Source organism: Micromonospora sp. MGP-C2, assembly GCF_057766525.1.
In genome coordinates, this window is the sequence record NZ_JBYMEN010000002.1 from 57,672 (window position 1) to 115,342 (window position 57,671).

At 73.7% G+C, this 57,671-nt stretch carries 4 protein-coding genes (2 of these 4 cut by a window edge); all 4 read left to right on the forward strand.

Going from position 1 to position 57,671, the window contains the following annotated elements; genetic code table 11:
• Tightly spaced (at most 34 nt apart), the 4 genes in view from AC3CF1_RS00075 to AC3CF1_RS00090 form a layout consistent with a single transcriptional unit that may run on beyond the window.
• Positions 1-14,720 carry the 3' portion of a type I polyketide synthase gene (locus AC3CF1_RS00075; RefSeq protein WP_488449195.1) on the forward strand. It extends 1,936 nt beyond the left edge of the window, so 14,720 of the gene's 16,656 nt are visible here — the last part of the coding sequence; its start codon lies off the left edge, out of view; the stop codon is at positions 14,718-14,720.
• Between the two features lie 28 nt (positions 14,721-14,748).
• A complete protein-coding gene (locus tag AC3CF1_RS00080; protein WP_488449196.1) occupies positions 14,749-30,384 on the forward strand; it encodes a type I polyketide synthase in 15,636 nt (5,211 codons plus the stop codon).
• Between the two features lie 23 nt (positions 30,385-30,407).
• The gene (locus AC3CF1_RS00085) at positions 30,408-44,804 is read left to right on the forward strand and encodes an SDR family NAD(P)-dependent oxidoreductase (protein ID WP_488449197.1); all 14,397 of its coding nucleotides are present in this window, start codon (positions 30,408-30,410) and stop codon (positions 44,802-44,804) included.
• Positions 44,805-44,838: 34 nt separating this feature from the next.
• Positions 44,839-57,671 carry the 5' portion of a type I polyketide synthase gene (locus tag AC3CF1_RS00090; protein ID WP_488449198.1) on the forward strand. Its footprint extends 6,103 nt past the window's final position, so only the first 12,833 of its 18,936 coding nucleotides appear in the window; its start codon is at positions 44,839-44,841; the stop codon falls past the right edge of the window.

A 57,671-nucleotide genomic window follows, 5' to 3' on the forward strand; every position in this document is an offset into this window, starting at 1 on the left:
AGCTGCCGGCCGGCGGCGTGATGGTCGCGGTGCAGGCGTGCGAGGCCGACGTGGTGCCACACCTCACCGAGGGCGTCGACATCGCGGCGGTCAACGGCCCCCGGTCCGTGGTGCTGTCCGGTTCCGCGGACCCGGTCGCGGCGGTCGCGTCAGAGTTCGAGAAGACCAAGCAGTTGCGGGTCAGTCACGCGTTCCATTCGGCGCTGATGGAGCCGATGCTGGCGGAATTCGCCGCGGTTGCGGAGACGCTGACCTATTCGTCACCGATCATTCCCGTCATCTCCAACGTGACGGGTCGGATCGCCGAGACGCAGGACGCGGCCTACTGGGTGCGGCACGTCCGGGAGGCGGTCCGGTTCGCCGACGGCCTCGCCACCCTCGAAGGCGAAGGCGTCACCACGTTCGCCGAGATCGGCCCGGACGGTGTCCTCAGCGCGATGGGCGCCCACTGCGTCCCGGCCGGTGCGTTCGTCCCGGCCCAGCGCCCGGACCGCCCGCAGGCGGAGACCTTCGTCGCCGCCCTGGCCCAGCTGCACGGCCGCGGCGTCCCCGTCGACTGGACGCCGTCGCTGACCGGCGGGATCCGCGTCCCGCTGCCCACGTACGCCTTCCAGCGGGAGTCCTACTGGCTGTCCGCCGACGCCGCCGTGGCACCGGCAGCGCCCAGCGCCGCGCGCACCGAGGACGAGCTCCTCGATCTGGTACGCACGCAGGCCGCCGCCGTCCTCGGCCACCCGGACCCGTTCACCCTCGACCCCACCCACTCCTTCAAGCAGCTCGGGTTCGACTCGCTGACCGCCGTCGAACTGCGCGACCGGCTCGGCACCGCCCTCGACCTGGCGCTGCCGGCAACGCTGCTCTACGACAGCCCCGACCCGGTGACGCTCGCCCGGTGGCTGCACACCGCGTCGGACGGTCCCCGGCCCTCGGTCGTCGAGCAGCCCGGGCAACCGGGGCGGGCCGACGCCGACGAGCCGATCGCGGTCGTCGCCATGGCCTGCCGTTACCCCGGTGGCATCACCGAGCCGGACGAGCTCTGGCACCTGGTGTCCGGCGGTGGTGACGCCATCACCGGCTTCCCCACCGACCGGGGCTGGGACCTGACCGCCCTCTACCACCCGAACCCCGGTCACCCGGGCACCAGCTACACCCGCTCCGGCGGATTCCTGCACGACGCCGCCGAGTTCGACCCGGGCTTCTTCGGCATCTCGCCGCGCGAGGCGCTGGCCATGGACCCGCAGCAGCGACTGCTGTTGCAGGCCTCCTGGGAGGCGGTTGAGCGGGCCGGCATCGTGCCGGGCGCGCTGCGCGGCAGCCGCACCGGCGTCTTCGTGGGCGCCACCTCCCACGAGTACGGGGCACGCCTCGCCGAACCCGCCGACGGCCTCGACGGCTATGTGCTGACCGGCAGCACGATGAGTGTCGCGTCCGGCCGCATCTCGTACGTGCTCGGCCTCGAAGGGCCGGCGCTGACCGTCGACACCGCCTGCTCGTCGTCGCTGGTCGCCCTGCACCTGGCCGCCCAGTCGCTGCGCCGGGGTGAGTGCGAACTGGCCCTGGCCGGCGGTGCCACGGTGATGGCGGGCCCCGGTATGTTCGTCGAGTTCAGCCGCCAGCGGGGTCTCGCCGGCGACGGCCGGTGCAAGGCCTTCGGCGCGGGCGCCGACGGCACCGGCTGGGGCGAGGGCGTCGGGGTGCTGGTCCTGGAACGGCTCAGCGACGCGCAGGCGAACGGCCACCACATCCTCGCCGTGATCCGCGGCAGCGCGATCAACCAGGACGGCGCGTCCAACGGCCTCTCCGCCCCGAGCGGCCCCGCCCAGCAGCGGGTCATCCGGGCCGCCCTCGCCGACGCCGGGCTCACCCCCGCCGACGTCGACGTGGTCGAGGCGCACGGCACCGGCACCACCCTCGGCGACCCGATCGAGGCGCAGGCGCTGATCGCGACCTACGGCGCCGACCGGCACGGGAACGCCCCGCTGTGGCTGGGCTCGCTCAAGTCCAACATCGGCCACACCCAGGCCGCCGCCGGTGTCGGTGGCGTGATCAAGATGATCCTCGCGCTGCGGGCCGAGGTGCTGCCCCGCACCCTGCACGCCGACGAGCCGTCACCGCACGTCGACTGGTCCGCCGGCACCGTCCAACTGCTCACCGAACCCCGCGACTGGCGGCGCTCCGAGCAGCCCCGCCGGGCCGGCGTCTCCTCCTTCGGCATCAGCGGCACGAACGCCCACCTGGTGCTCGAAGAGGCACCGGTCGCCACCCTGGTGCTCGAAGAGGCACCCCAAGCCGCCGCCCCGGCCCGCCCCGACGTGCGGCGAACCGTGCCGGTGCTGATGTCCGCGCGTACCCCGCAGGCCCTGCGACGGCAGGCCGCCCGCCTGCGCGACCGGATCGGGGAGAACGACACCCACCTCGCCGACATCGCGTACACCCTGAACGTCACCCGGACCCGGTTCGCGCACCGCGCGGTCGTCCTCGCCGAGGGCCCGGACGACCTGCGCGACGGTCTGGCCGCCCTGGCCGACGACCGGTCGGCGGGGAACGTCGTCACCGCACACCCGGCCGAGCCGGGCCGGATCGCGTTCGTGTTTCCGGGACAGGGCTCCCAGTGGCTGGGCATGGCGGTCGAACTGGCCGAGGCCGAGCCGGTGTTCCGTGACCACCTGGCGGCCTGCGGGGAGGCGCTGCGCCCGTACACCGGTTGGGATCTGCTCGCCGCGCTGCGCGGCGACGACGACGCGCCGTCGCTGGACCGGGTCGACGTGGTCCAGCCCGCGCTGTGGGCGGTGATGGTCTCCCTGGCCCGGCTCTGGCAGGCCGCAGGCGTCCGACCGGCCGCGGTGATCGGGCACAGCCAGGGCGAGGTCGCCGCCGCGCACATCGCCGGAGCCCTCACCCTGGACGACGCCGCCCGGATCGCGGCCCGCCGCAGCCAGGCCATCGTCGCGCTGGCCGGGCGGGGCGGAATGGTCGCGGTGCAGGCGTCCGCCACCACAGTGGAGCCGATCCTGGCCCGCTGGGGTGGCCGGATCAGCATGGCCGCCGTCAACGGACCGACCGCCGTGGTGGTCGCCGGGGAGCCCGCCGACCTGGACGACCTCGAACCGGCGCTGGCCGCCGCCGGCATCGAGGCGAAGCGCATCAAGGTCGACTACGCCTCGCACTCCGCCCACGTCGAGGTGATCCGCGAGGACCTGCTGGACGCGCTCGCCGGGGTCGAGCCGAGGGTCGCCGAGATCCCGTTCTACTCCACTGTCTACGGCTCCCGGGTGGACACCACCGAGCTGGGCGCCGACTACTGGTACACCAACCTGCGCCGCCCGGTCCGCTTCGCCGAGACGGTCGACGTGCTGCTGTCCGACGGGTACCGGGCCTTCGTCGAGACCAGCCCGCACCCGGTGCTCGTCGCAGCCGTGCAGGACTCCGCCGAGCAGGCCGGAGTGGACGCCGCCGTGCTGCGGACGTTGCGACGCCACGACGGCGGTCCGGCCCGCTTCCGGGTCGCGCTGGCCGAGGCGTACGCGCGGGGGCTCGCTGTCGACTGGACGGACCTGACCCCGGACGGCTCGCTGGTGGCCCTGCCCACCTACTCCTTCGAGCGGGAGCACTTCTGGCATCACCCGGCCGTGCCGGGCAGCGCCGACGACCCGGCCAACGACCCCTTCTGGGCCACGGTGGAGCGTGGGGACGCCGCCGCGCTCGCCGCCGACCTGGCCCTGGCGCCGGGCACCCTGGACGAGATCGTGCCGGTGCTGGCCGCCTGGCGTCGCGAGCAGCGAATCCGCGCCGGTGCCGCCGGTTGGCGCTACGTCGTCGAGTGGAAGCCGCAGCCGGACACCCCGGTGGCCGCCGACGGGCACTGGATCGTTGCCGTCGCCGGCTACGACCCCACCACCACTGCCGTCCTGCACGCCCTCGGCGACGCCGGGCTCACCCTCAACGTGGTCGTCGTGGCGGCCGACGCCGACCGGGCCACCCTCGCCGAGCGGCTCGCGGCGCGTGCCGACGGTGTCCTCTCCCTGCTCGCCTTCGCGGAAGGACCCCTCGGCGAGGGCCTTCGCCGCACCCTGACCCTCACCCAGGCGCTCGGTGACGCCGGCGCCGACGCCCCGCTCTGGCTGGTCACCCGAGGTGGCGTCGACACCGGGCCCGCGGACCGGGTCGACGACCCCGAGCAGGCCCTGATCTGGGGTCTCGGCCGGATCGTCGCCCTGGAACACGCCGACCGCTGGGGCGGCCTGGTCGACCTGCCCACCGATGTCGACGAGCGGGCCGCCGAGCGGTTGCTCGCCGCGGTCACCGCGGAGGACGACGAGGACCAGGTGGCCATCCGGGTCGACGGCCGCTACCTGCGCCGGCTCGGCCACGCCCCCCGCCCGACCCGGGTGGCCGGCGGCCTGCGCCCGGACGGGCCGGTGCTCATCACCGGCGGCACGGGTGCCCTCGGCGCCACCGTCGCCCGCTGGCTCGCCGAACGCGGCGCGCCGCAGCTGATCCTGCTCAGCCGCCGCGGCCCGGACGCGCCCGGTGCCGCCGACCTGGTCACCGAACTGGCCGAACTCGGCGCCACCGCCTCGGTGGTGGCCTGCGACGCCGGCGACCGCGACGCCCTCGCGGCAGTGCTCGCCGAGCACCCGGTGCGCGCTGTCGTACACGCCGCCGGGCTGCTCGACGACGGCACCGTCGACACCCTCACCACCGACCAGGTCGACCGGGTGCTGGCCGCGAAGGTCGCCGCCGCCCGTCACCTCGACGAGCTCACCCGGGACCGGGACCTCAGCGCGTTCGTCCTGTTCTCGTCGATCGCGGCGAGCATCGGCATCCCGGGGCAGGGCAACTACGCGCCGGGCAACGCGTACCTCGACGCCCTGGCGGAACAGCGCCGCGCCGACGGCCTGGCCGCCACCTCGATCGCCTGGGGCCCGTGGGCCGGTGGCGGCATGGCCGCCGACGCCGCGGTCGGCGACCTCATGCAGCGCCACGGCATCACCCCGATGGACCCACAGATCGCGCTCGCCGCCCTGCAACAGGCCCTGGACGACGACGCCACCACCCTCACCGTCGCCGACCTCGACTGGGACCGGCTCGCCCTCGCGCTCACCGCCGGGCGTCGCCGCCCGCTGATCGAGGACCTGCCGGAGGTGCAGCGCGCCATCGGTGCCGGCGCGGTCGCCGCATCCGGCCCCATCGCCGCCGGCGGTCCCGCCGAGAGCCTGGCCACCGCGCTCGCCGCGCTGCCCGAGGCGGCCCGCGAGCGGGCCCTGATCGGCCTGGTGCGCGAGCAGGCGGCGCTCGTACTCAGCCACGCCGGCCCGGACGCGGTCGACCCGAACCGCCCGTTCCGCGAGCTGGGGTTCGACTCGCTCGCCGGTGTCGAGCTGCGCAACCGGCTTCGCACCGTCACGGGCCTGCGCCTGTCGACCACCCTGGTCTTCGACCACCCCACCCCGGCCGTGCTCGCAGCGCACCTGCACGACGAGCTGACCGGCACGCTGCCGGCCCGGCCGACCGACGACCCCGCCACGGTACGAGGACCCGACGAACCCATCGCGATCGTGGCGATGGCGTGCCGCTACCCCGGGAACGTCAACTCGCCCGCCGACCTGTGGCGCCTGCTGGACGACGGCGGTGACGCGATCGGCGGCTTCCCCGTGGACCGTGGGTGGGACCTGACCCACCTCTACCACCCCGACCCGGATCACCCGGGCACCTCGACCACCCGGCACGGCGGGTTCCTCTACGACGTCGCCGACTTCGACCCGACCCCGTTCGGCATCTCGCCGCGGGAGGCACTGGCTATGGACCCGCAGCAGCGGCTCCTGCTGGAGACCTCGTGGGAGGCGTTCGAACGGGCCGGCATCGACCCCGCGACACTGCGCGGCCGGCACGCCGGGGTCTACGTCGGCCTCACCTACCAGGACTACGCGTCGCGGGTCCGGCAGGCGCCCGCCGACCTGGAGGGCTACCTGCTCACCGGCAGCACCGCGAGCGTCGCTTCCGGCCGCATCGCGTACGTCTTCGGCCTCGACGGACCGGCCGTCACCGTGGACACCGCCTGCTCGTCGTCGCTGGTCGCGCTGCACCTGGCCGTGCGGGCCCTGCGGGCCGGCGAGTGCGACCTGGCACTGGCCGGTGGCGTCGCCATCATGTCCACCCCGCACATGTTCGTGGAGTTCAGCCGCCAGCGTGGTCTCGCCCCGGACGGCCGCTGCAAGCCCTTCTCCGCCGACGCCGACGGCTTCGGCTCCGCCGAGGGCGTCGGCATGCTGCTGGTCGAACGTCTCTCCGACGCGCAACGGCACGGCCACCCGGTCCTCGCCGTGGTCCGTGGCACTGCGGTCAACTCCGACGGCGCGTCGAACGGTCTCACCGCCCCGAACGGCCCCGCCCAGCAGCGGGTGATCCGGGCCGCGCTCGCCGACGCGGCCCTGGCGCCCGCCGACATCGACGTGGTGGAGGCGCACGGCACCGGCACCCCGCTGGGCGACCCGATCGAGGCGCAGGCGTTGGGGGCGACCTACGGCCCGGACCGCCCGTCGCAGCGGCCGTTGTGGCTCGGCTCGGTCAAGTCGAACCTGGGGCACACCCAGGCCGCCGCCGGTGTCGCCGGGATCATCAAGATGGTCGAGGCCATGCGGCACGAGGTGCTGCCCCGCACCCTGCACGCCGGGACCCCGAGCCCGCACGTCGACTGGGCGGACAGCCCGCTGCGACTGCTCGACGCGCCCCAGCCGTGGCCGGCGGATCTGCCGCGCCGGGCCGCCGTGTCGTCGTTCGGCATCAGCGGCACGAACGCCCACGTGATCCTGGAGGCGCCGGCCGCGCCCGCAGCGCCACCCGACGCCTCTCCGACCGCCGACGGTGAGCCGTGCGGGGTCGTGCCGCTGGTGCTCAGCGGGCAGTCGGCCGAGGCGCTGCGCGCGCAGGCGGGCCGCCTCGCGGACCGGCTGACCGAGCCGGGCGCGCCCTCGCTGCGCGACACCGGCTGGACCCTGGCCACCGCCCGGGCCGCGTTCGCGCACCGCGCGGTGCTGCTCACCAGCGAAAGCGACGCGGTGGGTGCGCTGCGCGAGCTGGCGGCGGGCCGTGACCACACGAGCATCCACACCGATGGCGTACGTGCGGGAGGTCTGGCCTTCGTCTTCTCCGGCCAGGGGTCACAGCGACCCGGTATGGGCCTGGAGTTGGCGGCGTCGTTCCCGGTGTTCGCCGAGGCGTTCGACGCGGCCTGCGCGGAGCTGGACCTCCACCTCGATCGTCCGTTGCGCGAGGTGATCGCCGAGGGCGACGACCTGGACCAGACCGTCTACACGCAAACCGCCCTGTTCGCCGTCGAGGTGGCGCTGTTCCGCCTGGTCGAGTCGTTCGGCGTGACGCCCGACTACCTGGTCGGGCATTCGATCGGGGAGATCGCTGCCGCTCATGTGGCCGGGGTGCTGTCCCTGTCGGATGCGGCGAAGCTGGTCGCGGCCCGAGGCCGCCTGATGCAGGCCCTGCCCGCCGGTGGCGTCATGGTGGCGGTTCGGGCCACCGAGGCTGAGGTGCTGCCGCTGCTGACCGACGGGGTGTCCGTCGCGGCGATCAACGGCCCTCGTTCGGTGGTGCTGTCCGGGGCCGCCGACGAGGTCGCGGCCGTCGCGGCGAACTTCAAGAAGTCGAAGCGGCTGCGGGTCAGTCACGCGTTCCACTCGGTGCTGATGGAGCCGATGCTCGCCGAGTTCGCACAGGTAGCGGAGACGTTGATCTACTCGTCGCCGCGGATCCCGGTGGTGTCGAACGTGACCGGGCAGGTCGCGGAGGCGCAGGACGCCGGCTACTGGGTGCGGCACGTGCGGGAGGCGGTCCGGTTCGCTGACGGCATTTCCACACTGGAGGGCCTGGGTGTCAGCACGTTCGTCGAGATCGGCCCCGACGGGGTCCTCTCGGGAATGGGCGCCGAGTGCGTCAGCGACGCGGTGTTCGTACCCGTGCAACGCGCCGACCGGGACCAGACCGCCGCCCTCCAGACGGCCCTCGCCCGCGTCTTCGTGCGCGGCGTCGCCGTCGAATGGACGCCATGCCTGACCGGTGGTCGCGTCGTCGACCTGCCCACCTACGCCTTCCAGCGGCAGCGCTACTGGTTCGAGGACGACAGCGCCGGCGACACCCCCGACACCCCGTTCTGGCGGGCCGTCGACAGTGGAGACCTGGCGGACCTGCTCGGCGTGGCCGCCGACCGGCCCCTCGACGAGGTCCTGCCCGCGCTGCGCGCCTGGCGTCGGCAGGGCACCGACCCCGGCCTGCGTTACCGCCTCGACTGGCCGGTCCGCGACGTTCCGGCCACCGCCGCCCGCCCGGGCCGCTGGCTGGTCGTCGTCCCCAGCCTCGACCTGCCGGTGGCCGCGAACATCCTGACTGCGGGCGGTCCCGACGTGGTCGCGGTGCCGGCCGGCGACCTGCCCGCCATCCACCCGGACGAGGTCGCCGGGGTGCTGTCCCTGCTCGCACTGGACGAGCGCACCGACCCGGACCACCCGCACCTGCCCCGAGGGCTGACCGGCACGGCGGCGCTGCTCCGCGACCTCCCGCCGGGCACGCCGCTCTGGGCCGTGACCAGCGGCGCCGTGCGGGTCGGCGACGAAGCTCGGATCAGCCCGCACCAGGCCACCGTGTGGGGGTACGGCCGGGTCGCCGCCCTCGAACTCCCCGGCACCTGGGCCGGCCTCGCCGACCTGCCCGAGAACCCCGGCGCCGAGGCACTCGCCCAACTCTGGGCGGTCGTGCGCGGCACCGGCACCGAGGACCAGGTCGCGATCCGGCACACCGGTGTGCACGTCCGCCGCGTCGTACCGGCCGCCCCGCCCGCGACGCCACGGCCCTGGTCACCGCGCGGCAGCATCCTGATCACCGGCGGCACCGGCGCGCTCGGCGCGCACGTGGCCCGCTGGCTCGCCAGCGCCGGTGCCCCACATCTGGTGCTCACCAGCCGGGCCGGCGCGGACGCACCGGGCGCCGACCGACTCCACGCCGAACTGACCGCGCTCGGCGCCCGGGTCACCATCGCCGCCTGCGACGTGGCCGACGCCGACGCCCTCGCCGACCTGCTCGCCACCGTCGGGGACCTGAGCGGCGTCTTCCACACCGCCGGCGCCCTGCGGTTCGCCGGGGTGCTCGACGACGACCCGGCCGGGCTCGCCTCGGTCGCGGCGGCCAAGGTGGCCGGCGCCGCCAACCTGGACCGGCTGCTCGGCGACACCCCGCTCGACGCGTTCGTGCTGTTCAGTTCGATCGCCGCGCTCTGGGGCAGCGGCGAGCAGAGCGGCTACGCCGCCGCCAACGCCTACCTGGACGCCCTCGCCGACGACCGGCGGTCCCGTGGTCTGACCGCCACCTCGATCGCCTGGGGCCCGTGGGGCGACGGTGGCATGGTCGACGCCGGCACCGAAACGCTGCTGTTCCGCCGTGGCCTGCCGGTTCTCGACCCGGAAACCGCTGTCGCCGCGCTGCGGCAGGCCCTGGACGCTGACGAGACCTACGTGGCGGTCGCCGACGTCGACTGGTCCCGTTTCGCACCCATCTTCTGCGCCGCCCGGCCCCGGCCGCTGATCGCCGACCTGCCGCAGGTGCGGGCGCTGACCGCCCAGACCGTGGAGGACACCGCGACGCCGCTGGCCGACACGCTGGTCGCGCTGGCGCCGGCCGAACAGGAACATCACCTGCTCACCCTGGTCCGGGTTGTCACCGCCGCCGTGCTCGGCCACGACGGGCCGGACGCGGTCGGCCCCGAACAGGCGTTCCGGGAGATGGGCGTCGACTCGCTCACCGGCGTGGACCTGCGCGACCGGCTGCGACGCGAGGTCGGCTTCGCACCGCCCGCCACCCTCGTCTTCGACCACCCCAACCCGCTCGCGGTGGCCCGCTACCTGCGCGACCGGCTGCTCGACCAGCCCGCCGCCGCACCGGCACCGGTTCCGGCGTTGGCCGTGGCACCCGACGACGACCCGATCGTCGTGGTCGGCATGTCCTGCCGGTTCCCCGGCGGGGTGCAGGGGCCCGACGACCTGTGGCGGCTGGTCGCCGACGAGGCCGACGTCGTCTCCGGCTTCCCCGCCGACCGTGGCTGGGCCCTGGACGCGCTCTACCACCCGGACCCCGACCACCAGGGCACCGCGTACACCCGCTCCGGCGGCTTCCTGCACGACGCGGCGGACTTCGACGCCGACCTGTTCGGGGTGAACGGCCGCGAGGCCCTGGCCATGGACCCGCAACAGCGGCTCCTGCTGGAGACCGCCTGGCAGGCACTGGAGAACGCCGGCCTGCCACCACGCGGCCAGCGCGGACGCCGGACCGGCGTCTTCGTCGGCGGCGCCCACCTCGGGTACGGGGAGGGCGCAGCACCACCGCCCGGAGTCGAGGGCTACCGCCTCACCGGCAACGCCACCAGCGTGATGTCCGGCCGCGTCGCCTACACGTTCGGCTTCGAGGGACCGGCCGTCACCATCGACTCGGCGTGCTCGTCGTCGCTGGTCGCCCTGCACTGGGCGGCCCGCGCGCTGCGGCAGGGGGAGTGCACGCTTGCCCTGGCCGGCGGGGTCGCGGTCATGTCGAGCCCGGCGGTCTTCGTCGAGTTCAGCCGGCAGGGCGGGCTCGCCCCGGACGGCCGGTGCAAGGCGTTCGCCGCCGGGGCCGACGGCACCGGCTGGGCCGAGGGCGCCGGCTTCGTGGTCCTGGAGCGGATGTCGGACGCGCTGGCCAACGGGCACCACGTACTCGCGGTGCTGCGCGGTAGCGCGGTCAACCAGGACGGCGCCTCCAACGGTCTGACCGCCCCGAACGGTCCCGCGCAGCAGCGGGTGATCGCCGAGGCGCTGGCCGACGCCGGTTTGTCCACAGCGGACGTCGACGTGGTCGAGGCGCACGGCACCGGCACCACGCTCGGCGACCCGATCGAGGCGCAGGCGCTGCTGGCCACGTACGGGCAGGGTCGGGCGGCCGACCAACCGCTGCTGCTGGGCTCGCTCAAGTCGAACATCGGGCACGCCCAGGCGGCCGCCGGCATCGGCGGGATCATCAAGATGATCCAGGCGATGCGGTACGGCCTCGCGCCGCGGACCCTGCACGTGGACGAGCCGACCCCCCACGTGGACTGGTCGGCCGGCGCGGTGCGGCTGCTGACCTCGGCGCAGCCGTGGCCGGAGACCGGACGCGCCCGTCGTGCCGCCGTCTCGGCGTTCGGGGTCAGCGGCACCAACGCCCACGTCATCCTCGAACAGCCGGAACCCGCCGCGCAGCCGGTGACCGCTCCGGACGCGGACGCACCGCCGAAGCACCTGCCCTACGTCCTGTCCGGACGGTCGGACCGGGCGCTGCGGGAGCAGGCGGAGCGACTCCTCGCGGCCGGCGTGGACCGGCACGTCGAGGCCGGCGCCGGCGTGACCCTCGCCCGTTCCCTGGCCACCACCCGCTCCGCCCTCGACCACCGGGCGGTCGTCCTGGCCGCCGACGCCGCCACCCTGCGCGACGGCCTGCACGCCGTCGCGACCGGCGAACCCGACAGGTCGGTGATCGGTGGCGCCGCGACCGCCACCGGCAAGCTCGCCTTCCTCTTCACCGGCCAGGGCAGCCAACGCGCGGGCGTGGGCCGGGACCTGTACGCCACCGAGCCCGTCTTCGCCGTCGCGCTCGACGAGATCCGGGCCGCCTTCGAGCCGCACCTCGACCGCCCACTGCTCGACGTCATGTTCGCCGACCTGGGCACCCCCGAAGCGGCACTGCTGGACCGGACCGAGTTCACCCAGCCGGCGCTCTTCGCCCTCGAAGTGGCCCTGTACCGCCTCCTCGAAGCACGCGGAGTGACCCCCGACTACCTGCTCGGCCACTCCATCGGCGAACTCGCCGCAGCCCACGTCGCCGGTGTGCTGTCCCTGCCCGACGCCGCGCAGCTGGTCGCCGCGCGGGGCCGGTTGATGCAGGCGCTCCCGTCCGGCGGCGCGATGCTGGCCATGCAGGGCACCGAGGCGGAGATCCGACCGCTGCTCACCGGCGACGTGTCGATCGCCGCGGTCAACGGACCCGACTCGGTGGTCGTCTCCGGCGACGCGGACACCATCGACCTGATCGCCGAGCGCTGGCGCGCCGACGGGCGACGGGCCAAGCGGCTCACCGTCAGCCACGCATTCCACTCCGCCCAGATGGACCCGATGCTCGACGAGTTCGGGCGGATCGCGGCCGGGCTCACGTACGCGCCGCCGAGCATCCCGCTGATCTCCGACCTGACCGGCGAGCCGATCGGCCAGCCGGACGCCGCCTACTGGGTGCGGCACGTACGCGAGGCGGTGCGCTTCGCCGACGGAGTCACCGCCCTGGACGCCCGGGGTGTCACCGCGTACTGCGAGGTCGGCCCGGGTGGGGTGCTGACCGCGCTGGCCCGGGACTGCCTGCCCGCCGCGAAGCAGGTGGACGCCGTCCTGGTCGCCGCACTGCGCGGCGATCGGAGTGAACCCACCGCCGTCGCCGAGGCGGTGGCCGGCCTGCACGTCGGCGGCGTGCCGATCGACTGGTCGACAGCGCTGCCCGGCACCGGGACCGTGCCGCTGCCCACCTACCCGTTCCAGCGCCGCCGGTTCTGGATCGCCCCGGCCCCGGTCGGCGGCACCGCCGCGGATCCGTCGGACGACCCGTTCTGGTCCGCGGTGGAGCAGAACGACCTGGAGACGCTGGGTACGATGCTCGGCGACGCCCGGGTCGGCGAGGTGGCGCCGGCGCTGCCGGTCCTGGCCGACTGGCACCGTGGCCGACTGGCCCGTGGCTCCGCCGACCGCAGGCGCTACCGGGCCCAGTGGGAACCGGTCGCCATGCACGGGACCGCTCGTCTGACCGGGACCTGGCTGGTCGCTCTTCCCGGCCCGGTCGACGCGTACGCCCGTACCGTCATCGAGGCCCTGACCGAGGCCGGCGCCCACGCCCGGCCGGTGGTGCTGGACGGCCGCGACCGCGCGGCGATCGTCGCCGAACTGGCCACGGCCGACGAGGTCTCCGGCATCCTGTCGCTGCTCGCCCTGGACGACCGGGAGCTGCCCGGCCACCCCGGGGTGCCCAACGGGCTGGCCGCGACCCTGGCCCTGATCCAGGCGGCCGGCGACGCCCACCTCGACGCGCCGCTGTGGGCCGTCACCCGGGGTGCCGTCTCCGCCACCGCCGAGGTCACCGACCCCGCGCAGAACGCCGTCTGGGGCCTCGGCCGGGTCGCCGCCCTGGAACACACCGCCCGCTGGGGTGGCCTGATCGACCTACCCGAACGCGTCGACGGCCCCGCGCTCTGCCGGGTGCTCGCCGACGGCGGCGAAGACCAGGTGGCCCTGCGCGACGCCGGCACGTTCGTCCGCCGCCTGGTCCGCGCACCGCTGCCAACCACCACAGCCACCCCGTGGACACCGCGCGACACCGTCCTGATCACCGGCGGCACCGGCGCGCTCGCCGGGCACGTGGCCCGCCGGCTCGCCCAGGACGGCGCCGGTCACCTGGTCCTGGCCAGCCGGCGCGGTGGCGACGCCCCCGGCGCGGCCGACCTGACCGCGGCGCTGACCGCGCTCGGCGCCCGCGTCACAGTGGTGGCCTGCGACCTGACCGACTCCGACGACGTCGCCGAGCTGCTCCGCCGGGCCGACGCCGACGCGTTGCCGCTGCGCGCCGTGGTGCACACCGCCGGCATCGGCGACTCGGCCCCGCTCGCCGAGACCCCCCCGGAGCTGCTCGCCGGCATCGTGGCGGCGAAGATCGGCGGCGCCCGGCACCTGGACGACCTTCTCGGTGACCGTGACCTGGACGCGTTCGTCTGCTTCTCCTCCATCTCCGGGGTCTGGGGCAGTGGCGGACAGGCCGCCTACGCCGCGGGCAACGCCTTCCTCGACGCGTTCGCCGAACGACGCCGCGCGAGAGGCCTGGCCGGCAGCGCGATCGCCTGGGGGCCGTGGGGCGAGGGCGGCATGGTCGCCGACACCGGCACCGAGGAGCACCTGCGGCGCCACGGGCTCACCCCGCTGGTGCCGTCGGCAGCTGTCGACGCCTTCGCCCGCAGCCTCGATTACGGCGACATCACCGTCGCGGTCGCCGACGTGGACTGGGCCCGCTTCGCCCCCGCCTTCACCGCCGCCCGTCCCAGCCCACTGCTCGACGGAGTCCCGGAGGTCCGCGCGGCGGTCGCCGAACCGGTCGCGCAGGTCCAGGCCGCCGGGCCGATCGACGGGCTCACCGACCTGCCCGAGGCCGAACGCGGGCACCTGCTGCTCGACCTGGTCCGGACCGAGACGGCCGCGGTCCTCGGCCCGGGCGGCGGTTTCGAGGCGAACCATGCCTTCCGCGAACTCGGCTTCGACTCCCTGACCGCTGTGGAGATGCGCAACCGGCTCACCACTGTCACCGGGCTCAGCCTCCCGGCCACCCTGGTGTTCGACCACCCGACCCCGGCGGTGCTCGCCGCGCACCTGGACACGCTTCTGATGCGCGAGCACCGTCCGACCGCGCCGACAGTGGTGGGCCGGCTCGACGACCTTGAGGCGGCCCTCGCCGCCACGCCGGTCGACGACGCCGACCGGCCGGCCCTGGTGGCCCGCCTACAGGCGCTCGCACACCGCTGGGCCACCGCCGAGGAACCGGCGGAGGCGGGCGGCGACGAAATTGGCGACGCGACCGCCGACGAACTGCTCCAGATCATCCAGAACGAATTCGGCAGATCTTGATCCGCGCAGCGGGAACGGGGTACGTGTCATGGCGAACGACGAGAAGCTGCTCGACCACCTCAAGTGGATGACCGCCGAGCTGCGACGCAGCAAGCGGCGGCTCGAAGAGGTGGAGACGGCGGCCGGCGAGCCCGTCGCGATCGTCGCGATGACCTGCCGCTACCCGGGCCGGGTCAGCACGCCCGAGCAGCTCTGGGAGCTGGTCGCCGCCGGCGGGGACGCGATCGGTGACTTTCCGGACGACCGTGGGTGGGACGTCGACGGGCTCTACGACCCCGACCCGGACGCCAAGGGCAAGAGCTACGCCCGCGAGGGTGGGTTCCTCGCCGAGGCGGCCGACTTCGACCCGGCGCTGTTCGGTATCTCGCCGCGCGAGGCCCTGGCCATGGACCCGCAGCAACGCCTGCTGTTGGAGACCGCCTGGGAGGCGTTCGAGCGGGCCGGTATCCCCAGCGACAGCGTGCGGGGCAGCCGGACCGGCGTGTTCGTCGGCATCAGCGGCCGCGACTACGACACCCTGCTGCAGCGGCACACCCAGGACGGCATCGAGGGCTACCGGCTGACCGGCAGCGCGGCCAGCGTGCTCTCCGGGCGGATCGCGTACCAGTTCGGCCTGGAGGGTCCGGCGGTCACCATCGACACCGCCTGCTCGGCCTCACTGGTCGCGCTGCATCTGGCGGTCCAGTCCCTGCGGCAGCAGGAGTGCTCCCTGGCCCTCGCCGGTGGCGCCACAGTGCTCGCCACCCCGGAGGCGTTCGTCGAGTTCAGCCGTCAGCGTGGCCTCGCCCCGGACGGCCGCTGCAAGCCGTTCGCCGCCGCGGCCGACGGCACCGGCTGGTCCGAGGGCGCCGCACTGCTCCTGCTGGAGCGTCTCTCCGACGCCCGCCGCAACGGCCACCCGGTGCTCGCCGTCATCCGGGGCACCGCGGTCAACCAGGACGGCGCCTCCAACGGTCTCACCGCCCCCAACGGGCCCGCGCAGCAGCGCGTCATCCGGGCCGCGCTCGCCAACGCCCGACTCACAGCGGCCGACGTCGACCTGGTGGAGGCACACGGCACCGGCACTCGGCTCGGCGACCCGATCGAGGCGCAGGCGCTGCTCGCCACGTACGGCCAGAGCCGTCCGGACGGCGAACCGCTCTGGCTCGGCTCGCTCAAGTCCAACCTCGGCCATACCCAGGCCGCGGCCGGTGTCGGTGGCGTGATGAAGATGGTGCTCGCACTGCGGGCCGGCGTCATGCCGCGCACCCTGCACGTCGACGAGCCCACCCCGCACGTGGACTGGACGGCCGGCAACGTCCAACTGCTCACCGCCGAGCGCCAGTGGGCGCCGGGGGAGCGACCACGTCGTGCGGCGGTCTCCGCGTTCGGCATCAGCGGCACCAACGCCCACGCGATCATCGAGGAGGCCCCGGCGGCGGACGCCCCGGCGACGCCTGCGCCGGCCGGCACCGACCCGGTCTGGGTGCTCAGCGGCCACACCCCGGAGGCGCTGCGGGCCCAGGCCGCCCGTCTGAGCGCCTTCGCGGCCACCGCCACGGCGACCCACGCCGACATCGCCTACTCGCTCGCCGCGACCCGCTCACCGCTGCCGGTCCGGGCCGTGGTCACCGGCACCGACCTGCCGGGTGCCCTGGCGGCCCTGGCCGACGGCGTCGTCACCGCCGGGGCCGTCACCGGCGCGGTCCAGGACGGCCGCACCGCGTTCCTGTTCTCCGGTCAGGGCTCCCAACGCCACGGTATGGGCCTTGAGCTCGCCGCGCGCTTCCCGGCGTACGCGCAGGCACTCGACCTGGTCTGCGCGGAACTGGACCCGCACCTCGACCGTCCGCTGCGCGAGGTGATCGCCGACGGGGTCGACCTGGAACAGACCGTCTACACGCAGGCCGCCCTGTTCGCGGTGGAGGTCGCCCTGTTCCGGCTGGTCGAGTCGTTCGGGGTCACACCGGACTACCTGGTGGGGCACTCGATCGGGGAGATCGCCGCCGCGCACGTCGCCGGTGTGCTGTCCCTCGCCGACGCCGCGACGCTGGTGGCGGCGCGGGGCCGACTGATGCAGGCGCTGCCGGCCGGCGGGGTGATGGTGGCGGTACGGGCGACCGAGGTCGAGGTGCTGCCGCTGCTGACCGAGGGCGTGGACATCGCCGCGGTCAACGGTCCCCGGTCGGTGGTGCTGTCCGGTGCCCCCGACGCGGTGGCGGCGGTCGTCGCCCACTTCGAGAAGTCCAAGCCGCTGGCGGTCAGTCACGCGTTTCACTCGGCGCTGATGGAGCCGATGCTGGCCGAGTTCGCGCAGGTGGCGACCACCCTGACCTACCACGCCCCGGTCATCGGTGTCGTCTCCAACCTCACCGGGCAACTCGCCGGCACGCAGGACGCCGACTACTGGGTCCGGCACGTACGCGACGCGGTCCGGTTCGCCGACGGCATCGCGTGGCTGCGGGGCCGCGGTGTCACCCGGTTCCTGGAGATCGGCCCGGACGGCGTCCTCACCGCGATGGCACGGGAGAGCGACGACACCGAAGCCGCCTACCTGCCCCTGCTGCGCCGGGGCCGTCCCGAGGTGACCTCCCTGATCACCGGGCTGGCCGAGGCGTACGTGCGGGGCGCCGCGGTGGACTGGACCGTGCTGGCCGCCGGCGGCAGCCGTGTCGACCTGCCCACCTACGCGTTCCAGCAGCAGCGGTACTGGCCCGCCACCGGCGTCGCGCCGGCCGGGGACACCCGGGGCCTTGGCCTCACCGGTGTCGACCACCCGCTGCTCGGTGCCTCCGTCTCCCTGGCCGGTGCTGACGAACACCTCTTCACCGGCCACTGGTCCGCCGCCGGGCACCCGTGGCTCGCCGATCACCAGGTCGCCGGGGACCTCGTCGTCCCCGGCACCGCCCAGCTCGAGGCGGTCCTCGCGGCCGGTGCCGAGATCGGCTGCGAGACGGTCGAGGACCTGGTCCTCGCCACCCCGCTCGTGCTGCCGCCCGCGGGCGTGCAGGTGCAGGTCCGGATCGGCGCTGCGGACGCCGACGGCCGCCGCAGCGTCAGCGTGCACAGCGGTGACGGCGAGACGTGGACCGTGCACGCCTCCGGCACCCTCGCCGTCACCGGCAGCGCGGCGCCCGCCCCGGCCGAGTGGCCGCCGCCGGGCGCCGAGCCCGTCGACCTCACCGACCTCTATCCCGCGCTGGTCGAACGCGGCCTGGCCTACGGGCCCGCGTTCCGTGGCCTGGAAGCCGTCTGGCGCGGCCCGCTGGGGGACACGTTCGCCGAGGTACGCGCACCCGAGAGCATCGACTCCACAGGCTTCGGGCTGCACCCAGCGCTCCTCGACGCCGCCCTGCACGCCCTCGGCTGCACGGGCACCGGCGACGAACCGGCCGCCGTCCCGTTCGCCTGGAACGGCGTCACCCTGCACGCGGTCGGCGCCGACACGATCCGGGTGCGGCTGCGCGGCACCGAGACCGTCACCCTGGACGTCTGGGACACCACGGGGCAGCCGGTCGCCACTGTCGGTTCCCTGGTGCTCCGCCCGTACGCCCCGCCCACCCCGAAGGCACTCCCGGTGGCCGACGCCCTGCACCGCCTCGCGTGGGCCCCGATCGTCGCCTCGCCGCCCGCCGCTGGAACGGCCACCGTCCCGGCGCAGGTCTGGCGCCCGGAGACCGCCGGTGACGATCCGGTGGCAACGGTGCACACCGCGACCGCCGCCACGCTCGACCTGCTCCAGCGGTTCCTGCGCGACACCACCGACGCGGGCAGCCGCCTCGCCGTGGTCACCTCCGGTGCGGTGGCGACCTCGCCCGACGAGGACGTTCCCGACCTGGCCGCGGCGGCGGTCTGGGGTCTGGTCCGGACCGCCCAGACCGAGAACCCGGACCGCTTCGTCCTGGTCGACCTGGACGGCCACGACGACGACGCGGCGCTCGCCACCGCGCTCGCCACCGGGGAACCGCAGATCGCCGCCCGCAACGGCACCCTGTTCGCCCCCCGCCTGGCCCGCGCCGCGACCGGCCCCGCCCTGATCCCGCCGGCCGGCGTCCCCTGGCGCCTCGACGTCCCGGTGAAGGGCACCCTGGACAACCTCGCCCTGGTCCCGTGCCCCGAGGTCGACGAACCGCTCGGCCCGGGCCAGGTCCGGATCGCCGTCCGCGCCACCGGCCTCAACTTCCGCGACGTCCTGATCGCCCTGGACATGTACCCCGACGTCGCCCAGCTCGGCAGCGAGGGCGCCGGTGTCGTCACCGCCATCGGCCCCGGCGTCGACGGGGTGCGGGTCGGCGACGCGGTGATGGGCATGTTCTACGGCGCGTTCGGCCCGGTGACCGTCACCGACCACCGGCTGATCACGCCAATCCCGGCCGGCTGGACGTTCGAGCAGGCCGCCGCCGTGCCGATCGTCTTCCTCACCGCCTACTACGCCCTGGTCGACCTGACCGGCCTGCGTGCCGGGGAGTCGCTGCTGGTGCACGCCGCCACCGGCGGCGTCGGCATGGCCGCCGTGCAGCTGGCCCACCATCTCGGCGCCACCGTCTACGGCACGGCCAGCCCCGCGAAGTGGGACACGCTGCGCGGTCTGGGTGTTGCCGGCGACCGGATCGCCTCGTCCCGGACCACCGGTTTCGAGGAGAGGTTCCGCGCCGCGACCGGCGACCACGGGGTCGACGTGGTGCTCAACTCGCTCACCGGCGAACACGTCGACGCCTCGCTGCGGCTGCTGGCCAGCGGCGGTCGGTTCGCCGAGATGGGCAAGAACGACGTCCGCGACCCCGCCGCGATCACGGCCGCGTACGGCATCAGCTATCAGGCCTTCGACACCATCGAGGCCGGACCGGACCGGATCCAGCAGATGTTGCGCGCCCTGGTCGATCTCTTCGAGGCCGGAGCACTGCGACCGCTGCCGGTGACCACCTGGGACGTCCGCTCGGCCGGCGCCGCGTTCCGGCACGTCAGCCAGGCCGCCCACGTCGGCAAGGTGGTCCTCACCGTCCCGCCCGCCCTGGACCCGGGTGGTGTCGTCCTGCTCACCGGCGGCACCGGCGCGATCGGCGCAGCCGTCGCCCGGCACCTGGTCACCACCCACGGCGCCCGGCACCTGGTGCTGGCGGGCCGTCGTGGCCCGGACGCGCCCGGCGCCGCCGACCTCGCCGACGAACTACGCGGCCTGGGCGCGAGCGTGACAGTGGCCGCCTGTGACGTCGCCGACCGCAGCGCCGCCGCGGCCCTGGTGGCGGCCAGCACCACCGACCGGCCGCTGACCGCTGTCGTCCACCTGGCCGGCGTCCTCGACGACGGCGTGCTCGACGCGATGACACCCGACCGGCTTGCCGGCGTGCTGCGCCCCAAGGCCGACGCCGCCTGGCACCTGCACGACCTCACCAGGGATCAGCCACTCGCCGCGTTCGTGCTCTTCTCGTCGCTGTCCGGGCTGCTCGGCGCGGCGGGCCAGGCCAACTACGCGGCCGCGAACGCGTTCCTGGACGGGCTCGCCGCGCACCGGCGCGCCCAGGGCCGGCCGGCGATCTCGCTCGCCTGGGGTCCCTGGACCGCCACGACCAGCATGGCCGGGCGGCTGGACGACACCGACACGCGGCGGATGGACCGCACCGGTGTGCTCGGCTTCAGCACCGCCGAGGGGCTGGCGTTGTTCGACGCGGCGCTCGGCATCGACGAGTCGTTGAGCGTGCCGGTGCGACTGGCCCGCACGGTCGCGGCCGGCACCACCCCGCCGCCGCTGCTCCGCGGTCTGGTCCGCGGCGCTACCCGCCCGGCCGGCACCGCCGGACCGGCCGACGCGGCGACCGCGCTGCGCCGTCGCCTGGCCGCCGCCCCCGCCGAGGTCGAACGGATCCTCCTGGAGATCGTCGTGGCGGACGTCGCGGCGGTCCTCGGGCACGACCCGTCCGGCATCGTCGCTGGTCGTGCCTTCAAGGAGCTCGGGTTCGACTCGCTGACCGCCGTCGAACTCCGCAACCGGCTCGGAGCGGCGACCGGGCTCCGGCTGTCCGCGACCCTCGCCTTCGACCATCCGAGCCCGCTGGCGCTCGTCGCCCACCTGCGCGACGAACTGCTCGGCGGCGCGATCCCGCAGGCACCGCAACCGTCTGCCGAGGTCGCCGGGGACGACGACGACCCGATCGCGATCGTCGCGATGGCCTGCCGCTACCCGGGTGGCATCAGCACCCCGGAGGAGTTGTGGCGGCTGGTCGCCGACGGCGCCGAGGGCATCACCGCCGTCCCGACGGACCGTGGGTGGCGGGCCGACCTCTTCGATACCGGACGGGACGGCGGCTCGGCCACCGACCGTGGGGGCTTCCTGCACGACGCCGCCGACTTCGACGCCGACTTTTTCGGCATCTCGCCCCGCGAGGCCCTGGCGATGGACCCACAGCAGCGGCTGCTGCTGGAATCCACCTGGGAGGCCCTGGAACGCGCCGGCATCGACCCGGAGACGGTCCGCGGCGAGCCGGTCGGCGTGTTCGTCGGCGCATCGGCCCAGGGGTACGACACCCTGCTCCAGGGTCGCGACGCCAGCGCCGGCTACCTGCTCACCGGCACCGCCGCCAGCGTCATCTCCGGCCGGCTCGCGTACACGTTCGGCTTCGAGGGCCCGGCCGTCACTGTGGACACGGCCTGCTCGGCGTCGCTGGTCGCGCTGCACCTGGCGATCCGGGCGATCCGCAACGGCGAGTGCGCGATGGCCGTCGCCGGCGGCGCCGTGGTGATGGCCACGCCCACCATGTTCCTGGAGTTCTCCCGACAGGGCGGGCTCGCCGCCGACGGTCGCTGCAAGGCGTTCGGGGCGGGCGCCGACGGCACCGGCTGGTCCGAGGGCGTCGGTGTGCTGCTGGTCGAGCGGCTGTCCACGGCGGTCCGGCGCGGTCACCCGGTGCTCGCGCTGGTCCGTGGCACGGCCGTCAACCAGGACGGCGCGTCCAACGGTCTGACCGCCCCGAACGGGCCCGCCCAGCAGCGGGTGATCCGGGCCGCGCTGGCCGACGCCGGTCTGTCCACCGCCGACGTCGACGTGGTGGAGGCCCACGGCACCGGAACGGTGCTGGGTGACCCGATCGAGGCGCAGGCGCTGCTCGCCACGTACGGCCAGGGCCGCGCCGCCGACCGGCCGTTGTGGCTCGGCTCGATCAAGTCGAACCTGGGTCACGCGCAGGCCGCCGCCGGGGTCGGCGGCATCATCAAGATGGTCATGGCGATGCGGGCCGGCCTGATGCCCCGCACCCTGCACGCGGACGAGCCGACCACGCACGTCGACTGGTCGTCGGGTTCGGTCGCCCTGCTCACCGAGGCCCGCGAGTGGACGGGTGACGGGCGTCCGCGCCGGTCGGCGGTCTCCTCGTTCGGTGTCTCCGGCACCAACGCGCACGTCATCCTCGAAGCCGCACCCGCACCGAACCCGGTCCGGGGCAACGAGCGGGCGGACGCCAATGGCGACGTACCGCTGGTGCTCACCGCCCGCAGCCCCCAGGCGCTGACCGCGCAGGCCGCCCGGCTGCTGACCGACGGTGACCGGGATCTGGCCGACGTCGCACACACCCTCGCCGGCCGGGCCCGCCTCCCGCACCGGGCGGTGGCGTTCGGCCGTGCCGCGCTGGAAGCCCTCGCCGCCGGTCAGGCGGCCCCCGCCCTGGTGACCGGCACATCGGTGACCGGCCGGACGGCGTTCGTGTTCTCGGGTCAGGGGTCGCAGCGGCCCGGAATGGGTCTGGAGTTGGCGTCGTCGTTCCCGGTGTACGCGGAGGCGTTCGACGCGGCCTGCGCGGAGCTGGACGTCCACCTGGACCGGCCGTTGCGCGAGGTGATCGCCGAGGGCGACGACCTGGATCAGACCGTCTACACGCAGACCGCCCTGTTCGCCGTCGAGGTCGCCCTGTTCCGGCTGGTCGAGTCGCTCGGTGTCACCCCGAACTACCTGGTGGGGCACTCGATCGGGGAGGTCGCCGCCGCGCATGTGTCCGGGGTGCTGTCCCTGGCTGACGCGGCGAAGCTGGTCGCGGCCCGAGGTCGGTTGATGCAGGCCCTGCCGTCGGGCGGGGTGATGGTGGCGGTCCGGGCCACCGAGGCGGAGGTGCTGCCGCTGCTCACCGAGGGGGTGTCCGTCGCGGCGATCAACGGTCCGCGTTCGGTGGTGCTGTCCGGCACGGAAGGCGAGGTCGCCGCAGTCGCGGCGAACTTCAAGAAGTCGAGGCGGCTGCGGGTCAGTCACGCGTTCCACTCGGTGCTGATGGAGCCCATGCTCGCCGAGTTCGCGCAGGTCGCACAGATGTTGACCTATGCGCAGCCCCGGATCCCGGTGGTGTCCAATGTGACCGGGCAGGTCGCGGAGGCGCAGGACGCCGACTACTGGGTGCGGCACGTGCGAGAGGCGGTCCGCTTCGCCGACGGCATTACCGCCCTGGAGGCCGCAGGTGTCACCACGTTCGTCGAGATCGGCCCCGACGGGGTCCTGTCCGCCATGGGCGCTGACTGCGTCAGCGACGCGGTGTTCGTACCCGTGCAACGCTCTGACCGCGACCAACCGACCACGCTGCTCACCGCCCTGGCCCAGGCCTTCGTGCGCGGCGTCGCGGTCGACTGGACGCCGTGCCTAACCGGCGGACGCCTCATCGACCTGCCCACCTACGCCTTCCAGCGCCGCCGCTACTGGCCGGCTGCCGCCGTCGGCGAAACCGGCACCGGCGGGCACCCGCTGCTCGGCGCGATGGTCCCACTGGCCGGCAGCGACGACGAGCGGGTGCACACCGGCCACTGGACCACCGGTTCGGTGCCCTGGCTGGCCGACCACCGCATCGCCGGATCGGTCGTCGTGCCCGGCACCGCGCTGCTCGAACTGGTCCTCGCCGCCGGCACCGAGGCCGGCTGCGAGCACGTCGACGACCTCGTTCTCTCCGCTCCCGTGGTAGCCGGCGAACGCGGCGTGCAGCTCCAGGTCCGGGTCGGCCCGGCGGACGACGCCGGCCGCCGCCCGGTCGCGGTGCACGCCACCACCGACGGCGTACGGTGGGCGGCGCACGCCACCGGTACGGTCAGCCCCGCCACCCTGTCGGCCCCGGTGACCGGCGAGTGGCCCCCGCCCGGCGCGACCTCGCTCGACGTCGGCGACCTCTACGACGACCTGGCCGACCGCGGCCTCGACTACGGTCCCGTCTTCCGTGGGCTACGCGCGGCGTGGCGTGCCACCGACGGCAGCCTGCACGCCGACCTGGCCCTCGACGGTGACGCCGACGGATACGCGGCGCATCCGGCGCTGCTGGACGCCGCACTGCACGTCCTCGGCCTGACCGGTGACGCCGGCCGGGACGCCAAGGTCCCGTTCTCGTGGACCGGCGTCACCCGGCACGGTCAGACCGGCAGCGCGGCCCGGGCCCGACTGACAGTGACCGCGACGGACACCGTCCGGATCGAGCTGGCCGACGACCTCGGCCGGCCCACTGTCACAGTGGAATCCCTGCTGCTCCGGCCGTACGCCCCGCCCTCGGTGCTGCACACGCTGACGTGGTCGCCGATCCCGGTGCCCGTGGGGCCGACCACGCACGACCTGACCGTGCTGCGCGTCCCGCAGGTCCCGGGCGACCAGGCCGCCGCCGCGCACACCCTGGCCGTGCAGGCGCTCGCCGCCGCGCAGGCCGTCCTCGCGCAGGACGACACCCGCCTGCTCGTCCTCACCACCGGCGCGGTGGCGGCGACCCCGGGCGACGCCGTCCCGAACCCGGCCGGCGCCGCGGTCTGGGGCCTGATCCGCAGCACCCAGTCCGAGCACCCGGGCCGCTTCCTGCTGGCCGACGCCGAGCCCGGCGACGACCTGGACGACGCCCGGCTCGCGGCCATCACCGCAGCCGGAGAGGATCAGGTCGCGGTACGCGGGGGTGCTGTCCTCGTACCTCGGCTCGTTCCTCACCGCGCGACCGGCGACGGCCCGGCCTTCGGCACCGGAACCGTCCTGGTCACGGGTGCCCTGGGCGCCCTCGGCGGGATCGTCACCCGACACCTGGTGACCCGGCACGGCAGCACCGACCTGATCCTGCTCGGCCGCCGTGGCATCGACACCCCCGGTGCCGCCGAGCTGGTCGCCGACCTGACCGCGCTCGGCGCCACCGCGACCGTGGTCGCCGCCGACGCGGCCGACCGGGACGCCCTCGCGGCCGTCCTCGCCGGAGCACCCGACCTGACCGCTGTCGTGCACGTCGCCGGGGTCCTCGACGACGGTACGGTCGACGGCCTCACCCCGGACCGCGTCGCCGCCGTCCTGCGCCCCAAGGTCGACGCCGCCTGGCACCTGCACGACCTCACCCGCGACCGGAACCTCTCCGCGTTCGTGCTGTTCTCCTCCGCGGCCGGGGTCTTCGGCGGGCCGGGGCAGGGCAACTACGCGGCGGCCAACGCCTTCCTCGACGCCCTCGCGGCGCATCGCCGCTCCGCCGGACTGGCTGCCACCTCACTGGCCTGGGGACCATGGGCGGACGGCATGGCGGCCGGTCTCGCCCCGGCCGAACTGGACCGGATGGCCCGCTCCGGTGTGCTGCCACTGTCCACCGACGTGGCGCTCACCGCGCTGGACCAGGCCTGCGCCGACAATCAGGCCCTTCTCGTACCGGTCCGGATCGACCCGTCGGCGACCCCGTCGCACGTTCCTGGCGTGCTGCGCGGCATGATCCGCGCGATCCCCCGGCAGCGCGCGGGCCGCGTGTCCGGCGACGAGGCACTGGTGCGCCGGCTCGCCGGTCTGGCGCCGGCGGCGCGCCGGGACCAACTGCTCGATCTGGTACGCACCCACGTGGCCGGAGTGCTCGGCCACGGATCCGGGAGGGCCGTTGCCGCGGACCGCCCGTTCAGCGAGTTCGGCTTCGACTCTCTCGCCGCCGTCGAGCTGCGCAACGGGTTGAACTCCGCGACCGGGTTGCGGCTGGCCGCCACCCTGGTCTTCGACTACCCGACCCCAGTGGCCCTGGCCGAGCACCTGAACACCGCGCTCGGCGGCTCCGACGAGAGCCCCACCGCCGGTGTGACCAGGGCGGTCACCGCCGACGAGCCGATCGCCATCGTCGGCATGGCCTGCCGTTACCCGGGCGGTGTGACCACGCCGGAGGACCTGTGGCGGCTGGTCGACGCGGGGGGTGACGCGATCGGGGAGTTCCCCCCTGACCGGGGCTGGGATGTAGGGGTGTTGTTCGATCCCGATCCTGACAATCCTGGGACCACGTACACCAAGGAGGGCGGTTTCCTCTACGACGCGGGCGACTTCGACGCGGGATTCTTCGGGATCTCGCCACGGGAGGCTCTCGCCATGGATCCGCAGCAGCGGCTGCTGTTGGAAACCTCCTGGGAGGCGTTCGAGCGGGCCGGGATCGACCCGGCGGTCGTACGGGGAGCGCAGGTGGGTGTGTTCGCTGGGGTGATGTACCACGACTACGTCAGCCGTCTCGGGGCGGCTGACGGAGTCGAGGGTCTGCTGGGCGTCGGCAACGCCGGCAGTGTCGTCTCCGGCCGGGTGGCGTACACCTTCGGTCTGGAGGGCCCGGCGGTCACAGTGGACACCGCGTGCTCGTCCTCCCTCGTCGCCCTGCACCTCGCGGTGCGGGCGTTGCGCAACGGCGAGTGCGCCATGGCGCTCGCCGGCGGTGTGACCGTGATGGCGACCCCGGGTACGTTCGTCGACTTCTCCCGGCAGCGGGGCCTGGCGCCGGACGGCCGGTGCAAGTCCTTCTCCGACGACGCCGACGGGACCGGCTGGGCCGAGGGCGCGGGCGTGCTGCTGGTGGAACGGCTCTCCGACGCGGTGCGCAACGGTCACCGCGTGCTCGCCGTGGTGCGGGGGACCGCTGTCAACCAGGACGGCGCGTCGAACGGGCTGACCGCCCCGAACGGGCCGTCGCAGCAACGCGTCATCCGGGCCGCCCTCGCGGACGCCGGCCTGAGCACCGCCGACGTCGACGCGGTCGAGGCGCACGGCACCGGCACCCGGCTGGGCGACCCGATCGAGGCGCAGGCACTGCTGGCCACCTACGGTCAGGACCGGCCCACCGACGAGCCGCTGTGGCTGGGCTCGATCAAGTCGAACATCGGCCACACCCAGGCCGCCGCGGGTGTCGCCGGCATCATCAAGATGATCGAGGCGATGCGGCACGACACCATGCCGCGGACCGTCCACGTCGAGCGGCCCAGCGGGCACGTCGACTGGTCGGCGGGTGCGGTGCAGCTGCTCGTGGACGCGCGGCCGTGGCCGGCGGGGGAGCGCCCGCGCCGGGCCGGGGTGTCGTCGTTCGGGGTCTCCGGCACCAACGCGCACGTGATCATCGAGGAGCCGCCGGCCGCACCGGTGGTCGAGTCGGCGGTGGCCGAGCCGGGTGTGCCGTGGTTGTTGTCCGGGCGCAGCCCGAAGGCGGTCGCCGGTCAGGCGCAGCGGCTCGTCGAGTGGGGTGGCGCTGCCGCGGAGGTGGCGTACTCGCTGGCGGTGTCGCGGGCGGCGTTCGACCACCGGGCGGTCGTGCTCGGTCCGGATCACCGCAGTGGCCTCGCGGCCCTGGCCGACGGGTCGCCGTCCAGCACGGTGATCTCCGGTGCGGCCCGTACGGCCGGTGTGGTGTTCGTGTTCCCGGGTCAGGGTTCGCAGTGGGTCGGCATGGCCACTGAGTTGCTGGATGCGGAGCCGGTGTTCGCGGCGCGGATCGCGGAGTGCGCGGCGGCTTTGGATCCGTTCGTGGACTGGAATCTGCTGGAGGTGTTGCGCTCGGACGATCCGTTGGAGCGCGTGGACGTGGTGCAACCGGTGTTGTGGGCGGTGCACGTGTCCCTGGCGGAGGTGTGGCGGGCCAGGGGCGTGACCCCCGACGCGGTGATCGGCCATTCGCAGGGGGAGATCGCGGCGGCCTGTGTGGCCGGGGTGCTGTCACTGAGCGACGCCGCCAAGGTCGTCGCGTTGCGTAGTCAAGCACTCCTCGCGCTGTCGGGCACTGGTGGGATGGTGTCGGTCAACGCCGGTCTGGACGTGGTCACCCCGTTGTTGACCGAGGGTGTGAGTGTCGCCGTGGTCAACGGCCCGACGAGTGTCGCTGTCGCGGGTGCTGACCTGGATGCGTTCCTGGCTGCTGCGGAGGCGGCCGGGGTGCGGGCGAAGCGGGTCAAGGTGGACTACGCCTCGCACTGCGCTCTGGTCGAGCCGGTGGAAACGGAACTGGCGCGTCTGCTCGACGGGGTGCGAGCGCAGCCCGGTGCGGTGCCGGTGTTCTCCACGGTGGAGGACGGCGGTCAGATGGACGCCGGCTACTGGTATCGCAATCTGCGTCAGCCGGTGCGCCTGGACCTGGCGGTCGCGGCGGCATACGCGGCCGGGCACCGGATCTTCATCGAGGTCAGCGCGCACCCCGTGTTGACCGGTGCGATCGCCGACACCGCCGAGGTGGCTACGGTGGGCACGTTGCGTCGTGGCGAGGGCGGGCCCGAGCAGATGGTCCGGTCGTTGGCCGAGGCATGGGTCTGCGGCGCACCCGTCGACTGGACCACCGTCATCCCGGCGACCCGGACCGTCGACCTGCCCACCTACCCCTTCCAACACCAGCGTTTCTGGCCCGTCGGCGATGCGCCAGTGCCGGTCGTGGACCCGATGGACAGCGAGTTCTGGCAGGCCGTGGAGAACGGCGACCTCACCCCACTCGGCATCACCGACGACGGCACCGATCTGCTGCCCGCCCTGACCGCCTGGCGGCGTACCCGCAAGGAACGCGGCACCACCGACACCTGGCGCTACACCGTCGGCTGGACCGCCCTGCCCGAGCCGACCGACGCGTTGCTCACCGGCACCTGGCTGCTGCTCACCACCCCGACCGCGCGGACGGAGACCACATTCGCCACCGCCGCGATCGAGCAGGCCGGCGGCACCGCCGTCGTCGTCGAGGTCGACCCGGCGACGACCGACCGGGCCACCCTGACCGCACAACTGAGCGCGGCGACCGGCCCGGACCCCGCCATCTCGGGTGTGCTGTCCCTGCTGGCGGTCGCCCCGGACACCGACGGCGCCGTCCCGCCCTGCCTGACCGCGACCGTGCTGCTGATCCAGGCCCTGGCCGACGCCGGGATGCCCGGACGGCTCCGGATCGTCACCCGCGGCGCGGTCACCGTCACCGCCACCGACGAACCGCCACTGACCGGGCCGGCCCAGGTCTGGGCCACCGGCCGGGTGTTCGGCCTGGAGCAGCCGGACCGCTGGGGCGCACTGATCGACCTGCCGGCCCGGCTCGACGACGCCGCGCTCACCCGCTTCCAGGCCGCCGTCGCCGGCATCGACGACGAGGACCAGATCGCGGTACGCGACAACGGCGTCCACGCCCGACGCCTGCGCCCCGCCCCCCTCAGCGGCCCGGCACCGACGACCGGTTGGACGCCGACCGGCACCACACTGATCACCGGTGGCACCGGCGCGATCGGCGCACACGTGGCCCGCTGGCTGGCCGGACGCGGCGCCGAGCACCTGGTGCTCACCAGCCGCCGAGGCCCGGACGCCCCCGGCGCAGACGACCTGCGCACCGAGTTGGAACAGCTCGGCGCCCGGGTGACCATCGCCGCCTGCGACACGGCCGACCGCGACGGGCTCAGCGGCGTGCTCGACGCCATCGACAACCTCACCGCCGTCTTCCACGCCGCCGGTGTCGCCCGCTCGGCGTCGCTCGCCGACACCGGCCTCGACGAGTTCGCCGACGTGGTCGACGGCAAGGCGGCAGGTGCCGCGCTGCTCGACGACCTCGTCGGAGACGTGAGCGCGTTCGTCCTGTTCTCCTCCAACTCCGGTGTCTGGGGCGGTGGCGGGCAGGGCGCGTACGCGGCGGCCAACGCGTACCTCGACGCCCTCGCGGCCCGTCGTCGGGCCCGCGGCCTGCGCGCCACCTCGATCGCCTGGGGGGTGTGGGACGGCGGCGGCATGTCCGACGCCGCTATCGTCGAGCAGCTGCGCCGACGCGGCCTCGCCGCGATGGCACCCGACCTGGCCATCGCCGCCATGGCCCGGACCCTGGACCACGACGAGACCTTTGTCGCCATCGCCGACGTCGACTGGCAGCGGTTCGCGCCCGCCTACGAGTCGGCCCGACCCCGGCCGCTGCTGCACGAACTGCCGCAGGTGCGCCGGATCCGCGAGGCCGACCAGGCCGCCATCAGCGGCCAGGGGGCGTCCGCGCTCCACACCCGACTGCGCGACCTGTCCCGCGGCGAGCGGCACCGGGCCCTGCTCCAGACGGTACGGGCGGAGGCCGCCGCCGTCCTCGGCCACCCGTCGGCCGAGTTCGTCGAGCCGGAGCGGGCGTTCCGGGAGCTGGGCTTCGACTCGGCGACCGCCATCGAGATGCGCAACCGGCTCAACGCGAGCACCGGTCTGCGGCTCAGCACCACCCTCATCTTCGACTACCCCAACGCCCTGGTCCTCGCCGAGCACCTGCACGACGAGCTGTTCGGGCCGGACGAGCTCGACGACGACGCCCGCATCCGGCAGGCGCTCGCCGAGATCTCCCCGGCCCGGCTGCGGGCCGCCGGGTTGCTGGACGCCCTGCTGCGCCTCGCCGACGGCACCGGTGACGACGCCGAACCAACCGCCGGGGAGCCCGACGGCACCGACCTCGACGGACTGGATGAGGACGACCTCATCCGGCTGGCACTCGATTCCTCTCGCTGAACCACCGACGTGCGGAGCTCATGATGGCCACCTCCAACGACAAGCTCGTCGAGGCACTGCGCTCCTCCCTCAAGGAGAACGAGCGTCTGCGCCACCAGCACCGCCGACTCACCGAGGCGCAGCGGGAACCCATCGCCGTCGTCGGAATGGCCTGCCGGTATCCCGGCGGCGTCGACTCGCCCGAGGCCCTCTGGCGACTCGTCGCCGACGGCGCCGGGGCCCTGTCCGACTTCCCGGACGACCGCGGCTGGGACCCGGCCGCCTCGTACGCCCGCCCGGCCGGCTTCCTGGACGCGGCGGGTGAGTTCGACGCGGCGCTGTTCGGCATCTCGCCCCGGGAGGCCGTCGCCATGGACCCGCAGCAGCGGCTGCTCATGGAGACGGCCTGGGAGGCCCTGGAGCGCGGCGGCGTCGACCCGCTCTCGCTGCGAGGCCGCCAGGTCGGCGTCTTCGTCGGCTCCAACACGCAGGACTACGCGTCGGTGCTGATGCGTACGCCGATCGCCGACGAGGGGCACCTGCTCACCGGAAACGCGGCCGCCGTGGTCTCCGGCCGCCTGTCGTACTTCTTCGGTCTTGAGGGCCCGGCCATCACCGTCGACACCGCCTGCTCGTCGTCTCTGGTCGCGCTGCACCTGGCGGTCCAGTCGTTGCGGCAGGGCGAGTGCACGATGGCGCTGGCCGGCGGGGCGACCGTCATGTGCACCACCGGCGCGTTCGAGGAGTTCGAACGACAGGGCGGGCTCGCCGCGGACGGCCGCTGCAAGTCGTTCGCCGCGGCTGCCGACGGCACCGGCTGGGGTGAGGGAGTCGGGCTGCTGCTGGTGGAACGGCTCAGCGACGCCCGCCGGCTGGGCCACCCGGTGCTCGCCGTCATCCGCGGCACCGCTGTCAACCAGGACGGCGCGTCCAACGGCCTCACCGCCCCGAACGGCCCGTCCCAGCAGCGGGTCATCCGCGCAGCCCTGGAGAACGCCGGGCTCACCGGCGCCGACGTGGACGCGGTCGAGGCGCACGGCACCGGCACCGTGCTCGGCGACCCGATCGAGGCGCAGGCGCTGCTCGCCACCTACGGCCGGGACCGGGCAGAGGGAGACCCGCTCTGGCTCGGCTCGATCAAGTCGAACATCGGCCACACCCAGGCCGCCGCCGGTGTCGCCGGGATCATCAAGATGGTCATGGCGATGCGGCACCGCACCCTGCCGCAGACGTTGTCCGTCGACGCGCCCACCCCGCACGTCGACTGGTCGACCGGTGCGGTGGAACTGCTCACCGAGGCCCGTCCCTGGCCGTCCGGCGACCACCCGGCCCGGGCCGGGGTGTCCGCCTTCGGCGTCTCCGGCACCAACGCCCACGTCATCGTCGAGCAGGCCCCTCCCGGCGACGAGGAGCCGGCCCGCGAGCCGGTCACCGTCCCGGCGCCACTGCTGCTCTCCGGCCACGACGCCGCCGCCCTGAACGCCCAGGCGGCCCGCCTCGCCCGCCACCTCACCGACCGCGACGCCGACCCCGGTGACGTCGCGCACTCGCTGGCCACCACCCGCGCCGGTCTACGGCACCGCGCCGCGATCACCACGACCGACCCGGCGGAACGGCTCGCCGCGCTGACGGCGCTCGCCGAGGGACGCGGCACGGCCGGCGCCGTGCGGGACACCGTCACGCGCGGCCCGCTCGCGTTCGTGTTCTCCGGTCAGGGGTCGCAGCGGCCCGGCATGGGTCTGGACCTCTACGACACGTTCCCGGTGTACGCGCAAGCGTTCGACGCGGCCTGCGCGGAGCTGGATCGTCTCCTCGACCGGCCGATCCGCGAGGTGATCGCCGAGGGCGACGACCTGGACCAGACGCTCTACACGCAGACCGCGTTGTTCGCCGTCGAGGTGGCGTTGTTCCGCCTCGTTGAGTCGTTCGGTGTGACGCCGGACTATCTGGTCGGCCATTCGATCGGTGAGATCGCGGCGGCGCATGTGGCCGGGGTGCTGTCCCTCGCGGACGCGGCGAAGCTGGTTGCCGCGCGGGGTCGCCTGATGCAGGCGCTGCCGCCCGGTGGCGTCATGGTCGCGGTACGGGCCACCGAGGCCGACGTGCTGCCGCTGTTGACCGACGGGGTGTCCGTCGCAGCCGTCAACGGTCCGCGCTCGGTGGTGCTGTCCGGCGTGGAAGGCGAGGTCGCCGCCGTCGCCGCCCAGTTCGAGAAGTCGAAGCGGTTGCGGGTCAGTCACGCGTTCCACTCGGTGCTGATGGAGCCGATGCTCGCCGAGTTCGCTCAGGTCGCGGAGACGTTGACCTACGAGTCGCCGCGCATTCCGGTGGTGTCCAACCTGACCGGGCAGATCGTCGACGTTCAGGACGCGGGCTACTGGGTGCGGCACGTGCGGGAGGCGGTCCGGTTCGCCGATGGCATCGCCACCCTGGAGGGCCTGGGTGTCAGCACGTTTGTGGAGATCGGCCCGGACGGGGTCCTGTCGGCGATGGGCGCCGACTGTGTGACGGACGCGGTGTTCGTACCCGTGCAACGCTCTGACCGCGACCAACCGACCACGCTGCTCACCGCCCTCGCCCAGGCCTTCGTGCGCGGCGTCGCGGTGGACTGGACGCCGTGCCACCCCGGCGCTCGCACTGTGGACCTCCCCACCTACGCCTTCCAGCGCCGCTACTTCTGGCCCGACCTGCCAAGACCCGTGAGCGGCACGCCCGACGAGTGGCGCTACCGGGAGAGCTGGCAGCCCGTCGACGTCGCGCCCACCGAGGCCCTCGCCGGGCGGTGGCGCATCGTCGCCGACCCGGCGGACCCGACCGCCCGGCAGCTGCACGACCTGCTGACCCGGCACGGCGCCACCCCGGACATCGGCATCACCCCGGAGATCACCGACGGGCTGGCCGGGATCCTGCACGTGCCCTCCCGCACCGGCGACCTCGACGCCACGGCCAGCCTGCTCACCCTCATCAGAGCGGCAGACGCCGCCGGCAGCACCGCGCCGATCTGGACCGTCACCACCGGCGCTGTCACCACGGGAACCGACGGCATCGCGCCCAACCCCGCCCAGGCCGCGCTCTGGGGCCTCGGCCGGGTGGCCGCCCTCGAAGTCCCGGACACCTGGGGTGGCCTCGTCGACCTGGCCGGGGACGTCACCGACCAGCTTGTCGCGGTCCTGACCGGCACCACCGGCGAGGACCAGATCGCGGTCCGCGCCGACGTCCTGCACGCCCGCCGCATCGACCGCGCCCCCGCCACCGCCGCCGAACCCTGGCAGCCGACCGGCACCGTCCTGGTCACCGGCGGCACCGGGGCGCTGGGCGCCCACGTCGCCCGCTGGGCCGCACACTCCGGCGCCGACCGGGTCGTCCTGGTCAGCCGCCGTGGCCCGGATGCGCCTGGCCTCGACGCCCTGACCACCGAACTGGCCGGAACCGGGTGCCAGATCACCGCAGCGGCCTGCGACGTCACCGACCGCGCCGCTCTCGCCGCCCTCGTCGCGACGCTCCGCGCGGACGGCACACCGGTCCGCTCGGTCGTGCACACCGCCGGCGTCGCCCACCTGACCCCGCTCACCGGCCTGAGCCCCGCCGACATCAGCGAACTCGGCGCCGCGAAGGTGCTCGGTGCCCGACACCTCGACGAGATCCTCGGCGACGACCTGGACGCCTTCGTGCTCTTCTCGTCGATCGCGGGCGTGTGGGGCAGCGGCGACCAGGGCGGATACGCCGCCGCGAACGCGTACCTCGACGCGCTCGCCGCCCGCCGCGCCGCCCACGGTCGGCCCGCCACCGCGATCGCCTGGGGTCCGTGGGCCGGCGGCGGCATGGCCGACGCCGACGTCTCCGCCCACCTCGCCCGGCGCGGCATCACCGCCATGAACCCGACCCGTGCCATCGCCGCGCTGGCCCACGCCGTCTCCGCCGGCGACACCACTGTCGTGGTCGCCGACGTGGACTGGTCGCGCTTCGGACCCGCCTTCACCGTACGACGCGACAGCCCTCTGCTCACGCCGCTGCTCGCCAGCGCGCCGGACGAGGCAAAGCCCAGCGGTCCGGCCGCCGATCTCCTGGCCGGCCGCACCGCCGAGGAGCGCCGCGCGTACCTGCTGCACCTGGTGCGCAGCGAGGCCGCAGCGGTCCTCGGACACGAGTCCGCCGACGCCGTCCCGGCCGACCGCCCGTTCCGGGAACTCGGCTTCGACTCGCTGACCGCCGTGGAACTGCGCAGCCGCCTCGCCGCCGCGACCGGCCTGCGCCTGCCCACCACCGTCGCCTTCGACTACCCGTACGCCGCCGTCCTGGCCGCCGAGCTGGACGCCCTGCTGTCCGGCGCGGATCGCACCGCGAACACCGTCGCGCCGGCCGTCGGCGTCTCCGACGAACCGATCGCCATCATCGGGATGGCCTGCCGCTACCCGGGCGACGTCGGTTCACCCGAGGACCTGTGGCGGCTCGTCGAGTCCGGCACCGACGCGATAGCCGGTTTCCCCGCCGACCGTGGCTGGGACCTGGACTCCCTCTACGACCCGGACCCGGGCCAGCCCGGCGCCTCCTACACCCGGGCCGGCGGCTTCGTCGCCGACGTCGCCGGCTTCGACGCGGCGTTCTTCGGCATCTCACCGCGCGAGGCACTGGCCATGGACCCGCAGCAGCGGCTGCTGATGGAGACCGCGTGGGAGGCGGTCGAGCGGGCCGGAATCGACCCCGCCGGCCTGCGTGGCGAGCCCGCCGGTGTCTTCGTCGGGGCGTCCTTCTCCGGCTACGGCACCGGTGACCAGATCGCCGACGGCGTCGAGGGATACCGGCTCACCGGAACGGCGGCCAGCGTCACCTCCGGCCGCATCGCGTACACCCTCGGCTGGGAGGGCCCGGCCGTCACAGTGGACACCGCCTGCTCGTCGTCGTTGGTGGCGCTGCACCTGGCGGTCCGCTCGCTGCGGTCCGGCGAGTGCTCCCTGGCCCTGGCCGGCGGCGTCACGGTGATGGCCAGCCCGGACGCGTTCGTGGAGTTCTCCCGCCAGCGGGGTCTGTCCGCCGACGGGCGCTGCAAGTCGTTCGCGGCGGGCGCGGACGGCACCGGCTGGTCCGAGGGCGCCGGGCTCCTGCTGGTCGAACGGCTCTCCGACGCGGTCCGCAAGGGTCACCGCGTCCTCGCCGTGGTCCGGGGCACCGCCGTGAACCAGGACGGCGCCTCCAACGGACTGACCGCCCCGAACGGCCCCGCCCAGCAGCGGGTCATCCGGGCGGCACTGGCCGACGCCGGCCTCACCCCGGCCGACGTGGACGCGGTCGAGGCGCACGGCACCGGCACCCGACTCGGCGACCCGATCGAGGCGCAGGCCCTGCTCAGTGCGTACGGCCAGGACCGCCCGACCGGTCGACCGCTGTGGCTCGGCTCGGTCAAGTCGAACATCGGGCACACCGTCGCGGCGGCCGGTGTCGCCGGAATCATCAAGATGGTCATGGCGATGCAGCACCGGGTGCTGCCGCGCACGCTGCACGTGGACGCACCCACCCCGCACGTCGACTGGTCCTCCGGGGCGGTGTCCCTGCTCACCGAGGCCCAGCCGTGGCCCGGCGTGGACCGTCCGGCCCGCGCCGCGGTCTCCTCCTTCGGCATCAGCGGCACGAACGCCCACGCGATCCTGGAAGCGCCCCCGACGCCGGAGCCGCAGGTCGCCCCAGAGCCGCAGGTCGTCCCGGAGCCGCAGGCCGCGCTCGTGCCGGCGACGCTGCCGGTGCCGTGGACACTCGGCGCCGCCGAGCCGGCCGCGCTGAGCGCACACGCCGCGCGGCTGCTGCCGTACCTCGACGCGAATCCGGTCGACGTCGGTCACTCACTCACCCGGCGCGGTTCGTTCCCGCACCGGGCGGTGGTGTTCGGGCGGGACGCTCTCAACGCGGCGGCCGACGGGCGGACGGATCCCGGCCTGGTGACCGGTGACGTGGTCGACGGCAGGCTGGCGTTCGTCTTCTCCGGCCAGGGATCGCAGCGGCCGGGCATGGGTCTGGAGTTGGCGTCGTCGTTCCCGGTGTTCGCGGAGGCGTTCGACGCGGTCTGCGCGGAGCTGGACCGTCATCTCGACCGGCCGATCCGCGACGTGATCTCGAACGACGCGGAGGCTCTGGACCAGACGGTCCACACGCAGGCGGCGTTGTTCGCGGTCGAGGTGGCGTTGTTCCGGCTGGTCGAGTCGTTCGGTGTGACTCCGGATTACCTGGTGGGGCATTCGATCGGTGAGATCGCGGCGGCGCACGTTTCCGGGGTGCTGTCCCTGGCCGACGCGGCGAAGCTGGTTGCCGCCCGAGGTCGCCTGATGCAGGCCCTGCCGGCCGGTGGCGTGATGGTGGCGGTTCGCGCTACCGAGGCGGAGGTGCTGCCGCTGTTGACCGGTGGGGTATCGGTCGCGGCGATCAACGGTCCCCGTTCAGTGGTGCTGTCCGGCGCGGAGGACGAGGTGTCCGCTGTCGCCGCCCAGTTCGAGAAGTCGAAGCGGTTGCGGGTCAGTCACGCGTTCCACTCGGTGTTGATGGAGCCGATGCTGGCCGAGTTCGCTCAGGTCGCGGCAACGTTGACCTACGCGCAGCCGCGCATTCCGGTCGTGTCGAACCTGACCGGGCAGGTCGCGGAGACGCAGGACGCCGCGTACTGGGTGCGGCACGTGCGGGAGGCGGTCCGGTTCGCCGACGGCATCGCCACCCTGGAGAACCTGGGTGTCAGGACGTTCGTGGAGATCGGCCCGGACGGCGTGCTCTCGGCGATGGGTGCCGACTGTGTGACGGATGCGGTGTTCGTACCCGTGCAACGCTCTGACCGGGACCAACCGACCTCGCTGCTCACCGCCCTCGCCCACGTCTTTGTGCGCGGTGTCGCGGTCGACTGGGCACAGTGCCACCCCGGCGGACGCCTCATCGACCTGCCCACCTACGCCTTCCAACACCAGCGCTACTGGCCCGCGGCCACGGTCACCGGCAACGGCGACGCGGTCGACCACCCGCTGCTGGGCGGCATGCTCACCCTCGCTGGCGACGGCGACGAACGGATCTTCACCGGCCGCTGGTCGCACACGGCTCTGCCGTGGCTCGGCGACCACCGGGTCGCCGGCGACGTCGTCGTCCCGGGCACCGCGCTGCTCGAACTCGCCCTCGCCGCCGGTGCCGAGGTCGGCTGCGACCAGGTCGACGATCTCGTCCTCGCCGCCCCGCTGATCCTCGGCGAGCAACGGGTGGAGATCCAGGTACGCACCGGCGCGGCGGACAACTCCGGCCACCGCGCCGTCACCATCCACGCCAGCTCCGACGGCGACCGGTGGACCACCCACGCCACCGGCACCCTCAGCACCGCCGGGCGCGCCGACGACACCACGCCGACCACCTGGCCGCCAGCCGGGGCCGAGGCGATCGACACCACCGGCCTCTACGACGCCCTGCGCCGCCGGGGCCTCGACTACGGTCCCGCGTTCCGCGGGCTGCGCCAGGCGTGGTTGGGCACCGATGGCGCCGTGTACGCGGAGGTGGAGCTGCCCGACTCGGTGGACGGCAGTCGCTACGGCGTGCACCCGGCGCTGCTGGACACCGCTTTGCACCCGCTCGGCCTCGGCCTCCTGGGCAGCGACGACGGTCAGGCCCGGGTGCCGTTCGCGTGGTCCGGCGTCACAGTGCGGGCTGCCGGCGCGGTCACCGCCCGGGTCCGGCTGGCCGACGCCGGCACCGACGCCGTCAGTGTCCACCTCACCGACACCGTCGGCCGGACCCTGCTGACCGCCGACTCCCTCGTGCTGCGCCGCTACGCCGAGCGCACCGCCAGCACCGACGGCTTGCACCACCTCGACTGGATCCCGGTCGAGGCGCCCGGCACGTCCGACCGCACCGGAACCGAGGTGCTGCGCGTACCCGCCACCGACCCCACCGACCCGGTCACCGCCACCCATGCCACCACCGCCGCCGTCCTGGCCGCGCTGCGCGACGCCGTCGAACGGGACACCCGGCTCGCGATCGTCACCAGCGGCGCGGTCGGCTGTGCTCCCGGCGACCCGGTCACCGATCTGGCCGCCGCAGCCGTCTGGGGCCTGGTCCGCAGCGCCCAGACCGAGAACCCCGGCCGGTTCCTGCTCATCGACACCGACGGCGACGAACAACTGGGCGCGGTGCTCGCCACCGGCGAGGAGCAGATCGCGATCCGGGACGGTGCCCTGCGCGCACCCCGACTGGCCCGGGTCACCGAACCCGCCGCCGGCCACGACTTCGGCACCGGCACCGGCACGGTCCTGGTCACTGGCGCGTTCGGCACCCTCGGCCGGCTGGTCACCCGACACCTGGTCACCCGTCACGGCGTCACCGACCTGCTGCTGCTCAGCCGCCGCGGCCCGGACGCCCCGGAAGCCGCCGACCTCACCGCGGAACTCGACGCGCTCGGCGCGACCAGCACCGTCCTGGCGTGTGACCTGGCCGACCGCGACGCTCTCACCGCCGTGATCGGCAGCGCGGGCAGCCTGACCGGGGTCGTCCACATCGCCGGCGTGATCGACGACGGTGTGGTCACCGCACTCACGCCGGAGCGACTCGGCGCGGTGCTCCGACCAAAGGTCGACGCCGCCTGGCACCTGCACGAACTCACCGCAGGGCACCCGCTGACCGCGTTCGTGATGTTCTCCTCGGCGGCCGGTCTGCTCGGCAGCCCCGGCCAGGCCAACTACGCGGCCGCGAACGCCTTCCTCGACGCCCTGGCCGACCTGCGCAACCGCGCCGGGCTCCCGGCCTCCTCGCTCGCCTGGGGACCCTGGGCCGCCGGCATGGCCGCCGACCTGGACCCGGACGCCGTCCAGCGGATCAGCCGCGGCGGACTGGCCCTGATCACACCCGAGGACGGCCTCGGCCTCCTCGACGCGGCCGGTCAGCGCACCGCTGTCGTTCCGCTGCGGCTCACCTCCGGGCGGACCGCGCCGACCACCGTCCACCCCCTCCTGCGCAACCTGGTCCGGGCCGGGCGGCGTGGCACCGCCCGGGCCGCCACCGGTGACGCCTCCCTGGTCCAGCGGCTCGGCGCCCTACGCCCGGCCGAGCAGCGCGAAGCGCTCCTCGACCTGGTCCGCACCCACGTCGCGAGCGTGCTCGGCCACGGCTCGGGTCAGGCCGTCGCCCCCGGCAAGGCGTTCCAGGAGACCGGTTTCGACTCCCTCGCCGCCGTCGAACTGCGCAACGGTTTGAACGCGGCAACCGGCCTGCGGCTGCCGGCCACCCTCGTCTTCGACCACCCGAGCCCGGCCGCTCTCGCCGCCCACCTGCACGAGACGCTGTTCGGCGCCGACCTGACCGGCGCGCCCGAGGTCACCGCGCCCGCCCGGGCCGACGAGCCCATCGCCATCGTCGGCATGGCCTGCCGCTATCCCGGCGGGATCAGCTCACCCGAGGACCTGTGGCGCCTCGTCGAGTCCGGCAGCGACGCGATCGGTGACTTTCCCGCCGACCGGGGCTGGGACGTGGACCGCCTCTACCACGCCGACCCGGACCACCCCGGAACCTCGTACACCCGCTCCGGTGGCTTCCTCGCCGACGCCGCCGACTTCGACGCCCCGTTCTTCGGTCTCGGCCCACGCGAGGCCCTCGCCACGGACCCCCAGCAGCGGTTGCTGCTGGAAACCTCGTGGGAGGCCTTCGAGCGGGGCGGCATCGACCCGGCGACCGTACGCGGCAGCCGCACCGGCGTCTTCGCGGGAGTGATGTACCACGACTACGTGTCCCGCCTGGACCCCGACGGCGACGCCGTCGAAGGTCTGCTCGGCATCGGCAACGCGGGCAGCGTCATCTCCGGCCGGATCGCGTACACCTTCGGGTTGGAGGGCCCGGCGGTCACCGTCGACACCGCCTGCTCGTCCTCGCTGGTGGCGCTCCACCTCGCCATCCAGGCGATCCGCAGCGGCGAGTGCACGATGGCGCTCGCCGGTGGGGTCACCGTGATGGCCACCCCGGGCACCTTCATCGAATTCTCCCGCCAGCGTGGGCTCTCCGCCGACGGTCGCTGCAAGTCCTTCGGCGCCGGAGCCGACGGCACCGGCTGGTCCGAGGGCGTCGGCATGCTCGTGGTCGAACGCCTCTCCGACGCCCGCCGTAACGGCCACCCGGTCCTCGCCGTCATCCGCGGCAGCGCCGTCAACTCCGACGGCGCCTCCAACGGCCTGACCGCCCCGAACGGTCCCGCCCAGCAGCGGGTCATCCGGGCCGCACTGGCCAGCGCCGGCCTGGGCGCCGCCGACATCGACACCGTCGAGGCGCACGGCACCGGCACCGTGCTCGGTGACCCGATCGAGGCGCAGGCCCTGCTCGCCACCTACGGTCAGGACCGCCCCGACGACCGACCACTGTGGCTCGGCTCGATCAAGTCGAACATGGGCCACACCCAGGCCGCCGCCGGTGTCGCCGGCATCATCAAGATGATCGAGGCGATGCGGCACGGCGTCCTCCCGCGCACCCTGCACGCCGACGATGCGTCCCCGCACATCGACTGGTCCGCCGGCGCCGTCGCACTGCTCACCGAGGAACGGCAGTGGACGGTGGACGGCCGTCCCCGCCGCGCCGCCGTCTCGTCGTTCGGTGTCTCCGGCACCAACGCCCACGTCATCCTCGAAGCCGCTCCCGAGCCCACCCCGGCACCCCGGCAGCCGCACGGCGGGCCGACGATCTGGCCGCTCACCGCGACCACCACCGACGGTGTACGCGACCAGGCGACCCGGCTGCTGGCCCACCTGAAGAGCCACCCCGGACTGGACCCCGCCGACATCGGGCACACCCTCAGCACGCGCGGCACCTTCCCCCATCGGGCGGTGGTGCTCGGGCAGGACGCCCTCGACGCCGCCGCCGAGGGGCGGACGGATTCCGGCCTGGTGACCGGTGACGTCGTCGACGGGAGGCTGGCGTTCGTCTTCTCCGGTCAGGGTTCACAGCGGCCCGGCATGGGCCTGGAGTTGGCGTCGTCGTTCCCGGTGTTCGCGGAGGCGTTCGACGCGGCCTGCGCCGAGCTGGACACCCACCTCGACCGGCCGATCCGCGAGGTGATCGCGGACGACGCGGAGGCCCTGGACCAGACGGTCCACACGCAGGCGGCGTTGTTCGCGGTCGAGGTGGCGTTGTTCCGCCTGGTCGAGTCGCTCGGCGTGACGCCGGACTTCCTGGTGGGGCACTCGATCGGTGAGATCGCGGCCGCGCACGTCGCCGGGGTGCTGTCCCTGCCCGACGCCGCGAAGCTGGTCGCCGCCCGAGGTCGCCTGATGCAAGCCCTTCCGACCGGCGGGGTGATGGTCGCGGTGCGGGCCACCGAGGCGGAGGTGCTGCCGCTGCTGACTGACGGCGTGTCCGTCGCGGCCATCAACGGTCCCCGCTCGGTGGTGCTGTCCGGCACGGAGGACGAGGTCGCCGCGGTGGCGGCGAACTTCAAGAAGTCCAAGCGGCTGCGGGTCAGCCACGCGTTCCACTCGGTGCTGATGGAGCCCATGCTGGCCGAGTTCGCACAGGTCGCGGCAACGTTGACCTACGCGCCGCCGCGCATCCCCGTGGTGTCGAACCTGACCGGGCAGGTCGCGGAGACGCAGGACGCCGGCTACTGGGTGCGGCACGTGCGGGAAGCGGTGCGCTTCGCCGACGGCATCGCCACCCTGGAGTCCGCGGGTGTCAGCACGTTCGTGGAGATCGGCCCGGACGGGGTCCTGTCCGCGATGGGCGCCGACTGCGTCAGCGACGCGGTGTTCGTACCCGTGCAACGCTCCGACCGGGACCAACCGACTGCGCTGTTGACCGCCCTGGCCCAGGCCTTCGTGCGCGGCGTCGCGGTCGACTGGGCACAGTGCCACCCCGGCGGACGCCTCGTCGAGCTGCCCACCTACGCCTTCCAGCACCGCCGCTACTGGCCCGCCGGCCCGGCCGCCGCCGCGCGCCGCGACCGCACCGGCCACCCGCTCTTCGACACCGCCGTCACCCTCGCCGAGGCGGGCGGGGAACGCGTCCTCACCGGCCACTGGTCGGTCGCGACAGTGCCGTGGCTCGCCGACCACCGGGTCGACGGCGCCCTCCTGGTGCCCGGAACCGCGCTGGTGGAAGCCGCCCTCGCCGCCGGCACCGGCGACCGCCTCGACGACCTGGTCCTCGCCGCCCCGCTCATCCTGGACGAGGGTGGCGCCCAGATCCAGGTACGGGTCGGCGCGGCCACCGACGAGGGCCGCCGCCCGGTCACCATCCACGCCAGCACCGACGGCGCCACCTGGACCGCCCACGCCACCGGCACCCTCGCCCTCACCGACGACGCACCGGCCCTCCCGGTGGGTCGCTCGGCCGCCGCGGCACCGCTGAACGTGGACGGACTCTACGACGAGCTGTTCCGACGCGGCCTCGACTACGGCCCGGCGTTCCAGGGGGTCCGGACCGCCTGGCGCGACACCGACGGCACCCTGCACGCTGACGTCGTCCTGCCGGACGAGGTGGACACCGCCGGCTACGGCATCCACCCGGCCCTGCTCGACGCGGCCCTGCACACCCTCGGCCTCGGCGAGCACACCGGCGACGGTGCCGCCAAGGTGCCGTTCGCGTGGTCCGGGGTCACCGTCCACCAGCCCGGCGCCACCGCCGCCCAGGTCCGCCTGAGCGTCGGCGACGCGGTCCAGGTCACGCTGGCCGACGCCGTCGGCGACCCGGTCGTCTCCGTCGCCGCCCTGCGACTGCGGGCGTACGCGCCGCCGTCGGTGCTGCACCGCCTCGACTGGACGCCGATCGACCTGCCCGACACCGGCGACACCGAGACCGTGATCCTGCGGATCGCGGCGGACGGCGGCGACCCCTTGGCAGCCACCCGCACCGCGACCGCCCGGACGCTCAGCGCTCTCCAGTCGGCCATCGCGGATGACACCCGCCTCACCGTGGTCACCGCCGGCGCCACCGGCCGCGATGTCACCCACCTCTCCGGAGCCGCCGTCTGGGGGCTCGTCCGCGCCGCCCAGGCGGAGCACCCCGGCCGGTTCACCCTGGTCGACGCCGAACCCGGCACCGGCGAGGAGGAGATCCGTGCCGCGGCGGCAGCCGAGCAGTCCCAGATCGCCATCGGTGTGGACGGCGTCTTCACCCCCGTCCTCACGCCGTACGTGGCGAGCGGCGACGAGGCCGCCGGCCCGGGCACCGGCACCGTGCTGATCACCGGTGCCCTCGGTGGGCTCGGCCCTGTCGTCGCCCACCACCTGGTCACCCGGCACGGCGTCGCCGACCTGGTGCTGCTCAGCCGGCAGGGCCCCGACGCGCCGGGCGCCGACGCTCTCGTCCGCGACCTCGCCGCCGCCGGAGCCACCGCCACAGTGGTGGCCTGTGACGCCGCCGATCGCGCCGCGCTCGCCAAGGTGCTCGACGGCCTCCCCGACCTGACCGGTGTCGTGCACCTCGCCGGGATGCTCGACGACGGGGTGGTCACCGCGCTGACCGACGAGCGCGTCGCCACGGTCCTGCGCCCCAAGGCCGAGGCCGCCTGGCACCTGCACGAGCTGACCCGGGACCGGCACCTGACCGCGTTCGTGCTGTTCTCCTCGGCGGCCGGCGTCGTGGGTGGCCCGGGGCAGGGCAACTACGCCGCCGCCAACGCGTTCCTCGACGCCCTCGCCGCCCACCGCCGGCGTGCCGGCCTGCCCGGCACCTCCCTGGCCTGGGGGCCGTGGGCGGCCGGCATGGCCGCCACCCTCGCCGGGACCGACCTGGCCCGGATGGCCCGCACGGGCATCCTGCCGATGACCGAGACCCAGGCACTGACCGCGTTCGACCTGAGCCTCGGCGCCGCGGAACCGGCCCTGGTGCCGCTGCGGCTCGACCCGACAGCCACCCCGGCCAGTGTGCCGGCGGTGCTGCGCGGCCTGCTGCGGGAGGCACCGAAGCGCCGGGCCAGCCGGCGCGGACCGGACCGTACGCTCGCCGAGCAGCTCGCCTCGACCGACCCCGCCGGTCGCAGCGAGGCGGTGCTGAACGTGGTCCTCACCCAGGTGGCCGCCACGATCGGCGACGGGGCGGCGCACACCGTCGACCCGGACCTGGAGTTCACCGGCCTCGGATTCACCTCGCTCGCGGCCGTCGAACTGCGCAACGGCCTCAACGCCGCCACCGGGCTCAGCCTGCCGGCGACGCTCACCTTCGACTACCCGACGCCGCGCGCTCTCGCCGACCACCTGCTGAGCACGCTCGCCCCGGCCCGTACGCCGCGTCTGCTCGACGAACTGGCCCGGCTGGAGCAGGCGTTCACCGCCCTCCTGCCGGACGAGGTCTCCGAACTGGCCGTACACGACGGTGTCGCGGCCCGGCTGAAAGCACTCACCGGCCAGTGGGCCGAGGTGACCGGAGCGGCCGCACCGGTTACCGAAACGCTCGACGAAGCCAGCGACGACGAGCTCTTCGCGTTCATCGACCGCCGCCTCGGCGCGTCCTGACCGGCTCGCACACTCTCTCGGACAGGTGATTCCCATGGCGAACGAAGATCGGCTCCGCGAATACCTCAAGCGCGTCACCGCCGAACTGCACGAGACCAGCGAGCGGTTGCAGGAAGTGGAGGCCCGGCACCGCGAGCCGATCGCCATCATCGCCATGAGCTGCCGGTTCCCCGGTGGCGTGGACTCCCCGGAGTCGCTGTGGCAGCTCGTCGACTCGGGTGTCGACGCCATCGGGGAGTTCCCCGCCGAACGCGGCTGGGAGGTGGAGAAGCTCTACCACCCCGACCCAGACCATCCCGGTACGTCGTACACCAGGCACGGTGGCTTCCTGCACGACGCCGGTGACTTCGACCCCGCGTTCTTCGGCATCTCACCACGGGAGGCGCTGGCCACGGACGCGCAGCAGCGCCTGCTGCTGGAGACGTCCTGGGAGGCCTTCGAGCGCGCCGGCGTCGACCCGGTCGCCCTCAAGGGCAGCCGGACCGGGGTCTTCACCGGCGTGATGTACCACGACTATGCCGCGCTGGTCGGCGAGCTGGGCGACTCCGCCGAGGGTTCGCTGGGCACCGGCAGCACCGGCAGCATCGCGTCCGGCCGGATCGCCTACACGTTCGGCCTTGAGGGCACCGCCGTCACCGTCGACACCGCCTGCTCGTCGTCCCTGGTCGCCCTGCACCTGGCCGCCCAGGCGCTGCGCCAGGGTGAGTGTGACCTCGCGCTGGCCGGCGGCGTCACGGTGATGGCCACCCCCGGAGCGTTCCTGGCCTTCTCCCGCCAGCGGGGCCTCGCCCCGGACGGCCGCTGCAAGCCGTTCTCCGACGACGCCGACGGAACCGGTTGGGGTGAAGGCGTCGGCATGCTGCTGGTGGAGCGGCTCTCCGACGCGGTCCGCAACGGGCACCCGGTGCTCGCCGTGGTGCGGGGGAGCGCGGTCAACCAGGACGGCGCCTCGAACGGCCTGACCGCGCCGAACGGGCCGTCGCAGCAACGCGTCATCCGGGCGGCGCTGACCAACGCCGGCCTGGGCACCGCCGACGTCGACGCGGTCGAGGCCCACGGCACCGGCACGACGCTGGGCGACCCGATCGAGGCGCAGGCACTGCTGGCGACCTACGGTCAGGACCGACCCGCCGACCAGCCGCTGTGGCTCGGCTCGGTCAAGTCGAACATCGGCCACACCCAGGCCGCCGCCGGTGTCGCCGGCATCATCAAGATGGTCATGGCGATGCGCCACGGCCGGATTCCCCGCAGCCTGCACGCCGACCAGCCGTCCACGCACGTCGACTGGACCGCCGGAGCGGTCCGCGTCGCCGCCGAGCCCCAGCCGTGGCCGCAACGCCCCGGACCCCGCCGCGCGGGTGTCTCCTCGTTCGGCGTCTCCGGCACGAACGCCCACATCATCCTCGAAGAGCCCGCGCCGGCCGCCGTCCCGGCGGGGGAGCGGCCCTCGGCCAGCGGGGTGGTGCCATGGGTGATCTCGGCGCGCTCCCCGGAGGCGTTGCGGGGGCAGGCCGCCCGGCTCGTGCCGGTGGAGGCCGACCCGGTGGATGTCGGGTTCACCCTGGCCGCGCACCGGACGGCACACCCGCAGCGCGCCGTGGTGTTCGGGCCGGAGGAGTTGGCGGCGCTGGCCGCTGGTGAGCCGGGGTCGGTCACCGGGTCGGTGGTGCGCGGGAAGACGGCGTTCGTGTTCTCCGGTCAGGGGTCGCAGCGGCCGGGTATGGGTCTGGGGTTGGCGTCGTCGTTCCCGGTGTTCGCGGAGGCGTTCGACGCGGCATGCGCGGAGCTGGACCTCCACCTCGACCGCCCGTTGCGCGAGGTGATCGCCGAGGGCGACGACCTGGATCAGACCGTCTACACGCAGACGGCGTTGTTCGCGGTCGAGGTGGCGTTGTTCCGCCTCGTTGAGTCGTTCGGTGTCACCCCGGACTTCCTGGTGGGGCATTCGATCGGTGAGATCGCCGCCGCGCACGTGTCCGGGGTGCTGTCCCTGTCGGATGCGGCGAAGCTGGTCGCCGCCCGAGGCCGGCTGATGCAGGCCCTGCCGTCGGATGGGGTGATGGTCGCGGTTCGCGCCACCGAGGCCGAGGTGCTGCCGCTGCTGACCGACGGGGTGTCCATCGCCGCCATCAACGGTCCCCGCTCGGTGGTGCTGTCCGGCGCCGCCGATGAGGTGGCCGCGGTGGCGGCGAACTTCAAGAAGTCCAAGCGGTTGCGGGTCAGTCACGCGTTCCACTCGGTGCTGATGGAGCCGATGCTGGCCGACTTCGCTCAGGTCGCGGGTTCCTTGACCTACGCCGAGCCCCGGATCCCGGTCGTGTCGAACGTGACCGGGCAGATCGCGGAGACGCAGGACGCCGACTATTGGGTGCGGCACGTGCGGGAAGCGGTCCGGTTCGCCGACGGCATCGCCACCCTGGAGGGCCTGGGCGTCGCGACGTTCGTCGAGATCGGCCCGGACGGGGTGCTCTCGGCGATGGGCGTCGACTGTGTGACGGACGCGGTGTTCGTACCCGTGCAACGCTCTGACCGCGACCAACCGACCACGCTGCTCACCGCCCTGGCCCAGGCCTTCGTGCGCGGCGTCGCGGTCGACTGGACCCAGTGCTACCCCGGCGCGCGGCGCGTCGACCTGCCCACCTACGCCTTCCACCACCAGCGTTTCTGGCCCGTCGGCACCGGCACGCCCACCGGCAGCGGCGGCACCGGCCACCCGATGCTGGACACCGCCATCACCCTCGCCGGCGCGGACGAACTCGTCGTCACCGGCCGGTGGACTCTCGCCACCCAGCCCTGGCTCGCCGACCACGCCCTCTCCGGGACGGTCGTCGTCCCCGGAGCGGCCCTCGTCGACCTGGCCCTGGCCGCCGGCGACCGGGTCGGCTGCGACCGGGTCGAGGAACTCACCACCGGAACACCGCTCACCCTCGGCAACGACGCCGTGCACGTCCAGGTCCGGGTCGGACCCGCCGACAACGACGGGCGTCGTGCCGTCGGCATCCACGCGAGCCCCGACGGCGAGTCGTGGGTCGAGCACGCCGCCGGCGTACTCATGCCTGACCGTGGCGCGGCGAACCCGCCGCCGACCACCTGGCCGCCGTCCGGCGCGGCCGCCGTCGCCCTGGACGGCCTCTACGAAGCCTTCGCCGACCGCGGCCTGGTCTACGGCCCGACCTTCCGCGCGCTGCGCGCCGCGTGGCGTGACCACGAGCAGGTGTACGCGGACATCGCCCTCGACGACACCGTGCAGACCGAAGGCTTCCAGCTGCACCCGGCTGCCCTCGACGCCGTCCTGCACGCCATCGGCGCCGGTGACCTGCTGCCCGCCCACGCCGACGGCGCCAGCGTGCCCTTCAGCTGGTCCGGCGTCACACTGCACGCGATCGGCGGCGCCGCCGTCCGCGCCCGGATCCGCTCCCTCGGCGCCGACGCCGTCCGACTGGACCTCGCCGACGCCACCGGCCAGCCGGTCCTCACCGTCGACCGTCTCGTCCTGCGCCCGCTCACCACCCCGACCGCCGGCGCCGCCACCGCCGACGCGCTGCTGCACCTCGGCTGGCTTCCGCTGGCGCCGTCCGCCGCGAGCGTCACCGGCCCGGTGGTCATCCACCGGGTCGACCCCGCTGGCGACGACGTCGTCACCGGCACCCACGACCGCGCCGCCGCCGTCCTGGAAACCCTCCAGTCCTGGCTGGGCGCCGGGCCGCAGGAAGGCGAACGGCTGGTCGTCGTCACGACCGGCGCGGTCGCCACTGCCGGCGAGCCGGTCACCGACCCCGGGGCCGCAGCCGTCTGGGGACTCGTCCGGGCGGCTCAGTCCGAGCACCCCGGTCGCTTCGTCCTGGTCGACGTCGACGGCACGGACGAGTCCGAGGCGGCACTGCCGGGGCTGCTCGCCACCGGGGAACCGCAGGCCGCGTTGCGCGACGGTGACGCGACCACGCCGCGGCTCACCCGACCACCGTCCGGCAGCGAGCCGCGGGCTCTCGATCTGACCGACGGCACGGTGCTGGTCACCGGCGCCACCGGGCAGCTCGGCCGGTACGTGGCGCGGCACCTGGTCACCGCGCACGGCGTACGCGACCTGCTGCTGCTGAGCCGCCGTGGCGCTGACGCACCGGGTGCGGCGGAACTCCTGGCGGAGTTGTCCGAGCTGGGGGCGTCCGCGCGGGTGGTCGCGGTGGACGTGGCAGACCGGGCGGCACTGGCCGAGGTGGTCGCCGGCGCCCCGGGGCTGTCCGGCGTGGTGCACGCGGCCGGTGTGCTCGACGACGGGGTCATCACCGGGCTGTCCGCGGAGCGGTTGTCGGCGGTGTTGCGGGCGAAGGTGGATGCGGGGTGGTATCTGCACGAGTTGACGCGGGATCGGGAGTTGTCGGCGTTTGTGTTGTTCTCGTCGGCTGCGGGGGTGTTCGGCAACGCGGGCCAGGGCGCGTACGCGGCCGGCAACGCGTTCCTCGACGCCCTGGCACAGCACCGCCACGGGCTCGGACTGCCGGCCACCTCGTTGGCCTGGGGACCCTGGGACGTCGGCATGGCGGCCGGTATCGACGCCGCCGACCGGGAACGCCTCCTCCGGGGTGGCGCCCGGGAACTCACCGCGGAGCAGGGCCTCGCGCTCTTCGACCGGGCGGCTGCCGAGGACACGGCCGTCACCGTGCCGGTGCGGCTCGACCTGCGGGCGATCCGGGCAGCCGGGGCCGTCCCGGCCGTCCTCCAGCACCTGGTACGCGTCCGTCGTACCGCTGCGGCCTCCGCGCCGCTGCGTGACCGCCTCGCGAACCTTGATCATGAGGCTCGTCGGGCTGTTCTTTTGGATGTGGTGTCGTCGCGGGTGGCGGTGGTTTTGGGTCATCCGCAGGGGTGGTCGGTGGATGGTGGTCAGGCGTTTGGTGAGTTGGGTTTTGATTCGTTGACGGCGGTGGAGTTTCGGAATGGGTTGGCGGCGGTGACCGGGTTGCGGTTGTCGGCGACGACGGTGTTCGACTACCCGACCCCGGATGCGCTTGTCGATCATCTTGTGGCTGAGTTGGTGGGGACGGCCGCTCCGGTCGCGGCGGTGACGGCGGCGGTGGCTGTGGATGAGCCGATCGCGATCGTCGGGATGGCCTGCCGTTTCCCGGGTGGTGTGGATTCCCCCGAGAGTCTCTGGCGGTTGGTCGAGTCCGACGGTGAGGGGACAGGCGACTTCCCGACCGATCGCGGTTGGGATCTGGAGACTTTGGCGGAGACGTCCCTGACGGGCCGGGGCGGCTTCCTGCCGAACGCTGCGGACTTCGACGCGGAGTTCTTTGGCATTTCACCGCGCGAGGCGTTGGCCATGGACCCGCAGCAGCGGTTGTTGCTGGAGGCGAGTTGGGAGGCGTTGGAGCGGGCCGGAATTGAGCCGTCCTCCTTGCGCGGATCTGACACGGGAGTGTTCGCCGGTCTGATGTACCACGACTACGCCGGCCTGGCCCAGCAGAGCCCCGATGGTCTCGAGGGTTTTTTGGGGACGGGTAATTCGGGGAGTGTGGTGTCGGGTCGGGTTTCGTATTCGTTTGGGTTTGAGGGTCCGGCGGTGACGGTGGATACGGCGTGTTCGTCGTCGTTGGTGGCGTTGCATTTGGCGGTGCAGGCGTTGCGTGGTGGTGAGTGTTCGTTGGCGTTGGCTGGTGGGGTGACGGTGATGGCGACGCCGTCGGCTTTTGTGGAGTTTTCGCGGCAGCGTGGGTTGTCGGTGGATGGTCGGTGTCGGTCGTTTGCGGAGGGTGCGGAGGGGACGGGTTGGTCTGAGGGTGTGGGTGTGTTGTTGGTGGAGCGGTTGTCGGATGCGGTGCGGGGTGGGCATCGGGTTTTGGCGGTGGTGCGGGGGAGTGCGGTTAATCAGGATGGTGCGTCGAATGGTTTGACGGCGCCGAATGGTCCGTCTCAGCAGCGGGTGATTCGGGCGGCTCTTGCAAACGCGGGCCTGGGCAGCGTCGATGTCGACGTGGTGGAGGCGCATGGGACGGCGACGAGGTTGGGTGATCCGATCGAGGCGCAGGCGTTGTTGGCCACCTATGGTCAGGGCCGTCCCGACGACCGGCCGTTGTGGCTCGGTTCAATCAAGTCGAATCTGGGTCACACGCAGGCCGCGGCGGGTGTTGCGGGGATCATCAAGATGGTTGAGGCGATGCGGCATGGGGTGTTGCCGCGCACGTTGCATGTGGATGCGCCGACGTCGCAGGTGGATTGGTCGGCTGGTGCGGTCCGGTTGTTGACCGAGGCCCAGCCGTGGTCGGCTGACGGGCGCCCACGTCGGGCGGGGGTGTCGTCCTTCGGGATCTCCGGCACCAACGCCCACGTCATCATCGAAGAGCCGCCCACCGTGGACGTCTCCTCCGAGGCGAAGCCGGAAGCACCCGAGGTGGTGCCGTGGGTGTTGTCGGCCCGGTCGCCGGAGGCGTTGCAGGGGCAGGCCTCCCGGCTCGTGTCGGTGGAGGCGGACCGGGTGGACGTCGGGTTCACCCTGGCCGCACACCGCACGACGCACGCCCATCGGGCGGTGGTGTTCGGGCCGGAGGAGCTGGCGGCGCTGGCCAACGGCGAGCCGGGGCCGATCACCGGGTCGGTGGTGCGTGGGAAGACGGCGTTCGTGTTCTCCGGTCAGGGGTCACAGCGGCCGGGCATGGGTCTGGGGTTGGCGCCGTCGTTCCCGGTGTTCGCCGAGGCGTTCGACGCTGCCTGCGTGGAGCTGGACCGTCACCTGGACCGGCCGATCCGCGACGTGATCGCCGAGGGCGACGACCTGGATCAGACCGTCTACACCCAGACCGCCCTGTTCGCCGTCGAGGTCGCCCTGTTCCGCCTCGTCGAGTCGTTCGGCGTCACCCCGCACTACCTGGTGGGGCACTCGATCGGTGAGATCGCGGCGGCGCACGTGGCCGGTGTGCTGTCGCTGTCCGACGCGGCGAAGCTGGTCGCCGCCCGCGGACGCCTCATGCAGGCACTGCCGACCGGTGGGGTGATGGTGGCGGTGCGGGCCACCGAGGCGGAGGTGCTGCCGCTGCTGACCGACGGGGTGTCCGTCGCGGCCATCAACGGTCCCCGCTCGGTGGTGCTGTCCGGCACGGAGGACGAGGTCGCCGCGGTGGCGACGAACTTCAAGAAGTCGAAGCGTCTGCGGGTCAGCCACGCGTTCCACTCGGTGCTGATGGAGCCGATGCTCGCCGACTTCGCTCAGATCGCGGAAACGTTGACCTACGCCGAGCCCCGGATCCCGGTCGTGTCCAACCTGACCGGGCAGATCGCCGAGAGGCAGGACGCCGACTACTGGGTGCGGCACGTACGGGAGGCGGTTCGGTTCGCCGACGGCATCGCCACCCTGGAGGCCGCAGGCGTCACCACGTTCGTCGAGATCGGCCCCGACGGCGTCCTGTCCGCCATGGGCGCGGACTGTGTGACGGACGCGGTGTTCGTACCCGTGCAACGCTCTGACCGCGACCAACCGACCACGCTGCTCACCGCCCTCGCCCACGTCTTCGTGCGCGGCGTCGCGGTCGACTGGACGCCCTGCCTGACCGGCGGACAACTGATCGACCTGCCCACCTACGCCTTCCAACACCAGCGCTACTGGCCGACCGCGCCCGACACCGCCACCGACGCGGCCGGCATCGGACTCGCGACCGTCGACCACCCGTTCTGGGCCGCCGCCGCCGACCTGCCCGAGCAGGACAGCGTGCTCCTCACCGGCCGCCTCTCCGCCCGCGCCCAGCCCTGGCTGGCCGACCACGTGATCAGCGGCGCACTGCTGGTGCCCGGTGCCGCGCTGGTCGACCTCGCCCTGGCCGCCGGCGACCACGCCGGCCTCAACCACCTCGACGAACTCACCATCGAAGCCCCGATGGTGCTGCCCACCAGCGGCGGCACCCTCACCATCCGCGCGCTGGTCGGCCCGCCCACCGGGGACACCCCGGCCGCGAACGGCGAACGGCGCGACATCACGCTCTACGCCCGCCCGGACGACACCGGCGAATGGCAGCGACACGCCTCCGGCACCCTCACCACCGTCGAGGCGGTCGACACCCCGGGTCACTGGACTCCGGGAGCAACCGACGAGGTGCCGGTCGACGGCGTCTACCCCGGCTTCGCGGAGGTCGGGTTCGACTACGGGCCGCACCTGCGGGGCCTGCACGGTGCGTGGCGCCGCGACGGTGAGCTGCTCGCCGACGTGGCCCTCGCCGACGACCTCACCCCGGACGGTTTCCTGCTGCACCCCGCGCTCCTCGACGCCGCCCTGCACGGCCTCGCCCTCGGTGTCCTCGACGGCGACACGACCGGCCTCCCGTTCTCCTGGACCGGCGTCACCGTGCACGCCACCGGGGCGCGCGCGGCCCGGGTACGGATCAGCCGGGCCGGCACCGACGCGGTCACCCTCGATCTGCGCGACGCCGAGAACCGGCCCGTCGCCACGGTGGACCGGCTCATGCTCCGCCCCTACACGCCGACGACGGGCGCGACGCTGCGCCCGTACCGGATGGAATGGACGCCGATCCCCCAGCTCGACGTCCCCGCGACACTGCTCACCGACCACGCGGATCTGGCCGCGACGCTGGCCGCCGGCCGCGTGCCGGCCGGCCCTGTCCTCTGGTACGCCGAGCCCGGCCCCGCCGCCGACCCCGTGATCGCCGCGCACGCCGCCACCACCCGCGCCCTGGAGGTGCTGCAGTCCTGGGTGGCCGACGAGCGGCTCGCCGGTGTGCGGCTGGTCGTCGCGACCCGGCACGCCGTGCAGACCGGCGACGAGCCGTTGACCGATCTCGCCGGTGCCGCCGTGCACGGGTTGGTGCGCAGCGCCCAGGCCGAACACCCGGACCGGTTCGTGCTGGTCGACATCGACGACGGGCCCGGGTCCGTTGCGCTGCTCCCCGCCGCCGCGCACTGCGGTGAGCCGCAGCTGGCGATCCGCGGCGGAGTGGTCAGCGTGCCGCGACTCGTCCGACCGCCGGCCGAGGAACCGCGCCCGTTCTCCTTTGGCACCGGGACGGTGCTGGTCACCGGCGCGTTGGGCACGCTCGGCCGACTCGTGGTGCGACACCTGATCACCACCCACGGTGTGCGCGACCTGTTGCTGGTCAGCCGTCGCGGCGCGGAATCCCCCGGAGCGACCGAGTTCCTGGCGGACCTCGCAGGGCTCGGTGCGTCCGCCCGGCTGGTGGCCGCGGACGCGACCGATCGGACCGCACTGTCCCAGGCCATCGCCGAGGCACCGGAGCTGACCGGCGTCGTACACCTCGCCGGTGTGCTCGACGACGGCGTCGTCACCGGGCTGTCCGCGGAGCGGTTGTCGGCGGTGTTGCGGGCGAAGGTGGATGCGGGGTGGTATCTGCACGAGTTGACGCGCGATCGGGAGTTGTCGGCGTTCGTGTTGTTCTCGTCGGCTGCGGGGGTGTTCGGCAACGCGGGCCAGGGCGCGTACGCGGCCGGCAACGCGTTCCTCGACGCCCTCGCACAGCACCGCCACGGGCTGGGACTCCCAGCGATCTCTCTCGCCTGGGGGCTCTGGGCCGACGCCAGCGACCTGAGCGCGAACGCCGACCAGCGGCGCCTCGGCCGTGGCGGGGTGCTCCCGCTGACCGCCGAGCAGGGACTCGCCCTGCTTGACGCCGGCTGTGTGTCGTCACCGCCGGTCAGCGTGCCGATCCTCCTGGACCTCGCGGCGGTCGCCGCGTCCGGCAGCGTGCCCGCCCTCCTGCGGCGCCTGGTCCGGCCCGCGCGCAGGGTGGCCGCCGCCGCGACCGACACGTCGTCGCTGCGAGCCCGGCTCGCCAACCTTGACCATGAGGCTCGTCGGTCTGTTCTTTTGGATGTGGTGTCGTCGCGGGTGGCGGTGGTCTTGGGTCATCCGCAGGGGTGGTCGGTGGATGGTGGTCAGGCGTTTGGTGAGTTGGGTTTTGATTCGTTGACGGCGGTGGAGTTTCGGAATGGGTTGTCGGCGGTGACCGGGTTGCGGTTGTCGGCGACGACGGTGTTCGACTATCCGACTCCGGATGCGCTTGTTGATCATCTGGTGGGGGAGTTGGTCGGGACGGTTGCTCCGGTCGCGTCGATGACGGCGGCGGTGGCTGTGGATGAGCCGATCGCGATCGTCGGGATGGCCTGCCGTTTCCCGGGCGGGGTGGATTCCCCCGAGAGCCTCTGGCGGATGGTCGAGTCCGACGGTGAGGGGACAGGCGACTTCCCGACCGATCGCGGCTGGGACCTGGAGACGCTGTTCGACCCGGACGAGTCTCGGACAGACACCTCGTACACGCGCCGGGGTGGCTTCCTCTCCACCGCCGCCGAGTTCGACGCGGAGTTCTTCGGGATCTCACCGCGTGAGGCGTTGGCCATGGACCCGCAGCAGCGGTTGTTGCTGGAGGCGAGCTGGGAAGCCGTGGAACGGGCCGGAATCGACCCGCATTCCCTGCGCGGATCCGACACCGGAGTGTTCGCCGGCTTGATGTATCACGACTACGGGCCATTCGCACAGCAGAGCCCGGACGGCCTCGAGGGTTTTTTGGGGACGGGTAATTCGGGGAGTGTGGTGTCGGGTCGGGTTTCGTATTCGTTTGGGTTTGAGGGTCCGGCGGTGACGGTGGATACGGCGTGTTCGTCGTCGTTGGTGGCGTTGCATTTGGCGGTTCAGGCGTTGCGTGGTGGTGAGTGTTCGTTGGCGTTGGCTGGTGGGGTGACGGTGATGGCGACGCCGTCGGCTTTTGTGGAGTTTTCGCGGCAGCGTGGGTTGTCGGTGGATGGTCGGTGTCGGTCGTTTGCGGAGGGTGCGGAGGGGACGGGTTGGTCTGAGGGTGTGGGTGTGTTGTTGGTGGAGCGGTTGTCGGATGCGGTGCGGGGTGGGCATCGGGTTTTGGCGGTGGTGCGGGGGAGTGCGGTTAATCAGGATGGTGCGTCGAATGGTTTGACGGCGCCGAATGGTCCGTCTCAGCAGCGGGTGATTCGGGCGGCGTTGGGTGCTGCGGGGTTGTCTGCCGGTGATGTGGATGTGGTGGAGGCGCATGGGACGGCGACAAGGTTGGGTGATCCGATCGAGGCGCAGGCGTTGTTGGCCACCTATGGTCAGGGCCGGCCCGAAGACCGGCCGTTGTGGCTCGGTTCAATCAAGTCGAATCTGGGTCATACGCAGGCCGCGGCGGGTGTTGCGGGGATCATCAAGATGGTTGAGGCGATGCGGCATGGGGTGTTGCCGCGCACGTTGCATGTGGATGCGCCGACGTCGCAGGTGGATTGGTCGGCCGGTGCGGTCCGGCTGTTGACCGAAGCCCAGCCGTGGTCCGCCGACGGGCGCCCACGTCGGGCGGGGGTGTCGTCCTTCGGGATCTCCGGCACCAACGCCCACGTCATCCTGGAGGAACCCCCCTCGACAGCGGCCCCGGCCCAGGAGAGGCCCCCGACCAACGAGATGGTGCCGTGGGTGTTGTCGGCCCGGTCGCCGGAGGGTTTGCGGGGTCAGGCGTCGCGGTTGGCGTCGGTGGCGGGTGTGGATCCGGTGGATGTCGGGTTCTCGTTGGTGTCGTCGCGGTCGTTGCACGCGCATCGGGCGGTGGTGTTCAGGTCGGAGGAGTTGGCGGCGGTTGCCGCTGGTGAGTTGGGTCCGGTCGTCGGGTCGGTGGTGCGTGGCAAGGCGGCGTTCGTGTTCTCCGGTCAGGGGTCACAGCGGCCGGGCATGGGTCTGGACCTCTACGACACGTTCCCGGTGTACGCGGAAGCGTTCGACGCGGCCTGCGCTGAACTGGACCGTCACCTCGACCGTCCGCTGCGCGAGGTGATCGCCGAGGGCGGCGACCTGGATCAGACCGTCTACACGCAGACGGCGTTGTTCGCGGTTGAGGTGGCCCTGTTCCGGCTGGTCGAGTCGTTCGGTGTCACCCCGGACTACCTGGTGGGGCACTCGATCGGTGAGATCGCCGCCGCGCACGTGTCCGGGGTGCTGTCCCTCGCCGACGCGGCGAAGCTGGTTGCCGCCCGGGGTCGGCTGATGCAGGCCCTTCCGACCGGTGGGGTGATGGTCGCGGTGCGGGCCACCGAGGCGGAGGTGCTGCCGCTGCTGACCGACGGCGTGTCCGTCGCGGCCATCAACGGCCCGCGCTCGGTGGTGCTGTCCGGGGCCGCCGACGAGGTCGCCGCGGTGGCGGCGAACTTCAAGAAGTCCAAGCGGCTGCGGGTCAGTCACGCGTTCCACTCGGTGCTGATGGAGCCCATGCTCGCCGAATTCGCACAGATCGCCGAAACGTTGACCTACGCGCAGCCCCGGATCCCGGTCGTGTCCAACGTGACCGGGCAGCTCGCGGAGACGCAGGACGCCGGCTACTGGGTGCGGCACGTGCGGGAGGCGGTCCGGTTCGCCGACGGCATCGCCACCCTGGAGAACCTGAGTGTCAGCACGTTCGTCGAGATCGGCCCCGACGGGGTCCTCTCCGCGATGGGCGCGGACTGCGTCACCGACGCGGTGTTCGTACCCGTGCAACGCTCTGACCGCGACCAACCGACCGCCCTGCTCACCGCCCTCGCCCACGTCTTCGTGCGCGGCATCGCGGTCGACTGGACCCGGTTCTACCCCGGCGCGCGGCGCGTCGACCTGCCCACCTACGCCTTCCAACACCAGCGCTACTGGCCGACGCCCGGCACCCGGGCGACGGACCCCACCGACGCCGCCTTCTGGGACGCCGTCGAACGGGCGGACCTCGACGCCCTCACCGCGACCCTGAAACTCGACGACAGCGCCGCCCTCACCCCACTGCTGCCGGCCCTGGCCTCCTGGCGCCGCGACAACACCGCCGGGGCGCTCGGCCGCTACGGCATCGACTGGGCCCCGCTGCCGTCGACCGCCGCACCCACCGGGACCTGGCT

Bases quoted from the DNA above. Each gene is read 5' to 3' on its own strand.
- AC3CF1_RS00080 (WP_488449196.1), top strand. From the start codon at position 14,749: ATGGCGAACGACGAGAAGCTGCTCGACCACCTCAAGTGGATGACCGCC.
- AC3CF1_RS00085 (WP_488449197.1), top strand. From the start codon at position 30,408: ATGGCCACCTCCAACGACAAGCTCGTCGAGGCACTGCGCTCCTCCCTC.